Here is a 57,671-nt window from a genome sequence, read left to right as displayed (position 1 = left end):
GTGTCCGGGTAAAAAGGGTGCCAATTGTTTAGTTACGCAAATTGGACCAACACCGGGGCCACCGCCACCATGTGGTATAGCAAAGGTTTTATGTAAATTTAAATGGCAAACATCAGCACCAATTTCAGCAGGTGAGGTTAAGCCTACTTGCGCATTCATGTTAGCGCCATCCATATACACCAACCCGCCATTTTCATGTATAATGGCACAAATTTCTTTAATGCTTTCTTCAAAAACACCATGTGTTGATGGGTAGGTAACCATTAATCCGGCCAAATCATTTTTATGCAATTCAGCCTTTTCTTTCAAGTCAGCAACATCAATGTGGCCTTCAGCAGTTCCTTTAATAACAACCACCTTCATGCCTGCCATAACCGCGCTGGCAGGGTTAGTACCATGTGCTGATATAGGAATTAATACCACATTTCTGTGATGGTTGTTATTGGCTTCATGGTATCTTTTAATAGCTAATAATCCGGCATATTCACCTTGTGCACCACTGTTGGGTTGAAGGCTGCAAGCATCAAAGCCCGTAATACTACATAAATATTGTTCCAGTTCTTTAATGATTATTTGATACCCCTTTGCTTGTTCGGCAGGAACAAATGGGTGAAGTTGACTGAATTCAGGCCAACTTACCGGAATCATTTCTGTGGCGGCATTTAATTTCATGGTGCAACTGCCTAATGAAATCATGCTGGTATTTAAAGCCAAATCCTTTTGTTCTAACTGTTTAATGTAACGCATCATTTGTGTTTCACTGTGATGCGTATTAAAAACAGGATGTGTTAAATAATTTGATTGGCGATGTGCAAATTCAGGGATATGATTTTCTTCTGCAAATATTGCATCAAAAGTTACTGCAGCGGTATCATTTCCCCGTGCAGCGGCAAATACCATAGCAATATTCAGTATATCATCTTGGGTTGTTGTTTCGTCTATTGTAATACCGATGGTATTGTTATTAGGATAATAGAAGTTAATGCCTTGTTCTTCAGCTATATTTTTTATTTGTTGAACTTCAGTATCAACAAAGATGGTATCAAAAAAGTGATGATGGGCTATAGTATAATCTAAAGCTTTTAATGCATTTTGTAAAGCAACCGTAAGTATATGAATACGTTTAGCAATGTTTTTCAAACCATTCGGACCATGATAAACCGCATACATGGCAGCCATGTTCGCTAAAAGCGCTTGTGCCGTACAAATATTACTGGTAGCTTTTTCGCGTTTAATGTGTTGCTCACGAGTTTGTAAAGCCATTCTTAAAGCTTTATTACCTTGTGCATCAACGCTAACACCAATTAACCGGCCGGGCATGTTGCGTTTAAATTCATCTTTTGTAGCGAAAAATGCCGCATGAGGTCCACCATAACCCATGGGCACCCCAAAACGTTGAGCAGAACCAATGGCTACATCGGCACCTATTTCACCCGGTGAGGTAAGTAAGGTTAGTGCCATTAAATCGGTGGCCATTACTGCATAAGCACCAACTGCATGTACATTAGCAATAAAACCTCTATAGTCAGGTATAACACCATTGGCGGCAGGGTATTGAACAAATGCACCAAAAAAAGTATCGTCTAATAATACGTTTTGGTATTGTCCAAATACTAAATTAATACCTAAGGGTTTGGCACGTGTTATTAATACGTCTTTAGTTTGGCCCCAAATATGTTCATCGACAAAAAATTGGTGTTTGGTTGCATTTTCAGTCTTGTTGGCATGATGAAAAAGCATGATCATAGCTTCAGCAGCAGCGGTAGCTTCATCTAACAACGATGCATTGGCTATTGCTAAGCCGGTTAAATCGGCTACCATGGTTTGAAAGTTTAATAAACTTTCTAATCTTCCTTGTGATATTTCGGCCTGATAGGGGGTATATTGGGTGTACCAACCCGGATTTTCAAAAACATTACGTAAAATAACAGAAGGGGTAATGGTATTAAAATATCCTTGCCCAATGTAAGTTTTATAAACTTTGTTTAGTGCGGCAATACGTTTTATTTCATTCAAAAAAGCCTGTTCGCTTATGGAATTAGGTAAATTAAGCGGTTTTTTTAAGCGAATACTCGCTGGAATGGTTTTGTGTATTAAGGTATCTATACTATCAACACCAATGGTGTTCAGCATTTGCTCAGTATCGGCAGGTGTAGGTCCAATATGACGATTCCTGAATTCTTCATTTTGCATTTGAAACAAATTCATAATATATGTAGGTTGACCACGTTAAAAGATGCGCAAAGTTAAGCGGAATTAACTTCATTTATATGCTAATGTTTAATCTGTGGAAACCATGTAGAAACCCTAAAATGTAGCAATGAATGCAAGCCGGTAAATGTTTTTAACCATTTATTGCAAGAAATATCAGCGTTTTCTTATTGAACATTCACTGTTTGTACCTGTAAACCGGATGTTGTTTCATTGTTATTGGGGATGCCGGTTTCAAAACTTTGTTGTAAGTTTTCCATGGCTTGCAAATCTTTACTGGTTTGCCTGCTGCCATCGTGACTCCAACCCGGAGGGCCAAAAATATAGCCCAATCTTTCTTTAAAAGTCAATCCCTTTTGTAATGCATCTTTCCATATAGCAATCCATTCATGAAAAATAATGGTGAATGCATTCGGCTTTTCTAAATTTTTGGTTAAACCATAATGTATGGGTTGGTATTGTTCTGCGGGAATTTCTTCTTGAAAAGTATTAAATAATTTATCCCAAATTATTAAAAACATACCCATGTTTTTATCCAAATATTTTGGATTTGAACCATGGTGCACTCTGTGATGCGATGGAGTAACAAAAATATATTCCAACCATCCTAATTTTCCAATACATTCGGTATGTACAAAAATGCCCCAAATTTGGGTGGCTGAATACATGAATAAAATGTCAACCGGTCTAAAGCCCAACCATGCTAATGGTATAAAATAAATAAAGCGATATAGTGGTTCAAACACAGAAGAACGGAAGCCTACCGTAAAATTCATAACCGGTGAACTATGATGTGTTACATGCGTAGCCCAAAAGAAGCGGATTTCATGGTCAAATCTGTGTAACCAATAATACAAGAAATCTTCGCCTAATAATAATAACACCCAATAGGTCCATCCATAGTTAGCCCATGTATGCCATGCGTGTAAAAAACAATATTGCCAAACACCTACATAAAAAAGCCTGAAAATTAAATCAATACCACTGTTTAAAAGCATTAAATAAATGTTGGTAACAGTGTCTTTAAATGTATAAACTTTTTTGTGTTGTAAATGCGACAGCATTAATTCAATGCCGATTACAACTAAATAAATAGGAGTAGAAATTAATATCAGCCATTGTTCTCTTAAACTGTCCATGCTACATTCATATTTGAATAAAGTGGCAAGTTAATACATTCGCTTATTAACATTAAACAAAATAGCCTTAATAAATTGTTGAAATAGGTGAAGGGGAATGTTTGGTTATCTTTGCACGTTGTAATTTTATTCAATGAGTGTAATAACCGAAAATTGGCAACAACAAAGTGCAGCTAACAAAAAAAAGTATAAAAACTGGCTTCAGCGTGTGCAACGTAATAAGGTTTTGAAACAATTACCTGCTTTGCATGAAGAGGCTTTTGCACAAATTGATTGTTTGAATTGTGCTGCTTGCTGCAAAAATTATTCGCCCCGATTTAAAACGCCCGATATTAAACGTATTAGTAAGCATTTAAAGCTAAAAGAAAGTGTATTTATTGATACCTATTTGCGTTTAGATGAAGAAGGTGATTATGTTGTAAAACAAACACCTTGCGCATTTTTGGGTGAAGGGAATGCATGCTCAATATATGATGTTCGCCCATCTGATTGTGCACGGTTCCCTTATACTGATGAAGACGTGCTATTGAAAAGAATGAATATTACTTTAAAAAATGCAGAATTTTGTCCGGCTGTATTTTACGTGTTGGAAAAGCTAAGCAATTGCTGAATGTAGCATTGATGATAACTTTAAAAATTTAGTATTCCATTTTTCTTAACACCGGTACTTTAACCCACGTAACAATCACTACCAGTAAAGTCATACATCCGCCAAATACAACTGACGGGACAACCCCCATTAATTTAGCAGCCATACCACTTTCAAATTGCCCCAATTCATTACTGGAATTTACAAACATAGAGCTAACACTAAGTACGCGACCTCGCATATTGTCGGGTGTTTTTAATTGCATGATGGTTCCTCTAACTACTACACTAACGCCATCTACAATTCCTGAAATTAATAGTGCAATGAAGGATAACCAGAAAACTTTTGATAGTGCAAAAACAATAATACAAGCACCAAATAAACCTACAGCTATTAATAACTTACGGCCTTGCTGTTTACGTAAAGGGAATAGCGTTAACCAAATTACAATGCAAATTGAACCCAGGTCGGATGCACCATTCAAAAAGCCAAAGCCTTCTGGTCCAACTTTTAATATGTCTCTGGCATATACCGGTATCATAGCCACCGCACCACCAAAAAAAACGGCAAATAAGTCAAGCGTAATGGCACTTAATAATTCCTTTGTTCTGTAAACAAAATGAAGTCCTTCTTTTACACTTTCCCAAGTTCGTTTTTCACCTCGTTCATTTAAAGGCGGTTTGGCTTTTAGTAAGAAAAGTACTGAAAGTGCAATGCTAACCAAAATGATAACTGCAATAAGGGTACCTGTATTGCCAAATCCGGCAATTAAAAATCCGGCAGTAGCATGGCCGGTAACTGATGCAGAAAGCCATGTGCCTTGGCTCCAGGTTGTGGCATTCGCAATAATTTTTTTCGGCACAATATGCCCCAATAATGAACTAAAGGTTGGTCCGGTAAAAGAACGAATAATACCGGTTCCAAATACAATGATATAAATAATAGCTGCTATAACGTGATTGTGTAGAACTGTTGCTGTGAAATGTGTAGAAAGCAATGTAAGTAAAATGGCAGCAACCAAATATAAACTTATACAAGTTAAAAGCAACTTGCGCTTTTCACTAATATCAATAACGTGCCCTGCATACAATGCAAGCGATATGGCGGGTATTACTTCAGATAAACCAATTAAACCAATGGCAAAGGGTGCATTGGTTAATTCATAAATCCACCAACCCAGCAAAGTTGCCATCATGCGCAGGCCCATAATGAATGCAAAGCGGCCAATCATTAAGTTTCTAAATTCCGGAATCCGCATCGATGCAAATGCATCGTGTCGGGTATTATCTTCCATTCACGTGTAGATTAATTTTACGAATTACGAAAGTAAATGACAATTGCATGCAAAAGTTAGGGTAATGAAAAAAAATGCTGCCCCGCTTCATAATCTCGTTCTAATGCATCTGTAATTACTTTAAGGTGCATAGGGTTGCCTAAAAAATCGGCATTGGATACGTCAATAAACAATGTTTTTATGTTATGTTGCTTAATGTATTGGGTGTAGGTTTCCTGCAAATTAAATAAATAACTATCCGGAATATTTTGTTCATAACTACGTTGCCTTTTCTTAATGTTTTGTTGCAGTTTTTGTACAGGTGCATGTAAGTATATAAGAATATCGGGGAAAGCAATTTGTTGCTGCATAATGTCAAACAACTTTTGGTAAAGTCTAAATTCCTCATCGGGTAAATTCACTTTTGCAAACAACAAGCATTTTGAAAACAAGTAATCACTAATGGTTATGCTGCTGAATAAATCGTTAGTGTGCAACATGTTTTTTAGTTGCTTAAAACGTTCAGCCATAAAAAACAATTCTAAAGGGAAAGCAAACTTTTCAGGATCGGCATAAAATTTTTCCAAAAATGGATTATCGGCAAATGCTTCTAATATTATTCTGGCATTGTAATGTTTGGCAAGTAAATGTGCCAATGTGGTTTTGCCTGCGCCAATATTTCCTTCAATGGTAATGTAATGGTATTTCATTCAGCTGTACAATATAGATTCAATAAATTTATGGATGATTTAAAAATTTTTCTACCTTAAGTTTATCGTTGCACTGTTGTAACATTTGCGTAATAGAAATTTGAGTAACCGGGTGTGTTAATTGGGGTGCTATTTCCTGCAAAGGCACTAAAACAAATTTGCGTTCTGCCATTGCCGGATGTGGTACTGTTAAAAGGGGTGTTGTTAATACTAAATTATCTATCAATAAAATGTCTATATCTATGGTTCTATCTGCATAACGTTCTGTTCTAACTCTGCCCAGTTTTTCTTCAATATTTAATAAAGTTTGCATTAGTGATTCAGGCTCAAAAAAAGTTTGAATAGCTATTACCTGATTTAAATAGGGCGGGTTAGAAGAGACTCCCCAAGCTTCGGTTTCATAAACCGATGAACTTAAAATTATATTACCGCATGTTTGTTCAATTTCATTTATTGCTTGTTGAATATAATTGAATCGGTCGCCTAAATTACTGCCTAATAAAATGTAAACTGTTTTAGTACTTTGCTCCATGAACATTTTTTTAATTACAAAAAGCAGGGGGCAATACTACAACAATTGTAATGATTTTGCTAAGAAATTTCACCTGTATAGAGGCTTCTTCTCAACATTTAAATGAATGCTATTCGAATTGTATTTTATTGAATAGTGAAATTGTGTTTACGTTGTAAGCTGCATCAATTTCTAATCTACTTAAAACATTAATGCCTAACTCTGTTATAAAACTCTTGCTGTAATAGAAGCGTAGCATTATCTGCTTTTACGGCTTTAATTGCCTCTGATAATTGATTTACAACGTGGTTTACTTGTAATTCGCCCAATTCTTTGGTGGCTTTATCGCCTTCGCCGGCATAATGATTTGGGAAATCGGCATACCACCAAATGGCAGTATAAACATTTGGAATATTCAGGCGATGTTGGTTCGCGCCAGATTCATTTTTGGCACTATCCATTTTAACCAATTCAGGCCTTAAATACAATAATTCTGACGTTTCATTTTCCCCTGCATGCATATCACCACTTATGGGCGAACGATGCAGTTTTTTAAATTGTTGTAAATATGCACTATCGCTATGGGGTTCAAAAAAGTAAACGGCATAATTATGGGGTTGTTCTAATCGTGTTTGAATGAAATAGCGAATGAGTTCCGGGTTCCCACCATGACCATTCACAATAATAATTTTTTTAAACCCATTTCTGGCAATTTCATCGCAGGTGGCTTCCAACAAATTCCAAACAACATTTTCTTTCAAAGCAAATACTCCGGGCTGATGCTTTGCTTCATTAATTTGCCCATAGAAATAATCAGGAAAAACAACGGCATATTCTTTTTTTGTAGCACGTGCCGCATATTCGCGCACTCTGATTAAATCAGAACCGATAGGTACATGTGGACCATGTTTTTCTAAAATTCCAATGGGCAAAATGCAAGTATAGTTTGATTTTTTCAGCGCATTATCCCAATCGCTAGCAGTTAATTCATCCCAACGGGTTGGTAATGATTGTGCTGTTAGGTGATTGGTTGTAATAATGAATAATAAAAAAATAATATTTAATTTTGTGAAAAGTTTCACGTATTTCATAAGGCAATTTTTAGGAGTGATAAAATGGCATCAATGTTTAGCTAGAACATTTTTTTCAAATCATCAAAATCAACATCGCCGTCACCATCTTTATCTAAACCTAATTTCCCGCCAATATTATTTACAATATTTCCAATGTTACTGCCTGAAGTAAAATTATTTAACCAATTTTGAATACCACCTTGTTGGTTACCCATATTTTGAATGCTTGACATAACATTGGGCACAACTGAGGCTGCAATACCGGTGGCTGTTTCGGGTGCGATGCCCAGTTTTTGGGTAATATTATTAATAAAATTGTTTGAAATGTTTTGAATGGCTGTGCTTTGTGTGCCTGAATTTTCGCCTTGAAATAAATTGCTTATGCCCCCACTATTAAATAAATTTTTTAATTCGTTTACAATAGAACTTCCTGCTTCCTGCATAACAGCTTCATTATTTTCATTTGGAACGGCGGGATTATTGACAACTGCATCTTGTGCATGTTGTTTAACCAGTTGCATTATTTCTTCAAACATATAAAATTGATTTTAGTGTGTTCAGTAAAATACAAAATAGCCTTGATATTTAAAACAGCTTTTTTAGAAAAAGGCATTTAGCTTTAATATATTTTTAATTGAGGAAAGTAAATTGCCGGCTTTTGTTTTGTACAAGAGCAATAAACAGATAGCTTTGCTGCACATTTAAAGTAATATGGAAAAAAAGTATAATCAAATAACCGCTATGCTGGCAATTACCAAAGCTAGCCTTAGGGCTACATTGCGCAGTCCCTCTTCCATTGCTTTTAGTATTGGGTTCCCATTAGTATTTATATTGGTTTTTGGCTTTTTGGGTAATAGCGGTGGCGTTTCTTTGAATGTTGTAATGGATAAAAATTCGGATACAACCAATGTTATTTATCCTGCCTTAAAAAGTATCAGTAACCTAAAGTTTAAAGATAAATCGGATGAGCAGCTAAAAGAAGATTTAGAAAAGGGGAGAATTACTGCGATTATAAAAATTGTGCGTTCAAACAATCCGGCAATTCCATATACTATTGAATTAAAGAGTTCTGAGTCCGTTAGTCCTCAAAATCTGGCAGTTTTAAAACAAATCATTCAATCGGTAATAACCGGAATTAATGCAAAGATGTATCCAAATATGCCCAGTATTGCTAATATCAGCAATGATATACAAAAAATTCCTGGCAGAGTTTACCGAACAATTGACTTTATTTTACCCGGGCAGTTAGGCTTTTCTTTATTAAGTGCCGGAGTTTTCGGTGTGGCATTTCTGTTTTTTAATTTGCGGCAACATTTGGTGTTGAAGCGCTTTTTTGCTACACCTATTAAACGCTCATACATTGTTCTCGGAGAGGCATTAGGACGTATTATTTTTCAACTCATAACAGCAGTTGTAATTATTGTAGTTGGAAAAATTTTCTTCCATTTTACGTTAGTACATGGAATTGTTACTTTTATTAATATTATGATTCTGAGCTTTCTGGCATTAATCGTTTTCATGGGTTTTGGATTTATTGTAAGTGGTATTGCCAAAAATGAAAGTACTATTCCGCCTTTTGCCAATATTTTTACATTACCACAGTTTTTATTGGCAGGTACTTTTTTTTCAATTGATAATTTCCCCGCCTGGATGCAACCCTTTTGTAATGCATTACCGTTAACACAATTTAATAATGCCATGCGGGCTATTTCTTTTGAAGGAGCATCTTTAATAAGTGTATGGAAAGAAATAGGAATATTAGCTATTTGGGGGGTGCTTATTTATTATGTGGCTATAAAAACCTTTAAGTGGGAATAGTGTTTTATGAAATTATTGAAACAAGCTTTTTTTAGTGTTGTTATTCTGGCCATTCTGGTACAGATTTTAGCTTTTATTTTTCCATCTCACATCATTGTTTCCCGGGCAATTACTATTCAAGCGCCGGCCGATAGTATTAGGCCGTATGTACAAACCATTAACGGTTGGAGCAAATGGGTTGCAGGTATGCACGAGCAAAATGTGCATATTAAAAATGCAAATGAAGCACAAATAGGTAACCGTTGGGTTACTATTCAAAAAGTTACAGCCGATTCTGTTGTTTCTATTTGGCAAAATTCAAAGGGCAAACCGCTTATCTCAACATTACAATTAATACCTGCACAAAACAATACATCTACAGTTGTTCAGTGGCAATATGAACAATTTTTACAGTGGTACCCTTGGCAAAGATTTGGTGCTATGGTAAGCGACAAAATTATTGGTACCATGCTTGAACAAAATCTTACCGCGTTACAAACGTTGGTTGAAAAACAGCATTAATTCGGAAAGCTAATTTTACCCATGGTAATGGCTGGCTGCCCTTTTCCTAACGCTAAACCATTGCCGCTTATGCATTCATTGGCTAATACTGCAAATAAAACGGCTTCTTTTGCATCGGGGTTTATATTTAAATCGTTGGTGGTTTTAAATTGAAAGTTTGGCAATAATTGCTTTAAATGGTGCATGAGTAAAGGATTGTGCATGCCACCGCCGCTGCAGTAAATGGTATATTCCTGTTTTGAGTGTATGGTGGCATGTATGGCTTCAGCAATGGTTTCAGCCGTAAACAAATTAAGTGTTGCCATTACATCTTCATGGCTATATTGGTGAATATTTGCATTTTTCAATGCTTGTTCCAGATATGCTAAATTGAATAATTCCGGCCCAATGGTTTTAGGAAAACTGGTTTTAAAAAAAGTATCTGCTTTCAATGAATCTAGCAAGGCTTTTATCACTTTTCCTTTTAAGGCAATAGCGGCATTTTCATCATAAAATTGCCCCGGAAAATTATTTTGAATATAAGCATCCATTAAAGTATTACCGGGTCCGGTATCGCTGCAGAATATTTGTTCAATATTGCCATTTGCAGGTAAAAATGTGAAATTGGCAATACCGCCAATGTTTAACATAATGCGATTTTCTTTTTCACTCGCAAATAAAAAATAATCGCCATAAGCAGCTAATGGTGCACCTTCGCCACCGGCAGCAACATGTTTTTGTCTAAAATCGCTAATCGTAATAATGCCTGTTTTAACAGCTAAATGATCACCATCGCCAATTTGTAATGTGGCATTGTTAAAACCGGGTAATTGATGTAATCTTTTAGGGGCATGATAAATTGTTTGCCCATGGCTGGCTATAATATCAACATCTTTTACAGCAACATTCCATTCCAATAAAGTTGACAAAATTATTTTTGCATGTTCTTCTGCTACCCATTCATTTAAAATGCATACTTTTTGCAGATCGGCATGACGGTTGCTGAAAATAGATTTTACTTCATTTTTAAAAGTTGTATTATAAGGAACAGTTTTAAACTGAATTACTTTTATTTTAGTGTTATTGCCACTGCCTTCACAACTGCATAAAGCTATATCTAATCCATCTAACGATGTACCACTCATTAGACCCAGTATATGTTTTACCGGTTTTTGTGCAATATGATACAGATGTTGTATATTTTTATTCATGCTGTAATACAATGTTTTTAATAACCTCAAACACCTTGTTCAATTCTGCTTCAGTAATACAATACGGTGGCATAATATATACTGTATTACCTAATGGCCTTAAATAAATACCTTGCTGTAATGCCGATTGTGTAATGATTTGGCTTATGTTATTTAAGTATTCGTCTTTACCGCTGGTAATTTCAAAAGCTAAAATTGTACCTAATACTCTAATGTTTTTTATGGGTGCTTTTAATAGCAATAATTGTTGAGAAAAGTTTTTAATTTGAAGCACTAACCATTCAACTTTAGCAACGGTATTGGGTTGTTGTAACAAATCTAAACTGGCCAAAGCAGCCGTACACGCCAAAGGATTGGCAGTGAATGAGTGCCCATGAAAAAAGGTTTTCAGTGCGTCATCTTGCACATAAGCATTATAAATTCTATCTGTACAAGCGGTAACACCTAATGCCATCGTTCCACCTGTTAATGCTTTGCTTAGGCAAATAATATCGGGCTGTAATGATACATATTCAGATGCAAAAGTTTTTCCCGTTCTGTAAAAGCCTGTCATTACTTCATCGGCAATGCAAATAATTTGATTTTTTTTCGCTGTTGCAATTAATCGTTCCAATAAATGGGCATCATACATTTTTAATCCACCTGCACCTTGTACCAAAGGTTCATAAATAAATGCAGCTACTTCATTTGCATGTTGTTCTATAATAGAAAGGGAATTGTTGATATTTTCATTAGTTGGCGTATCAATAAAAATTACCTCGAATAATAAATCATGAAAGGCTAACGTAAATACACTTCTGTCGCTAACACTCATGGCCCCGAACGTATCACCATGATACGCATTTTTAAATGCAATTATTTTTTTTCTATGAAATTGCTGTTCATTCCACCAATATTGTATGGCCATTTTCAAAGCCACTTCAGTAGAAGTACTGCCATTATCACTGTAAAATATTCTGCTAAAATTACCCGGTAAAATTTTCAATAATCTTTCTGCCAGTTGAACTGCAGGTTCGTGTGTAAATCCGGCAAATATTACTTGTTCTAATGTAAGGGCTTGTTGGTAAAGCTTTTCGGCAATATAGGGGTGTGCATGTCCATGTATGTTTACCCACCAACTACTAATTGCATCAATATAACTTTTTCCATCGGCATCAAACAATAATGTGCCCTTGCCATGTGTAATGGGAATTGGGTTGCTTCTATTTTTTTGTGGCGTAAATGGGTGCCATATTACTTTTGCATCGCGTTCAATTAAATTCATAATGCAAAATTAGGGGTGCATTTCAATATGTTTTCATTTGTGGTGGTGTACATTAATTAATTGCTTCATCATGCAAAATAAATTTCAGGTTGCGTTGTATGCCTTTGAATTTGCTTCGTTTTAAAGGGGAGTGCTTAAATATTTTTTTAAAAGATTCTTCATTCAATTGTAACCATTCTTTAGTACTTAGTTCTAATATTTCGGGAATAGGCGTAAAGGCGGGTTCGTTAGTGGGTTTACTAAATCTATTCCAAGGGCATACTTCCTGACAAATATCACACCCAAACATCCAATTCTTAAATTTCCCTTTTTGTTCATCCGGTATAAGCAAATCTTTCAACTCAATGGTAAAATAGGCTATACATTGGCTGCCATTAATGGTTTTGTTGGGTAAAATAGCTTGTGTTGGACAGGCATCTATGCACCTTGTACAGGTACCGCAGTAATCTTTTGCTAATGGATTATCATATTCCAATGTTAAATCCGTTATTAGCGTAGCAATAAAATAAAAGGAACCTGCTTTCGGATGAATTAAGTTGCCATTTTTTCCAATCCAACCCAATCCGCTTTTTTGTGCCCATGCACGTTCTAAAACCGGTGCAGAATCTACAAAACCTCGCCCCGCAACATGGCCAATGTAAGAAGTTAAATGATTTAAAAATGTATTTAATTGTTGTTTAATTACTTCATGGTAGTCTTGCCCATAAGCATACCGGGCAATTTTAGGTGCATCAATGTTTTGTTGTTGTGCAGGGAAATAATTTTTTAAAAGCGTAATAACCGATTTTGCTCCGGGAAAAAGCTTTCGAGGGTCAGTTCTTAAATCGAAATAATTTTCCATGTATTGCATTTTGCCATGCATTCCTTTTTTAAGCCAGTTTTCTAACTTTTTGGCATCATCGGCTAAAAATTCTGCTTTGGCAATACCACAATAATCAAATCCTAACTGCTTCGCAGTTTGTTTAACAATTTGAGTATTTTTTTGCGAAAATGTGCTCAAAATTTTTTATTAATAAAATGTTAATGAATAAATTTTTTTATGTATTATTGATAGAGCAAAAATAAAGATACACCCCTTAACACTTATTCTATGAAATGGGTTAGCAAATTATTGTTATTAGCTGTTTTTTGTTCTGCTAATGTTATTTACGCACAAAAATCAAAGGAAAATTTAAAGTTTGGGCAGATTAAGCCAAGTGATTTTGACCCCACTTTTTATAGTGTGGATTCTTCTGCCGGTGCTGTATATTTATTTAATAACGGGAAATCAAGTTACGTGGGTAATAATGATGGATTCTTTTCTGTTGTGTATGAACAGCATACCCGTATTCGTTTCATGAATAAAAATGGATTTGGCGTTGCAACGGTTAATATTCCTGTTTATATATCAGACGATTATCAAACCAAATTAATTTCATTAGAGGCTTCTACTTTTAACCTGGAAAATGGGCAGGTAGTAGAAACCAAATTAGATAAATCGGCTTTGTACACGGAAGTGAATCATGATGAAACAATTTACAAATTCACATTTCCTAACGTAAAGGAAGGTTCTATTGCTGAATTTCAAATTAAATTGAATTTGCCCAGTTATTATTTTATGCCTGATTGGGATTTTCAGCAATCGTATCCGGTTTTATATAGTTCCTATGAAGTAAATGTGCCATACTTTTTTAATTATGCCATTATAAAAAAAGGAATACAAGATTATGTTTTAGATACAGCTACTGATGTAAGGGAACAGTACTATATACGTGATAAACGAAATGGTGCTACGCTGGGAGGTAATACATTAGCTGTTAGTACACAGGCTACTAAACATATTTGGGCTATGAAAAACGTGCCTGCATTTCATGCACAACCCTTCATGACAAGTGCGGATAATTATGTTAGTGGTATTGAATTTCAATTATCGGAGATTCGTATGCCGGAAGAAGATGTAGAAAAAGTGGCACAGAGTTGGAATAAAGTATCTGAACAATTATTGAATAACCCTTATTTTGGATTAGAGTTGAAGTATGACAATACTTGGTTAAAAGATGATATTCAAACTGCAACAGCTAATGCTACCAATAATTTGGAAAAAGTACAAGGCATATTTGCCTTTGTTCGAAACAATTATAATTGCATTGATCATAGTTCAAGACTTTTGTCGCAACCATTAAAAAAAGTAGTACAAACCCGTAAAGGGAATGTTGCAGATATTAATATGGTATTAACTGCAATGCTAAAGCAGGTAGGACTGGAAGCTTATCCTGTTATTTTAAGTACTCGTCATCATGAGAAAGTCTTAAGAGATTATCCTGTTATGCACAAATTCAACTACGTTATTACAAGAGTGGTTGTAGATGATGTAAATTATTATTTAGATGCATCCAGAAAATACGTTGGGTTTAATCAATTGCCTGAATACTGTTATAATGGTTTTGCCCGTGAAATAAACGATAAAGATCCCATTTTACTTCGGTTTGATGCTGATTCATTAAAAGAATATGAAATGGATATGGTGCAGTTAAAACCAGATTTAGCCAACCATACTTTGAATTTGTCGGTAAATAAAACTTTTGGTAACATAGAGTCTCAAAATGCTCGAGGTATTATTATGAGTACCTCATTAGATGCTTATATGAAAGCAATGCAAAATCAATACAATATTCCGGTTCAATTAACAGATGTGCATGCTGATAATTTAAAAGAACTGGATGATCCTTTAAAATTGCAATTTACTGCAGCATTAAATCTAAACGACGATAAAGATATTATATACTTAAATCCTATGCTTTCCGATAGAATATTGGAAAATCCATTTACGGCACAACAAAGAATTTATCCCATTGAGATGCCTTATTGCCCCAACCAAACTTATATTTTTGAAATGGAAGTGCCTGATGGTTATATGGTTGATGAATTACCTAAGTCTGCTCGTGTTCAATTAAATGCTAATGAAGGGAGTTTTGAATACATTATTGTAAACAAAAACAATCATATACAAATGCGGTGCCGTTTGTTAATGAATAAAGCAAATTTCAGTCCTGAAGACTATGCTACGCTTCGCGATTTTTATGCTTTTATTGTACAAAAAGAAAGTGAGCAAATTGTGCTCAAGAAAAATAAAACCTTACCTAAACCTTAATGTTTGTCAGAATACATAAGTAATACTATGGAACTAAAATACTTGTGGATATTATTGATTTTTACTACTTACAATGCATTAAAGGCGCAATCATTAAATTGTAATGATATTCCTGACTCACTTAAGGAAGATGCCGATGCTGTTGTAAGATTTGATAATACTGTAGTGACCATTCAAAATTTAAATAAGGTAATTATTCGCCATGAATATGCTATTACTGTTTTAAATGAAAATGGAAATGATTATGCTGAGTATTATAAAAGTTATGATCCAATGAATGTTTTGAATGAAGCAACCGGAGTGTTATATGATGCTGCCGGGAAAAAATTGCGGAGTGTAAAAAAGAAGGAAATGACAGATGAACCTTATAATGATTATATAAGTCTTACGAACGATACGCGAATTAAATCATTCAATTTTTATTATCGTACTTATCCTTATACAGTAGTTTATACCGATGAAATTACTCAAACCAATACCTTTCAATTGCCGTATTGGAAACCGATATTGGGTACTAATTGCAGCGTCATGCAAAGCCGGTTTCAGGTAGCTTATCCAAATAGTAAACCTATACAGTATAAAATTTTAAAGGCTTCAATTATTCAGTTTGATTCAAGCGATAACAGTAACACAAAAACATATACTTGGCAGTTGTCTGGCTACAAATCCTCACCTTACGAACCGCTTCAGCCGAACCGTTTTGAAAGAAATCCATATGTATTCATTGGTGCCACTCATTTTCAATTGCAAAATTATAAGGGCAGTATGGATAGTTGGAACAATTATGGCAAATTCATTAATGAATTGAATAGCAATAGAAATCAGTTGCCGGAAGTTATTCAGCAGCAAGTACATCAAATTGTGGATAGTTTATCTACTCGCCAACAAAAAATTATCGCTCTATATCAATTCATGCAAAAGAATACCAGGTATATAAACATTACATTGGGAATAGGAGGGTGGCAGCCTTACGATTGTGCTTATGTTGCCAATAATAAATACGGCGATTGTAAAGCGTTATCAAATTATATGGTAGCCTTATTAAATGAAGCAGGTATAAAAGCATACTATGTTTTAATTAATGCAACGGATAATCATTTTCCTTTTTTCCACGATTTTCCCAATGCTTATTTTAATCATGCAACTGTTTGTGTACCCAATGTTAACGGTGCAGATACACTTTGGTTAGAATGCACCGATGCAACAATGCCGGCCGGCTATGTTTCTGATTTTACAGATGATAGAGACGCCTTGATGATAACTGATACCGGTGGAGTAATTGTGCATACCCCCATATATTCCATCAATCAAAACCAAGAAAGTAGAATGGTACAAGCTACTTTAAATGAAAAAGGAGACTTGATTGCGCAAGTGCATGCCCGTTATGAAGCACAACCATCTGATGCTTTTCATGAACTACTCAACTTTTATACGCCGGAAAAAATACAAGAATACTATAATCGATCTTTTTCGTTGCCTACCTATACAGTAAGCCATATTCAGTTAAAAGAAGAAAAAAAAGTAATACCTGTTGTGAATGAAAGTTTTGATATTCAAATAAATGGTTACGCTTCGGTAACCGGGAAACGTTTATTTATTAAACCCAATATTTTTGATCGTTGGCAACAAAAACTTGAACCCGATGAAAATAGAACGAACAATATAGTAATCAATAAAAATTTTGTACAAAGTGATACAATTTATATCGCCGTTCCTTCAGAATATGAGGTAGAATCATTGCCCCAACCCATTCAACTAAACACGCAGTTTGGCAGTTATAATATTGCTTTTTCTTTTAATCATCACACCATACAAGTAATTCGCAAACAAGTATCTATTAAACAAGAATTACCTGCAAATACCTATGGCGATTTAGTAAACTATTACAATACTATTAGTAATGCTGATGTGAATCAAATGGTTTTGGTAAAAAAGGCCAATTAATGCTTATTTACAGTTGCCCGGAATAATATCGTCCACATTGTTTTTTAGTTGAATGTACCAGTCTTTTTTCTGTTCCCCATTTTTGCCGGTTTCAAATATTAGTGCAGCATAATGGTGGCATATATCAATCCAAGGGTAACAGCCATTGGAACCCGGGGCAGCAAGCGCAGTTGCCATACCTTGTTCATTGGAATTAATGATCCAAGCACCTAAAGCATAAACGTATCCTGTGCCTATTGCGGGTGCATATTGTACCATATTTAGGTTCATTTCCGGTTTTTCCATTTCTTCAATGGCTTTCTCACTTAAAATTCTTCTGTTATTAAACATACCCTTATTTAATAGCATGTTTAAAAAATTCATGTAATCGGCAGCTGTTGCAACGGCCCCATCTGATGGGTTTACAGCTTTGTTACTATAAAAAGATGAGTTGCGCATATTCAACGGCCTAAAAATTCTTTCAGCCATTAATTGGTCAAATTGTTTTTTGCTAATCACTTCTAAAACTCTTGCGGCAATATTTAAACCAATATTCGAATAACGAAATGCTACACCCGGGTTGTCTTGAATTTCTCTTTTCGATGCAAAGGCATTTACCTCCTCCTCTAACGTATTAAATTTGGTTTTCTGTAACAGGTTACCTACTCCAACAGGAGCTTGAATGCCAGTTAAGTGGCTCAAACACTGCCTTATGGTAATATAAGCCTTTCCATAGGTAGCAAAAATGGGTAAATAGGTGCTAACCTTATCATCTAAATTAAGTTTACCTTGATCCACAAATGTCATTACCAATGCAGTGGTTAGCCATTTGCTACTTCCGGCAATAGGTATTTGAGTATTCGTTTTTAAATCGCCTGCTTCTTTTTTAAATGCCAATTTGCCATCGTGATAGACCATGCACACATAGTTCTTTCCTAATTCTTTTTTAGAATTATTCAAAAATTGTTCTAATGGTTCAAAACCGGCTTGTCCTATTGCAACCTGAAAGAATAGCAGCATTCCCAGAAATAAACTGACTTTACAACAGGTTTTAGTGTATTTAAACGACAAAATTTCCATAAATAATACTTGGATTATGATTTGTGAATATACTGCAAACGTTATCCAAAATTGAGATTTTGGGGCGTGATTTAACTTTTCAAAAATAAAAATAAAAGCTAATTTAACGTTTAAAATATTGATTGAATATGAATTTGAATAATTACACCATTAAAGCACAGGAAACCATTCAAGCTGCCCAGCAATTGGCATACAATGCCGGCAATCCCAACATTGAGACCAACCATTTGCTGCAGGCTTTATTGAGCGATGAGGATAGCGCAATTACTTATTTATTAAAAAAGAATAATGTAAATGTAGCTTTTGTATTAAACAAAGTAAAGGAAAGCATTAATCGTTTGCCCAAGGTGCAAGGTACTGAGCCGGCACAGGCATTGGGCAGGGAAATGAACAATGCTTTATTAAAAGCCAATGCATCATTAAAGCAATTTGGTGATGAATTTGTTAGTGTTGAACATCTTTTATTGGGTATTTTACAAGTAAATGATGATACTGCTAAAATTTTAAAAGATGCAGGTTTAACTGAAAAGGGTTTTATTGCTGCAGTAAAAGAATTGCGTAAAGGCGCTACCGTTAATTCGCAAACACAATCACAACAATTTAATACTTTACAGAAATATGCCAAGAATTTAAATGAATTGGCTCGTAACGGTAAATTAGACCCTGTTATTGGACGCGATGAAGAAATTAGAAGGACCTTGCATATTCTGTCGCGCCGTTCAAAGAATAACCCCATTCTGGTGGGTGAACCCGGTGTGGGTAAAACAGCTATTGCTGAAGGTTTAGCAATGCGTATTGTGAATGGTGATGTGCCTGAAAATTTAAAAAGCAAAACCATTTATGCGCTTGATATGGGCCAATTAATTGCAGGCGCCAAATATAAAGGTGAATTTGAGGAACGTTTAAAAGGTGTTGTAAAAGAAGTTGCTGAAAGTGACGGTGAAATTATTTTATTCATTGATGAAATTCATACCTTAATTGGAGCCGGTGGCGGTGAAGGAGCTATGGATGCTGCCAATATTTTAAAACCTGCTTTAGCTCGTGGTGAATTAAGGGCCATTGGCGCAACTACTTTAAATGAATATCAAAAGTATTTTGAAAAAGATAAAGCTTTGGAACGTCGTTTCCAAAAAGTAATGGTAGATGAGCCAAGTGTAGAAGATGCCGTTTCTATTTTACGTGGTATTAAAGATAGGTATGAAACCCATCACCATGTACGGATTAAGGATGAAGCCATTATTGCTGCAGTTGAATTATCACATCGCTATATTACCGATCGATTTTTACCCGATAAAGCTATTGACTTAATTGACGAAAGTGCTGCCAAACTAAGGCTTGAAATGAATTCTATGCCGGAAGAGTTAGATAAATTGGAAAGAAATATTCGTCAGTTAGAAATTGAACGCGAAGCCATTAAACGGGAAGATGATGAAGAAAAATTGAAGGAATTAAACCAGGAAATTTCTGTACTTACCGTTGAACGTGATACACTAAAAGCAAAATGGAAACAAGAAAAAGAAATTGTTGAAAAAATTCAAAATGCAAAAGCATCAATTGAGCAATTGAAGTTAGATGCTGAGCGTGCTGAACGTGAAGGTGATTATGGTAAAGTAGCTGAAATTCGTTACGGTAAAGTAAAAGAAAAAGAAGCTGAAATTGTAAAACTTACAAATGAATTAAATGAAGTTTCTCCTGAAAAAAGGTTGTTGAAAGAAGAAGTTGATGCAGAGGATATTGCTGAGTCAGTTGCTAAAGCAACCGGAATACCCTTAACTAAAATGTTACAAAGCGAACGAGAAAAACTGCTGAATTTAGAAGATGAATTGCATAAGCGTGTGGTGGGTCAAGATGAGGCCATTTCTGCTGTTGCCGATGCTATTAGAAGAAGCAGGGCAGGATTACAAGATCCTAAAAAGCCCATTGGGTCATTCATTTTCTTGGGAACAACCGGTGTGGGTAAAACAGAATTGGCCAAAGCCTTAGCCGATTATTTGTTTGATGACGAAAATATGATGACACGTATTGACATGAGTGAATATCAGGAAAAACACACTGTTTCTCGTTTAGTGGGTGCTCCTCCGGGTTATGTGGGTTATGATGAAGGTGGACAGTTAACAGAGGCTGTTAGACGCAAACCCTATTCCGTTGTATTGCTCGATGAAATTGAAAAAGCACACCCCGATGTGTTCAATGTACTGCTACAGGTATTAGATGATGGTCGGTTAACCGATAATAAAGGCCGTACCGTTAATTTTAAAAATACCATCATCATTATGACCAGCAACATGGGTAGTCAAATAATACAAGATGCTTTTGAAAATGTAAACGACAAGAATAAAGAGGAAGTAGTTGAAAAAACCAAGCAAGAAGTATTGAATTTGCTAAAACAAACCATTCGCCCCGAATTCCTGAATAGGGTGGACGAGGTAATTATGTTCCAACCTTTAATGAAAGAAGACATAAAAGGAATTGTAAACATACAGTTAAAAAATTTGCAGGAATTAGTCGCAGCCAATGGCATACAAATTACATTTAGCGATTATTTAATTGATTATTTGGCTGAAAATGGTTTTGACCCTCAGTTTGGTGCAAGACCCTTAAAACGGCTTATTCAAAAATCAATTGTGAACCAGTTGAGTAAGAAAATACTTTCGGGTGATGTTGATAAATCTAAACCGGTATTAGTCGATGTGTTTGATGGAATAGTTGTGTTTAGAAATGAGTAGTTATAATAATAAAAAAAATATTTGATTGTTTTTGCATTAATTATGCTACTTTGCGCCAAAATTCGAAATAATAGAGGAATTTTTACTTTTTCTGATTGATAAAATGCATGACAAATGGCTATGAAACCCAAAGAAGCCTTGGTGATTATTGAGCCCAAAGACATATTCGTAGGTAAAGCTGATGCTCCGATAACTTTAATGATGTTTGGTGATTATGAAAGTGATGCTTGTGCCGCTGCAAATGAGGTAGTAAAACAAGTTTTAGCGAAATATCCCAATGAGGTAAAATTAAACTTCCGTCACTTCCCATTAACGAATATTCATCAACGTGCTTTAAAAGCGGGTGAAGCGGCAATAGCTGCAGGACAGGAAGGCAAATTTTGGGAAATGCATAATTTATTGTTTGAACATAGACATAATTTGGGCACTATTACCCTAAAATCTTATGCCCGTGATGCCGGTGTTACCAGTAAAGTATTTTTAGATGATTTAATGAATTCTACTTTTGGGTGGCAAGTGCGTGGTGATATTAGTTTTGGTCAACAAAAAGGTGTTAAAGAAGTTCCTACCTTTTTCTTGAATGATGTTAAATATACTGACGCTATTACTTTAGCTGCATTTTCAAAAGCTATTGATGCGATTTTGGCTGAGCATGGTTCATCTGCAAAAACTGCTAAAAAAGTTGCTAAAAAGCGTGCATAATAATAGTTGAATAATTTTAAACGAAAGCCTGTGAAGAAAACATCACAGGCTTTTTTATTGAGTTTATTTTACACGCCACTCATTATCCTTTGTATTCGCATCCATAAATATACCGCCGTCTATTAATACAGATTGAATGGGTTTTGCGGTGTTTAAGTTAATGGTTGCTTGTTTTTCGTTGTTTTTCCAAATCATAGCTGTATGGTGTTGTTTGGCTGTGGTTCCATCTGTATAGGTAATTTTCAAATCAAATGGCGCATCAAATCCACCAATATTGTTAATAACAACCACATATCCTTTTGTTGTTTTTTTAACTGATTGTATAGACAAATCAATGTATCCATTGGTGAAATACCAGTTTTGCCAAAACCAATTCAAATTTTGTTTAGCAGCGTCATTAAATGAATAAAAGAAATCCCATGGAATGGGGTGTTTGCCATGCCAACGATTCATATAAGTATGTAAACAGTGCTTAAACAATGAATCGCCCAACATATCTTTTACCGCTAAATAACCTAATGAAGCCTTACCATAAGCATTGTTACCATAAGCAGCATTTCTTAAAACATTAGCAGGTGTAATAATAGGTAAGTCTTCTTCAGCAGCAGGGTCTTCAATCCAATCTTTCACTCTAAAACTTTTATAAAAATCGGCTGCTTTTTCTTCGCCTACATCTGATTGACCAATCAAGTATTCAAAAGTAGTAGCCCAACCTTCATCCATAAAAGCAAAACGATTTTCGTTTATGCCCATGTAAAATGGAAAATAGGTATGAGCAATTTCGTGTTCTGCAACTAAACGCGAAAAAGTTAGATTTTTGTTGGTGCCGTCATTCACCATCATGGGATATTCCATGTCGGCATATCCTTGGCAAACAGTCATTTTAGGAAAAGGATATGCAACACCGGGCCAATATTTCGAAAACCAACTAAGGGCATGGTGTGCAAATTGTACCATTTCATGAAAATCTTTAGCAGTATCATTATAAGCAGCTTGCACACTCACTCTTTTTCTGTTAGGCGCAACCATAACACTGGCAGCATCCCAAACAAAATGATCACTTATACACAAAGCCATATCAGTTATATTTTCTGCACTAAACCTCCATGTATTGGTAGTAGGTTGCGTTACTTTACCGTTCAGCATTTCATTTAATGTTGCTATGTGTATTGTTGAGTCAGATTCTTGAGCTTGTTGTAAACGATTATATATATTGGGTAATAATACCTCTTTTTCATTCAACAAATTGCCTGTAGCCCAAACAACAAAATTTTTGGGTGCGGTAACTGAAAGCTTGTAATTATTGAAATCATTATAAAATTCTTGTTGATCAGTAAAATCCTCGGTATCCCATCCATTATAATCATCATAAACTGCTACTCGGGGATAGAAATAAGCCAAGTAATAAGTGGTAGAATCAATCATGCCTTCACGACCACTTTCAATTGAGGCATTGAAATGCCATTTAAAATGTAATTGAACAGAATCTTTAGGAAAGAGTTTTTCTTTTAAATGTAAAACTTGCCAGGTGCTGTGATATTTGGGGTCTTTCCAATCAACTTTGTTCCCGTTTACAGTTACTTCATCAATGTGAACACCGGAGGTTAAATAGTCGTCGCTTACATCGCCATACCTAACTACACCGGGTTTATGGATGTTTAAAATTAATTTAATGATAAGGTAGGGTAAAGTGTCAGGGCTGTTATTAAAATAAGTAATGTCTTCTTGGCCATTTACTGTTCTGGAAGGTGGTTGCAATTGCAGATTGATAGAGTAATTGCCTGAGTTTTGCCAATAGCGGCTTCCCGGCATGCCATTAAAAGAGCGTGTTTTTTGTTCGTAAGCTTTTTTAATGTTTCTGGGCATATACAATTGTTGTGCTATCAGTTGTGTGCCCAATGTCATCACAATTAAAAGGCTGAAAATAATGCGCTGCATGGTTTTATATTTAATTGCTGAAGTTATTTCATTTGGCTAAAAGTATATTCATTAATTTGTATGAATGGTAAATGCTTACAATTGATTTGCAATATATTTACTTAAAATTTATTCCCTGCATTTGAGATGCAAATACACATTTGCAAAATGGGAGTTGTTTTCAACCATTAACAGTTAAAAAATAGTTGCATGAAAAAATGGATGTTATCTGTAGCACTTATGTTGGGTGCAAATTGTTTTGTGTTGGCGCAAGGGCCTATGAATAGGAATTTGTTGCCCAACGATGTTTATAAACTGATTAATGTGGGTGATCCTCAAGTATCGCCTGAAGGGAAATGGATAGCCTACACCGTTAGCAAGGCTGATAGTGCAAAAGACAAACGTAATACAGATATTTGGATGGTTAGTTGGGATGGCCATCAAACTGTGCAATTGACAAATACCCCTGATGCGGAAACAATGCCAAGATGGAGCCCTGATGGAAAATATCTATCATTCATTTCTTCAAGAATGGGGAACACGCAATCGCAAATTTGGTTATTGGATAGACGTGGTGGTGAAGCCAAGCAAATAAGCCATTTAAAAGGAGATTTAGAAGAATATGCTTGGAGCCCCGATGGGAAAAAAATTTTAATTAGCATGCAGGATCCTGATTATTCAGATACTGCAGCTACAAAAACCAGAAAACCTTACGTTATTAATCGCTATCATTTTAAAGATGATCAATCAGGTTATTTAGATAACAGACATACACATTTGTATGTGTTAGATGTGGCTACCGAAAAATTAGACACACTAACCTCAGGTAATTTTGATGAAACCATGCCGGCATGGAGCCCCGATGGTAAAAAAATTGCATTTGTAAGTAACCATACTACTGATCCTGACAAAAATGACAATACGGACATATGGGTAATGAATGCCGAAAAAAATGCACAACCTCTGCAACTTACTACTTGGGCAGGTAGCGATGTGAGGCCTATATGGAGCCCCGATGGGAATTACATTGCTTATTTGCAATCCAGCAGTAATTTACCTTTTACCATGTATGGTCAAAATATTTTAGCCATCGTTCCTGCTAAAGGTGGTACACCTGTTTTGCTAACTACTGCAGTGGATAGGCCGGTATCGAATCAACAATGGGCAGCCGATGGAAAATATATTTATTGTTTGGTTACTGATGACAGGAAGAAATATTTGGCCCAAGTTGAAGTGGCTACAAAAAAAATACAGCCATTAGTTGAAGGTACTTTTTGTTTGGAAAGATTGAATATGAGTAATAATCATACTCAAATGGTGGCATTATGGAGTGATCCCTATCATCCTTATGAAGTAGCAGTTATTGAAGGAAATACTTTTCATCAAGTGTCGCATATGAATGATGATTGGATGCAATATGTTAATTTGGCTAAGGTAGAAGGATTTACTTCAACCAGTAAAGATGGCACCAAAGTTCCATGTATCTTATTTACACCTTCCGGTAGTAACAATAATAAATTACCTGCAATTTTTTATATACATGGTGGCCCGGTGGCACAAGATGATTATGCTTTTGATTTTACACGTCAAGTATTAGCAGCAGGCAATTTTGCAGTGGTTGGCGTAAATTATAGAGGAAGTAACGGTAGTGGGTTGGCGTATATAAAAGCTATTTATGCCGATTGGGGAAATAAGGAAGTAATGGATATTATTGGTGCCGCTGATTATTTAATTAAAACCGGTAAAATTGATGGCAATAGAATGGGTATTGGTGGTTGGAGCTATGGCGGAATATCAACCAATTATACCATTGCTACCGACAACCGGTTTAAAGCGGCAGCCAGTGGTGCAGGTAGTTCTTTACAATTAAGTATGTATGGTTTCGACCAATATATTACACAATATGAAACCGAATTGGGCAAACCGTGGGAGCATCCTGAAAAATGGATGGCATTATCTTATCCATTTTTTCATGTGAATAAAATCACAACTCCCACATTGTTCATGGCCAGTGAAAAAGATTTTAATGTACCTACAATTGGTGCAGAACAAATGTATCAAGCATTAAAGTCAGTTGGAGTTCCTACCGAGCTGGTCATTTATCCGGGACAACACCATGGTATTGTTAAGCCTTCTTATCAGGTAGATAGATTAGAGCGGTATTTAAATTGGTTTCACCAATATTTGAAATAACGGGAATTATAAAAGGGCAGCCATTTAAAACTGCCCTTTTTTATTGTGATTAAAATATTAAAAATCAGAAAATGCAGCAGGATGTAACAAATATATATTGGCGGTAGAAACAGTATGGTCATATTCCGGCATTGCTGATAACTTCTTCCATTCCGGATCATTACCAAATAATTTCCAGTGAGCATCTCTATCTGCCATATTATTAAAGGTGGTCATGTACATTAAGTCGGGCATATGACATCCGCTCAATACTTCTGCATAAAAAACTGCATTAAAATTTAGTCTTTTAAAAATGTTTATCTCACCCCCTTCATTAAACATTTTTACTTTTTGGTGATAAAAAGTTTCATTAGATCCTTCATAACTTCTTAATTCATATATGCGTTCAGTGAGTGGACCTGTAAGTTTGGGCAATGCAAATAAGGGATGGTCTTTAAATGCAGTTAAAACAATTGTTTCGATACGCCTGTAAGGTGGCTGATTGTAGGCAGCTTGTAAATAATTTTTCCCTTTGGTTTGAACGTTAGCATCTTTTACAATGGCGTCATCTAATAATAATAAGGATGCTACATTTTGTGATGGAACAAACACATAAACTCTTTTATCAGTAGCAGTATCATTATCAAAGCGTGTAAAAACACCAATGGGTTTAAAACCCATTTTATGTGCGGCCGGCAAATAAGCTTTTTCTAAGTAATCTAGTACAGCATTTACTTGTTCATTGGCGTTGCAATGATATACCTTAATTAAATAAAATTCTTTGCCTTTTTGATTTGTTTGTGCTTTTAGACAATTGCTAAGTGTACTGGTTAAAATCAAAATAAAGAACGTTTTCAATAATAGATTTTTCATATTAAAATTATTTTAAATAAAAATTTATAAAGCAAACTACATTTTCCACCTTAACTCCGCAAGAATTTTTTTGATTATTCCGCTTTTATAAAAGCTTTTCATCAACTTTTTGAGCATTATCAATTCATTAACATATTTTTTGTCAAAAGTTTTAATTGCATTTTAATTCAACAAAGGCAACGATTAATTTTTGTAACTATCTATTACAAAAATGATGGCTCAATTTTTGAAAATAAAATTTAAACTATATCCATGTAATGATTTTTACTTTAAAAATTTTACCGAAATGAAAAACAAAATCGCAATTGCAGTGCTGATTGTATCAGCCGTATTTACTTGGGTAGCTTGTTCAAAAAGTACTTCCATGCAGGTGCCCCCTGGAACTCAGCAAGTAAGTTTGTATATGACGGATGGGCCTGGTTTTTTTGATCATGTTTATTTAGATATTGATTCCGTTATGGTGTTGGTTGATACTTCGACCAATACAAGAAATAATGACACCACTAACTGGAATCAGGTAGGTTGTAATGATAGAGTTCGCCACCCGGAAGGAAGCTTTATTTGGGAAAATTTAAATGTTCAGCCAGGCGTTTATGATATTCTTTCTTTAAGTAATGGTGTTGACACTTTACTTGCTTCAGCTAACATTAAAGCCGGAACGGTTCGTTTAATTAGAATTAGTTTAGGTACTCAAAATTCATTAGTAAAAGATAGTGTTACTTATCCACTTAATTTATTCCCGGGAACCAATAATTATGTTTTAATTCAACTTCGTGGAGGTGAATGGGATGAATATCAACCTAATTCATTTCAACTTTGGTTAGATTTTGATGTAGCACGTTCTGTTATTCAATGGAATAATCAATTTTATTTGAGACCGGTATTCCACTTCTTTGCAGTTCCAACTACCGGTAGTATTTCAGGGACAGTATTGCCGCAAAATGCGTATCCGGTCATAAGTATTTACAGCGGAACCGATACGGCCTACGCGTTGCCTAACAAAAACGGACAGTTTAAAGTGCGTGGTTTGGCAAGTGGCACCTATAGTATGTTTGTCAATACATCAAACGGTTATAAGGATACTACCATTAATAATATAACTATCAGCGGTCACAATAATGTGAATGTGGGTGTTATTCAACTGCATCAATAATTTTAGTGTCATTTAACAAATAACAGGCACCTGAGCTTGCAACTTGGGTGCTTTTTTGTTTGTTATTTGTAAAAGTTGAACCAAAATTGGCTTTAAAAAAATAATTAATTAGGATGGTAGCTATTTAAAGACTACCTTGCACTCATTATTTATTTTTTTTAATTTTTACAATGAGTACAAAAATCACAGGAACTGTAAAGTTCTTTAATGAAGAAAAAGGATTTGGATTTATCAAGCATGATGATTCAAACAAAGAAACTTTCGTACATGCAAATGGTTTAATTGACCAAATTGAAGCCAACGATAAAGTTGAATTCGATGTACAGGAAGGTCGCAAAGGTTTAAATGCAGTTAATGTTAAAAGAATAGTTTAAAATATCTGTTCAAGCCTTATTGAACCGGCAACCAAATGGTGCCGGTTTTTTTTTGATAATCATCAACTAACCGTTCAAATAATTATTTCTTTTTTTGGTGTTTAAACTTTTAACTTTGCAATTCTTTCACCAATTCTCCATTAAATTTTTATAAAGTAAAATTATCAATTGCCTTTCTGAAAAGCAAGTCAGTTGTCAATTCGCAATTAAAGAGATATATGAATAGATTATTATTTTTATCTGTATTGGGTTTGTTTGCCGTGCAATTTGGGTATACCCAGCATTCTACAAAGACTACTAATACCGATACATTAGCTCAGGCAACGCTACAAGCCTGTGTGCAATATGCTTTGCAGCATCAACCATTGCTTCAACAATCTATTTTAGATGAGCAAATTGTTGAAAAAACCATTCAAACTAAATTAGCCGATTGGTACCCTCAATTATCTGCCAGCTATTATCTTCAACATAATTTTCAATTGCCGGCATTTTATTTTGGCGGTAATTACGTAAGAAATGGAACAACTAATGCTTCTAATTTAGGCTTAAGCTTAAATCAAAATATTTTTAATCGTGATGCTTTATTAGCCAGTCAAACTGCACATCAAGTTCGAACCCAAGTAAAACAAAATACAACCAGCAATAAAATTGACGTTACCGTTAATGTTAGTAAGGCTTTTTATGATGTATTACTAACAGAGAAGCAAGTTGAGGTTTTAGACCTGGCTATAGCCCGTTTACAAAAAAATGTGCAAGATTCTTACCATCAATACGAAGCCGGAATTGTTGATAAAACAGATTACAAACGCGCAACCATTTCTTTAAACAATACCATTGCTCAAAGAAAACAAGTAAATGATTTGGTAAAGGCAAAGTTTGTTTATTTAAAGGAATTGATGGGCTACCCCGACTCAGCCAATTTGCATTTAAGTTATGATACTACTACCATGGAAAAAGATGCATTTATTGACACTTCGGTAAATGTATTTTTTGAAAATAGAATTGAATATCAGCAATTAGTTACTCAACAAAAATTACAGCAAGCCAATTTAAAATATTATAAATGGGGGTTCATTCCCACTATTTCCGCTTATGGCACTTATAATTTTAACTATTTGAATAACGATTTTGGAAAGTTATATGCTCAAAACTTAGGCAACTCAAATATCGGGTTACAATTTTCAGTGCCTTTATTCCAGGGAAATAAAAGAGTGAATCAAATTAAACAAGCTGAATTGCAGCTTGATAGATTAAGTTGGGATGTTGTTGCTTTAAAGAACAGGGTGAATACCGAATATGCCAATGCTTTGGCTGCCTATAAAGGTAATTTGGCTAATTATAATGCACTAAAGGATAATTTGGTATTGGCAAATGATGTGTATGAAACAATACAATTACAATACAACTCAGGTATTAAAACCTATTTGGATGTAATTGTTGCAGAAAGTGATTTGCGTACTGCCCAACTTAATTACTATGATGCGCTGTATCAATTACTGGAAAGTAAAATAGATGTTGAAAAAGCATTAGGAACAATTAAATATTAAAAATATAAATTTCATTATATGTATAAACCCTTTCATTTTATTTTCATTTTTGTAATAGGCTCTTTACTTATGGCTGCTTGTTCAAATCAACCCAAACAACAAGCGCCGCCACCTGTTGCAGTAAATACCTATCAGGTACAAAAAGGCACTGCCGTTTACTTCGATTATTATCCTGCTACCGTTACAGCTTTAAACGAAATAGAATTGCGTGCACAGGTTACCGGTTATGTAAAGGGAATATTTTTTAATGATGGCCAACATGTTTCAAAAGGTCAAAAATTATATGATATTGACCATGAAACTTACCAAGCTGCTTATAATCAAGCCGTAGCAAATATGAATGTGGCTCAAGCAAATTTAGATAAAGCACAACAAGATGCAGACCGTTATACAGATTTATTAAAGAAAGATGCTATTGCTCGTCAGGTGGTTGATCACGCTATTACCGATTTACAAGCAGCTAAAATGCAAGTTGCTGCTGCAAAAGCTGCTGTAGCCAGAGCTGCAACAGATTTAAAATTTTCTGTCTTGTATGCACCATTTGATGGAACCATAGGCATTTCACAGGTTAAAATGGGTGCATTAATTTCTGCTAATCAAACTTTACTTAATACTTTATCATCCGATAATCCCATGGCAGTTGATATTGCAGTTGACCAAAGTTTAATTCCAAAATTTACCAATTTAAAAAATAATCCTGCACCGGCTGCTGATTCAATGTTTACCCTAACTTTTAACGATAAAACCATTTACCCTTATCCGGGTCAAATTAGTTTTATTGACCGTGCTGTTGACCCACAAACCAGTACCATCCGCATTCGTTATATTTTCCCCAATAATAACAATTTGTTGAAGCCCGGCATGAGTTGTAATGTTCGAGTAAAAAATAATAATGCAAAAGAGCAGTTCATGCTTATTCCATATAAAGCTGTGGTTGAGCAAATGGGCGAATATTTTGTTTTTGTTGTAAAAAATAATAATACGGTATCAGAACAAAAGGTAATGCTAGGGCAACCTATTAACGATAAAATTGTGGTGAAGTCGGGTTTAAATGATGGTGATGTAATAGTTACTGATGGTGTACAAAAATTGAAAGATGGAGCAAAAATTCAACTTTCACCGGCTAAAGCACATTAATTAAATTTTTAGAACTTTATTATGATCGCAAGTACTTTTATAAAACGTCCGGTTACAGCTATAGTTATTTCAGTAGTTATTGTTTTATTAGGTGTGCTGGCTATTATGAATTTGCCCATTAGTCAGTATCCTGATATTACCCCTGCCACAGTTCAAATTACAGGAACATTTAATGGTGCCGATGCACAAACCGTAGAGCAAACGGTTACTACACCTATTGAAACGCAGGTAAATGGTACACCCGGTATGGCTTATTTACAAAGCAATAGTACCAGCGATGGTAGAACTACCATCAATGTGGTTTACAACGTAGGAGCCAATGTAGATATTGGCGCATTAGATGTACAAAATAGGGTAGGTATTGCCACACCCCAATTGCCCGATGATGTAAAGCGCTTGGGATTAACAACGCGTAAACGTAATCCAAGCATATTAATGTTGGTGGCCATGTATTCACCCAATGGCTCACACAATGTAACATTCGTTGATAACTATACCAATATTTTTGTACGCGATGCCTTGCTAAGGGTAAAAGGTGTTGGTGATATTTTTACTCGTGCAGATGATTTTAGCATGCGTATTTGGTTGCAGCCGGATAAAATGGCGCAACTGGGTTTAACAACTACCGATGTTTTAAATGCATTACAAGATCAAAACTTGCAAATTGCTGCCGGCTCAGTTGGTGCACCACCACAAAGTAATGACCAGGCTTTTGAGTACAATGTTTTTACCAATAGTCGTTTAACAACAGAAGATCAGTTTGCACACATTATTGTTCGCAGTAAACCTTCAGATGGTTCTTTGGTATACTTGAAAGATGTTGCTCGTATTCAATTAGGAAAATTTAGCTATGCCAGCAACTCATTTGTTGATGGAAAAAGAGCATCTTATTTATTAGTTTATCAAGCACCCGGCAGCAACGCATTAGAAACAGCACAAGGTGTTTATGATGCAATGAATCAGTTAAAGAAATCATTTCCAAAAGATATTGATTATACCGTGCCATTTGAATCTGTATCAGTAGTTAAGGTGTCTATTGATGAGGTAGTAAAAACTTTAATTGAAGCATTGATTTTAGTTACGTTGGTGGTGTTTTTATTTCTTCAAAGTTGGCGAGCTACACTAATTCCTGTATTAGCCATTCCTGTATCTATTATCGGTACGTTTGCTTTATTTGTACCACTCGGGTTCACAATTAACACCCTAACCATGTTCGGATTTGTGTTGGCTATTGGTATTGTGGTAGATGATGCTATTGTGGTGGTAGAAGCAGTGCAGCATTATATAGATCAAGGTCTATCGCCTAAAGCAGCAACGGAACATGCTATGAAAGATATTTCCGGTCCGGTTGTTGCCATTGCACTAATATTAGCTGCTGTATTTATCCCTGTAGGATTCATTCCGGGAATTGTAGGTAGGTTGTATCAGCAATTTGCCATTACCATTGCTATTTCGGTTTTAATTTCCGCCTTTGTGGCTTTATCATTAACACCTGCACTTTGTTCATTAATGTTAAAGCCAATGGCATTGAACAAACAATCGCACGGTATTAATCAATTCTTTTATCGTTTTAATGAGTGGTTTAGAAGAACAACAGCAAAGTATACCATTGGTGTAAGAAAAGTAATAAAAGCAGCACCCTATGCCATTGTAATTTTAGTATGTATATATGTTGGTACTGTATTGTTATTTAAGAATAAACCCACCGGTTTTATTCCTACGGAAGATGAAGGACGTATTTATATAACTTATGAATTGCCTGAAGCCAGTTCAACAACTCGAAGCTTAGATGTTTTAAATCGTATGATGGGTATTTTAAAAGAAGTACCCGGCGTAGGGCACTTTGCTGCATTAGGCGGGTTAAACGTTGTAACCTTTGCTACTAAGTCGAATAGTGGTACAATTTTTTGTCAGTTAAAACCTTGGGATCAACGTACAGATAAAGCACAACAAATAAAAAACATTATTGCTACATTACAGCAACGCTTTGCCGTTATTAAAGAAGCAAATGTTGTTGTAATACAACCACCTGCCATACCCGGTTTGGGACAAACTGCCGGTTTTACCTTTGAACTGGAACAGCGCGAAAGTACCGACGATATTAAAACTTTTGAAAAGGTTGTACAAAGCTTTGTAATGGCAGCCAATAAACGGCCTGAAATTGCACGTGCTTTTAGCTTTTTTACTGCTCGTACACCGGGTTATAAGGTAGATGTTGATAGAGAAAAATGTAAAAAACTGGGCGTATCTATTGCTGATGTTTATAATACATTGCAAACGTTCTTAGGTAGTCGTTATGTAAATGATTTTACGATTTATGGCCGCAACTTTCACGTAGTTGCGCAAGCCGATTCATTGTATAGAGGCGATATTAAAGATTTGCAACAGTATTACGTGAAAAATCAAGCAGGAACATTACTGCCACTAAGCACGCTCATTACTTATCAATTGACTGAAAGTGCACCATTAATTTCGCATTACAATTTATTCCGTACAGCTGAAATTAACGGCACCCCTAAAGAAGGTTATAGTAGTGGTCAAGCCATTCAGGCATTGCGTGAAGTAGCTGCTGAGGTATTACCTGCCGGTTATGGATATGAGTTTTCAGGGCTTAGTCGTGAAGAAATCAATGCCGGTAACAGTACCATCTATATTTTTGGGTTATCTGTATTGTTTGTATTCTTGTTTCTAGCCGCTTTATACGAAAGTTGGAGTATTCCATTCTCCGTACTTTTAGCGGTTCCTATTGGAGCATTTGGAGCTATTTTGGCATTAACATTTATTCCAAGGTTAGATAATAACGTTTATGCCCAAATTGGATTGGTTACCTTAATTGGTTTGGCAGCTAAAAACGCCATTTTAATTGTTGAATTTGCAAAAGAAAGGGTAGATAATGGTATGGATATTGTTCCGGCCACACTTGAAGCAGTAAAATTAAGGTTACGCCCCATTTTAATGACTTCCTTGGCGTTTATCTTGGGTGTACTTCCCCTTGCATTTGCAACCGGAGCAGGCGCCATAGCTCGTTCTACCATAGGATTTACTGTGTTGGGGGGTATGTTGGCAGCAACCTTATTGGCCATTTTCATTGTGCCCGTGTTGTTTGTACTAATTGCCAAAATTGCTTACGGAAAAAAAGCTAAAGCAGCTTTGCTTCAAAGGCACTTAGACGAAATGAATAATTTGCCTAAAGAAAATATCTGATAAATTAAATCAAAACACCATTTTATTGCAGCAGCTTTATCCTTTTGGGGAAAAGCTGCTGTTGTTTTATCCACTTTTTTTCCGTCATTAAAAAATAAGTAATATCCTTGCAAATTCTAAACAATTGCACCATGAATGAATTAGAATTGATGCGCGAAGCCATAAAAGCTGGTTTAGAAGGCATGAATGCCAATCATGGCGGTCCCTTTGGTTGCGTGATAGTTAAAAACGGTGAAGTTATTGCCAGAGGTTATAACAAAGTGTTGTTGTTAAATGACCCTACTGCTCATGCAGAAGTTACAGCTATTCGCGAAGCTTGTTCTAAATTAAACAGTTTTCAATTAACCGACTGTGAAATTTATACCACCTGTGAGCCTTGCCCCATGTGTATGGGCGCCATTTATTGGGCCAGACCTAAAAAAGTGTATTATGCCAATACACGTGAAGATGCGGCTGCCATTGGGTTTGATGATTCTTTCATTTATGATGAAATTGCTCAACCCATTCATATGCGCAAATTGGTAATGGAATGTGTTGGCCGTGATGAGGCTTTACATATGTTTAAAGCCTGGCAGGAAAAAAACAATAAAACATTATATTAATTTTAAAAGTATAATCATGAGTAATCAAAGATTGATGGAGCAATTAAACGAAACAGTTCAATACATACAATCTCAAGTTCAAATTACGGCTAAAGTGGGTATTGTATTGGGTAGTGGTTTAGGTAATTTGGCCAATTTAGTAGAAGTTGAAAAAGAAATACCATATACACAAATACCTCATTTTCCTACCAGTACGGTAAAAGGTCATGGTGGAAAATTAATTGTAGGTAAATTAAAAAACAAGCCTGTTTTAGTAATGTCGGGTAGGTTTCACTATTATGAAGGATATACACCTCAACAAGTAGTTTTCCCGGTAAGAGTTATGCGCATGTTGGGCATAGAAACATTGTTATTGTCGAATGCCGCTGGTGCCGTAAACCCCGATTATAAAGTGGGTGATTTAATGGTATTAAAAGATCATATCAGTTTTTTTACCGCCAATCCTTTAATTGGGCCTAATGAAGAAACATTAGGCACTCGTTTCCCCGATATGAGTGAACCTTATTGCAAAAAACTCATTGAAAAAGCTATTCATATTGCTAAGGAAAATAATATTGACTTGCATGAAGGGGTTTACACAGCAGTTACAGGACCAACTTTTGAAACACGGGCCGAATATCAATTGATTAAAACTGTAGGTAGTGATGTTGTTGGAATGAGTACAGTGCAAGAAACAATTGCTGCCGTTCATGCCGGTATGAAAGTTTTTGCTGTTAGTGTGGTCACCGATTTGGGCATTAGACATGAAGAAAATGTAATTACTCATGAAGAAGTATTGGAAGCAGCAAAGGCCGCTGAACCTAAATTAAGCACATTATTCATTGAGCTAATACAACAAATTTAGTAGTGCTACCCTTTAATTCAACTGTTCATTTAAAGCTTTAGCGTTAATTTGCACTTCATTTTATTAGCATGAACCGATTGGCAGCAGTTTGTATTATCTTAAGCTTATGTTTCATTAGCCTGGTAAAACAGGCTGCTGCACAACAACAATATGGCCAATCGGGAAGGTTTAGCGGTGCAGGAGCTTCATCCGGTAATGTCTCTTATGATAGAAATGGCAGGCCTATTCCCAACCAACCTAAGCAAGATTCACTGCAGCATAGGGATAGATATGCCGATTCTATTACCATTTTTTACCGTCATTTCGATTCTACTAAAATTCGTAAAATTGATTCTTCCTTAAACGATTTTACGCGTCGTTTTCCACAGCCTTATTATTATTATACGTTAGGTAATTTTGGAACAGCTTCGCATTCATTATTATTTACACCCATTATGCAATCCGGATGGGATGCAGGCTTTCATCAATTTGATATTTATAATTTTACATTAGAAAATACCAAAATATTTCAAACTACGCGTCCCTATACAGAAATAGCTTACTTAATTGGAAATAAAGCCGAGCAACTGCTCGATTTCATGCATACCCAAAACAGAAAAAGTAATTTCAATTTTTCTTTCGAATATAGATTCTCTAATGCCCCGGGTACTTTTAAAAATCAAAATGCCAGCAATAATAATTTACGTTTTACAACACACTATCAATCCCCCAATAAGCGATATGAAAATTATTTTATTTTTCTTTCCAACAAAAATGCTTCTTCAGAAAATGGTGGCTTGAAGGATCCAACTAGAATAGATAGCCTGGCTTTAAACAATCCCTATGAATTAGAAACACGTCTCGGAGTTGCCGGTGTAGCTAATCCCAATCCATTTAGTACAACAGTTAATACGGGTAATGTTTATAAACAAAGCACCTTTTTATTTCGACAACAATATGATTTTGGCAAAAAAGATTCATTGGTTACCGATTCCGTTACCTATAAATTGTTTTATGCCCGATTACGATTACAACAAAACGTTATTCTAAATACTTACAATTACAATTATTACGATAACAATGTAATAGACTCGCAATATCAAAAGTATTTTAATTTTAATACCATTCTCGACACAATTAGTTTTAAAGATGCATGGACAAACTTAACAAATGAATTTGCTATTATAACTTTTCCTGATAAGAATAATCAAAGTCAATTTTTTAAAGCCGGTGCCGGTATTCAATGGTTCAAAGGCACATTTACCGATACATTAAATAGCCGCACCCAAAATTACCATAACATATATTTAATGGGCGAGTATCGTAATCGTACGCGTAACCAAAAATGGGATGTGGAAGCTTCCGGTAAATTGTTTTTAAATGGATATAACAGTGGCGATTATCATGCTTTTATAAGCTTACAAAGACAATTAAGTAAACGTTTGGGTTTCTTAACACTCGGCTTTCAAAATACAAATCGAACACCTTCTTTTATTTTCAATCCAAATACTGCTTTTCCTGTTAGCGATAAACAAAATTTTGCCAAAGAAAATACAACACATTTATCGGCCATATATTTTAATCCTAAATTGTCATTAACCTTGAATGGTGATTATTATTTAATGACGAATTATACTTATTTCGACAGTTTTTTTGTTGCAACACAGTATAAAAATTTATTTAATTTCATTCACTTAAGCGCCGAAAAGAAATTTAAGTTATCTAAATATTGGAATTGGTACAGTGAATTGCATGTACAACAAGTTACCGGCAATGCTCCTATTCATGTGCCTTTTATACTTACCAGAAACAGACTGGCATTTGAAGGTAATTTTTATACCAATTTATTTTTATCAACCGGTATTGAAGTAAGATATTACACTAACTTTGAGGCAGATAATTATTCACCATTTATCGGTCAATTTTTTTATCAAACATCCTATACAACCAGCAATAGACCTGATGTTAATTTATTCTTTAATTTTAGAATAAAAGGATTTAAAGGCTTTCTACAACTTGAAAATTTAAATACCATCAATCCAGCCAAAGGCTTTACTTTCGACAAATACAACTTTATTACTCCATTGTATCCCGAACGTCCGCTTTGGTTTCGATTTGGCGTTTGGTGGAATTTCGTGAACTAATTTATATATACGCTTCTCTTTTAATTTTTGTTAGTACCATCAATTTTTTATATATTATACTCGGATTTCGACAATTTTCCTGAAGTATATTTTTCAAATATTGGTGTTTTTTTCTTTTCATGCATTTTAATTTTATTTTAATTATCCTATGTAATTACTTGTGGGTAAGGCTTTCAGGCGATGAAAAATATATTGATAGTCAAGCTGGTACGGTTATTGAAAACATATAACATAGTTAACAATTTTTTTTCACCCCTAAATTTTTTGTTATGTTAGAATTTTTAAGAAAAAAGTGGTTTGATGTAGGGGCAGTTTTATCTGTTGTGGTTTTGAAAGGCATTTTCATGGAAATTAACAAAATTTCGAATGTTACATTAGCCATTTGGGTTGGTTTTGCCTCATTGTTATTGCATCAGTTTGAAGAATATCACTGGCCCGGTTATTTCCCTCAAATGATTAATAAAGTTTTGTATAAAAGTAAATTACCCGACAGCTATCCATTAAATCCGAACGGTGCATTTATTATGGATGTGTTGGTGCAATGGACAACCTTTATTATAGCGGGTTTCTTTTCTGTATCTGCCGTATGGTTGGGTATTGCAGTAATGTTATTTCTATTCGGAAATTTTATTATGCATACCTTTTATTACAATATAAAAGCTAAAACAAAATATAATCCGGGCATGGTTACCAGTATAGTGTTTTTATTGCCTGTTTCTGTATTCTATTTCTGGTCACTAATTGCAGAAAATGCTGCAGGTATTTGGGATTATGTTATTGGAATACCATTGGGGCTCATATTCATATTTGTAAATTTTGTTAAGTTAATTGATTGGTTGAAGGATAAAAATGTACAATTCAAATTTAAAAAGAACGAAAATTTTTCTTCTAAATCTACACATTAATATTCTATTTAATTAATTGTTCCTTGCTCACTAATTAAACATGACAGGGAACAATTTTTTTTACGCATAATTCAAACAAAAAATGTAATTTGCATTAATATCTGTGGTTATGAAAAAAATGGCAACCATAGCATTATTTTGTATTTTTTTATTTGGGTCAACTGAGGCATATCAGTTACTGAAGTTGCCATTGTTGGTGGAGCATTATCTCCAACATCGTAGTGAAAATCCGGAAATTTCATTCCTATCTTTTTTAAAATTACATTACAATAAGAAATTAATTATTGATGATGACTGGCAGCAAGACCAGCAATTACCCTTTAAAACACAGCAATCTGCCAATGCTTTCATGTTTGGTTTTGTGAGTATGCCTTCCAAGCCCATTTCCGTTCAAGTGCTTGTAATACCTTACTCACAGAAAACTTTTAGTATAGAAACCCAACAAGTATATTCTTTTACCTTTCTGCACGATATATTCCAACCTCCGCGTCTTGCATAATTCATAATGCTTCTATTTCTTATTAGTACATATTTTGTAAAAAACTTGTATTAATTATTTATTTTATTTTTTCAATTTTCAGCATACCTTATGCTTATAGGTGTATGTTTTTAATGTATTAATTATGCTAAACGCAATTATTCAATTTTCAGTTCGGAACAAACTGATTATTGGAATATTATTATTGGCATGGGTAGGATATGGCACATATTCACTTACCAAATTACCAATTGATGCCGTTCCCGATATTACTAATAATCAGGTTTTAATTATTACCACAGCCCCAAGTTTAGGCGCTCCCGATGTGGAACGACTCATTACAGTACCTATTGAGCAGGCTACGCGAAATGTTCCGGGAATAACTGAACAACGCAGTTTTTCGAGGTTTGGTTTAAGTTTAGTAACAATTGTATTTGATGACAATACAGATATTTATTGGGCACGGCAACAAATTAGTGAACGGCTGGTTAAAGTTCAATCTATCATACCACCCGGAATTGGAACGCCGGAATTAGGTCCGGTAACAACAGGTTTGGGTGAAGTATTTCAATATGTTGTAAGGCACAAGGCAGGTTATGAAGGAAAATATTCCTTAGCCGATTTGCGTGATATTCAAGATTGGATTGTTAGGCGACAATTATTAGGTACTGAAGGGGTTGCCGATGTAAGTAGTTTTGGAGGAAAACTAAAACAGTATGAGGTTGCTATAAACACCGATAAACTGAAAAGTTTTCAATTAACCATTGCCGATGTTTTTAAAGCAATGAATTCGAATAACCAAAACACAGGCGGTGCCTATATTGAAAAGGGGCCAAATGTTTTGTTTATTCGAACAGAAGGGTTGGTGCAGTCATTGAACGATATTAAAAATATTGTTGTAAAGCAAACCGATAATGGGATACCCGTATTAATAAGCGATGTAGCCGATGTTCGATATGGAACAGCAATTAGATATGGTGCAACTGTTTATAACGATAAAAGCGAAGTAGCAGGTGCAGTTGTTATGATGCTAAAAGGGGGTAACAGTAATCAGGTAATTGGAAATATAAAAAAACGCATTAAAGAAATTGAAAAATCGTTACCCGAAGGAATAGTCATTGACCCTTTTTTAGACAGAACTAAAATGGTTAATAATGCCATTGGAACAGTACAGAAAAATTTAATGGAAGGGGCAATAATTGTATTATTTGTTTTAATTGTTTTTTTAGGAAACCTACGTTCAGGCCTTGTTGTAGCTTCTGTTATACCCTTAAGTATGCTGTTTGCCGTTGTAATGATGAATTTTTTTGGGGTAAGCGGCAATTTAATGAGCTTAGGTGCACTTGATTTTGGATTACTGGTAGATGGGGCCGTAATTATTGTTGAAGCAGTAATGCACAAAATAGTGCATACACATAAGTACTCAAATGTTGTTAAGTTGAGTAAACAGCAAATGAATGCTGAAGTAGAAAATGCTGCAGGTAAAATGATGAATTCAGCAGCCTTTGGTCAAATTATTATACTGATTGTTTATCTGCCTATTTTAAGTTTACAAGGCATTGAAGGTAAAATGTTTAAACCAATGGCTGAAACAGTTTCTTTTGCCATTCTGGGTGCATTTATTCTTTCATTAACCTATGTTCCAATGATGGCTTCATTAGTATTAAGTAGGAAGGTAAACCATGAAGCAAATTTTTCTGATAGAATGATGAACCGTTTACAAAAATGGTATAAACCGGTTTTAATAAAAGTTTTGAAAATTCCAAAAACAATTGTTGCGGTTAGTTTCCTTGTATTTATTGTATGTATATGGTTGTTAAGCACATTGGGTGGTGAGTTCATTCCTAAATTAGAAGAAGGCGACTTTGCCGTAGATACTCGCTTATTAACAGGATCTTCATTAACCAATACTATTGCCACTACCGAAAAAACTGCAGGGGTATTGTTGCATCAATTTCCGGAGGTAGAGAAAGTAGTAACTAAAATTGGCTCTGGCGAAATTCCTACTGATCCTATGCCTGTTGAAGCTGCTGACATGATGGTGATTTTAAAAGATAAATCAAAATGGACCAGTGCTCACTCATTTGATGAGTTAGCAGAAAAAATGAGTAAGGCGTTAGAACAAGTACCTGGCGTTGCAACCGGTTTCCAATTTCCTGTTCAAATGCGGTTCAATGAGTTAATGACAGGTGCAAGACAAGATGTGGTTTGCAAAATTTTTGGCGATGATTTAGATTCTCTGGCTCATTTTGCAACTACGCTTGGTAATATCATTCAGTCGGTAAAGGGGGCACGTGATTTGTACGTAGAAACTGTTACCGGAGTTCCTCAGATAGTTATTCAATACAATAGAAACGCTATTGCCAAATATGGTGCAAATATTAGTGATATTAATGCTGCAGTGCAAGCTGCTTATGCCGGTGCTATTGCCGGTTTGGTATTTGAAGGCGATAAAAGATATGATTTGGTCATTCGTTTAAATCAACAGCAACGCGAAAGCATTCAAAACATTAATAACTTACAAATTGGTGTTGCTGGCGGACAGCAAATTCCTTTAAGTAATTTAGCCAATATTGAAATAAAAGATGGGCCCTACCAAATACAGAGAGAGGATGCACATCGTAGAATTACAGTAGGATTTAATGTTAGAGGGCGTGATGTTGAAAGTATTGTGAATGAATTACAAAATAAAGTTGGTAATCAATTAAAATTACCGCCCGGTTACTATGTTACATATGGCGGTCAATATGAAAACTTGCAACGTGCAACCCAACGGTTAAGTATTGCTGTACCGGTTGCATTATTGTTAATTTTATTAATGTTATATTTTGCCTTTCAAAATGTAAAATATGCTTTATTAATCTTTTCTGCTATTCCCTTATCTGCTATTGGCGGTGTGTTTGCATTGTATTTGCGCGGCATGCCTTTTAGTATTTCTGCCGGTGTAGGTTTCATTGCATTATTTGGAGTAGCTGTATTAAACGGGATTGTACTAATAGGTGAAATGAATCGTTTGAAATTAAGCGGTATAAAATCAACAATTCAAATCATTATTCAGGCAACGCAAGTGCGACTCCGCCCGGTTTTAATGACTGCTTCCGTTGCTTCATTAGGGTTTTTGCCAATGGCTATTAGTACAGGTGCAGGTGCAGAAGTACAAAGGCCTTTGGCTACCGTTGTTATTGGCGGTTTAATTACTGCAACCTTATTAACCTTATTGGTATTACCCTCGTTGTATTTACTGTTTGAAACAAAAAAGGTAAACATGAAGAAAACAAAAACTAATAAATTGTTATCTATACTTATTGTGCTTGCAATGAGCAGTGTAACAAGTTTGTATGCACAGCCAATTAACCAAAAAGCTACTTTGAATGAGGTTTTGGCTATTGCAATAAAGAATGCACCATCATTAAAAGTAGCCACGCTGAATCAACAATATCAAAAAATTATGGAGCGCACAGCTGCTGAGTTACCCAAAACGCAATTCAATGCCGAAATGGGAAACTATAACAGCATGTTTTTTGATACACGCTTTATGATTATGCAAAATTTTTCATTGCCGGGTTATTACGCCTCAATGAAAAAGTTATTGGCAGCCAATACTTCCATTGCAGAAGCACAAACCAATTTGCAAGTGGTGGATATTAAAAAAATGGTAGAACAATTGTACATAACATTGCAGTTTCAAACTGAGCAAAAGTATTTGTTACAAAAATTAGATAGTATTTACAGCTATTATAAAAACATTGCTACCCTTCGATATGAAAAGGGAGAAAGCAATTTGTTGGAAAAAACTGCATTAGAAAATACAGCAGATCAAATTGTACTCAATTTAAAGCAAATTAATTCCGATATATTATCTACGCAACTTCAATTGCAGTTGTTTATTCAACAACCTTTGCTTATTGAGCCGGCTGATATTTTAATGCCTGAAAAAATTTTAATTGATAGTAGTAAGATTTTGAATCACCCTGCTATTCAGGTTGCATTAATGCAGCAAAAGCAGGCAAATATGCAAACCAAAGTTGAAAAAGCCAAATTGCTGCCTGATCTTATGATTGGATACAATAATCAATCCATTGTTGGATGGCAACTAACCAAGGATAGGGTGGAGAATTATTATAATGCTGCCTCGCGATTTTCCTCTTATTCAATAGGTATTGGTATTCCTATTTTTGCTAAGGCCCAGCATGCTCGAATTGAAGCAGCTATGGTGAATGAAGCTACTGCTAAAGCAGTAACAACAACAGTTCAAAGCCAATTACAAACTACCCTTCAAAAGTATTTGCAACTCTATTACAAACATTTATCAGCAGTTGAATATTACCAAAATCGTGGCTTAAAGCAAGCAGAGGTTTTATTGAGTACAGCATCTTTACAATATAAAACGGGGGCTATTAGCTATATAGAGTGGAGCACATTGTTAGCTCAAGCCATTACATTAAAAAATGAATATTTAAGTGCGTTGTATAACACACAAATGGCTGTTTCTGAAATTCATTACTTAATTTATTAAAATTTATTTTATGAATAAATTTAATTATATTTTATTTTCTATTGCTTTTTTTGTTGCCTGTAAAAGTCCTAGCACAAACACAGAACAAAAATCTGATCAAACTTTTGCAGATACCGTAGTGGTATTAAATGATACTCAGTATCGTAATGCAGGTATTCAAATAGTAAAGCCGGTTCAGAAATTAATGCATAAAACTGTTACGATTAATGGTGTGGTAGATGTGCCACCTCAAAGTATGGTTTCTGTTAGTATGCCTTTGGGTGGTTATTTAAAAAGTACACATTTGTTGCCGGGTACAAGTGTACATAAAGGTGAAGTTATTGCTTTAATGGAAGATCAAAGCTATGTTCAATTGCAGCAGGATTATTTGGTAGCAAAAGCTAAGCTTGCTTACTTAGAAACTGATTTACAACGTCAAAAAGAACTGAGTGAACAGGATGCAACCAGTAAAAAGGCTTATCAGCAAACATCTTCAGAATACAATGTTCAGTTGGCTACTTTAAAAGCTATTGCTGAAAAATTGAAAATGATTAATATTAATCCGGAACAATTAAGTACGCAAAATATTTCTAAAACCGTACCCATTTTATCGCCGATTAATGGTTATGTTACCAAGGTGAATATTAATATTGGACGATATGTTAATCCTTCAGATGTGATATTTGAATTAGTGAATCCAAATGACATTCATGCAGCTATGACTGTTTTTGAACATGATATTGATATGTTTCAGAAAGGGATATCGGGTAAAGTTTTTTTAACTAGTGATACTTCAAAAAAATATGATGTAGAGGTAATTTTAGTAACTAAAAATATAAACGATAACAGAACCGGTTTGCTGCATTGTCATTTTGAACAATCTAACCATCAATTATTGCCGGGTATGTTTTTAACAGGTGTTTTCAATGTTACCAGTCATAATGCTATTGTAGTTCCTGAAAGTGCAGTAGTGCGATATAATGGAATGGAATATGTGTTTGTTCAACAACAAAAACAAACCTATGTATTAGTTCCTGTTAAAACAGGTATTAGTGAAAATGGTTACGTTGAACTTATGCCTAATAATAACATTAATTGGTTAAATGTTCAGTTGGCGGGTGGTAATGCATATGCATTAATGGGAAAATTAAAAAACAAAATGGAAGATTAGTAAAAAATCGGCATTCCAGTATTTTATTTGCTACAGCAAATTATTTACCTTAGGAATGCCTTCTTTCACCCCATTTAATTTTTCTGCCAATTAGAACTTTAAATATAAAACGATCTGTGGCTTGTGTTAAACCCCATCCCGGTCCAATATTTACTTCCCATTTAGGATTGTTTTCTAAATCGTAAGCTAAGAAAATAGCATGATTTTCTTGTGGTAATTGTTCAAAGTTATTAATGGGGCCAACAGAACCATAGTATTCAAAACCCAAGTCTGTATTTTTGAAAAATTGGTAGGCAACTTTTAAGTTGGGTTCAAAGTCAGGGGCTTGGTGTTGGTCAATTCCTTTTAATGCAATGCCCATTGTTGGATTAAATGATACATACAAATTATTCCATTGTTTATCTATAATGGGTCTAATTTCAATGGTCCATGTATCAGGTGAATAATATTTACTTTGGTATCCAAATTCAGTAGATAAGCTTAATCCAACCGGTAAATGCCAACTTAAGGGTGCCATAATTCTGGGACGTATGTGTGAACCAATTATTTGATAACCATACCCTGCTGTGTAATTGGTAAATAAATAAAAGCCTAATTCAAAATTATCGGTAATGCCATTTGTTATTTCTAATGTTTCATGTTCTGCATGGTAGGAGGGGCGCACACCGTCAACAACTGCACGCTCGCCTTCAAATGTAAAGTTGCTATGTAATTCAAACATGGTTGAATTTTTAGGTTGTGTTTGTGAGCCATACACTTGAATTTCATAATTATCTTGTGCTAATCCAATCCTAATTAAACCAATGCAAAACAGTAGGAGTAAATATTGTTTTTTCATCTTTTTAATTTTTATAACATAAAAATGTTATTGTTCAAAATATGCCATCGTTCCGCCCACCCAATCAAGATCTTTATTATAACGTGTACCAATCATTTTACCTTTACTTAATCGTGCTAAATTCATTACTGCCTTTGGTTTGTTCCAACCTTCATCCCAAAAGTAGAATAGCCTTATTTCCGCTTTTGCCGGCGAGTTGGGCGTTTCTATTACGGCAGCATAATTTACCTTGCGTTGAATAATCCAATTTTCCGGGTCAGAGATGGCAGCAATGTTCTCTTTTGTAACATCAATTAATACGCCTTGCCCTGCAAATGAAAAAATAGGCTTCACTACATAATTATTTAAATCAGTAGGTAAGCTGCTCATATTGCTTAAAAATTTTGTTTCAGGAATGTTTGGGTGTTTCAAAAAAGGCAGTGTGTATTTACTAATTCTATAAAACCAGTTAGGATGCGGTATCCATTCTGCATGAACATTGTTGAAAAATATTTGATTGGCTTTTTCTATAACGGTAGGGGTTTGCTGTAATAATTCGTCAAAAATAATTCTATTATAAATTTTTAGTACCGGTGTTTTCTTCCCATTTCTAATATAAAATAAGTGGCCATTTTCATTTATTAATTCTGTAAGACATACTGTATTAATCTGTAAATAATCAGTTGTGCAATAAAAATCTATTCTTGTTTTTTGTTCATGCGGAAATAGTTCTAAAAGTATTACATTTTCAACGGGAGTGTTACCAACTATAATATTACGAAGTAATGCTAAGTATTTTTCCTTATCATATCCATTTAAAAAAGGCGATAAATTTTTTGGTAAATCATACAGCGAACGAAATACTTCATCATACCACAGTTGAAAAGCAAACAAAGAAGGAAATCCCTGCATTTCAATGAGTTGCGGTTCAATTTCACCTTTTTCATTGATGCAAATGCCAAAGTCGAATGCTATAAATGCACTGTAATTTGTTTCATTAGGAACGTGCAATTGTTTGGGAATAGCATTATGCGTTAATTGCTTAAAATTGGGATCGGTTATTTTATCAATAATATAATCGCATGTGTCCAACATTTTTTTTGTAAAATCAGCAGGAATAAAAATGGGAGTTTCCGCTACTCTAAAATCAATAGCACCGGGGTGTTTGCTGTTTAATTGGTTTAAAAAATCAGCATAATATGCTTCATTAAAAGCTTTATTATACGCCTCGCGAATAGTTGGAATCATGCTAATGATAATTTGGTATCACAAAGTTATTCAAGGGTTGAATAACTTGTATATTCATTCTATCTATTAGTATATTGCCAATACCTATTCAATAAAAGTTTTATTAATGGTTTTTTAATGCGAAGCTTAGAAAGTTGGGAATGATGTGATTATAGGTGTACATAATTTTATCAGGATCTTGTAGTTGTGCCACCATGCTTTCCCATTTAGCCTCACCATGTTCATCAATTACCGCTTTCTTTTTGTCGGCACGTTGCAGATACATTTGCATACCTACTGCATCGGCTTCTGGATGAAATTGAGTTCCTACAAAACAATCATTAAAGCGAACAGCCATTAGGGCTCTTTCATAAGGAACATGTGGTCTTTCTTTTTCGATGGCTAAAAATGCACCCCCCATTTTTTTTATTTGTTCATGATTAGGTTTTATTACCTGAAAGTCGCGACTGTCAACGGCATAAAAAGGGTCATGTAATCCATTGAATATTGGCTCGTGTTTACCCTCAGGAAGCATATGTACCGGAAATACGCCAAAAGAAGTTGATTTTCTTTCACATACTGTTCCAACTTTATAATGGCGGCAAGCTAATTGAAAGCTATGGCAAATAAAAAGTATATGTTTCTTTTTATGCCTTTCTTGTGTATTGTTATTAAATTGTTCAACAGAACGTAGCCAGTGTATATAAGTATTATCCCAATCGCTTCCTTCACTTTCTAATGGCGAACCGGGGCCACCACTTGAAATATAAGCATCGAAATTTAAATTGGGAATGGCATTGTTTTGGCGTACATTAAAAACCTGCATGTTTATTTTGGTATTATGCTTAATACCCCAGGCTGCCACTAAATCTTTAATACACCGCATGCCTTCATTGGGTTCACCATTGTATAAATCTAGTATGGCAATGCGTTTTTCATCTAAAACTTCATTCATCCGGCAAAATTACTGAATTTTAAAGCAGTTTGCCGAATGAATGAGTTTAGGCATGCTTTATTAAAAATAACTTAAATTGGTTTTAGGTGTTAAAGCCAATAATGTTTTATATATTAATTGAATAGTGTATTCAATATCTTTTTTATGTATCATTTCTACCGTTGTGTGCATGTATCGCAGAGGCATAGATATTAATACGCTCGGACATCCATCATTGGCATAAGCAAAGCTATCGGTATCAGTGCCTGTACTTCTGCTAACAGCACGCATTTGTAACGGTATGTCATTGGCTGCAGCCACTTCTTCAACCAAATGCAATAGTTTTGTGTGTACTGCCGGACCATAAGTTGGTGAGGGGCCTTTACCACAAGCAACATCACCTTCAATGTTTTTGTTAATCATAGGTGTTTGTGTGTCATGCGTAACATCAGTAATGATGGCAACATTCGGTTTAATTCTTCTGGCAATCATTTCTGCGCCTCGTAATCCTATTTCTTCTTGAACTGCATTCACTATGTATAATCCAAAGGGAAGTTTAATTTTATTTTCTTTTATTAATCGCGCTACTTCGGCAATCATAAAACCACCAATTCTATTGTCAAATGCTCTTCCTATGTAATAGTCATTGGCTAATTCATCAAAACCATCAACATAAGTAACAACGGCTCCAACATGAATACCTAACTCTTCCACTTCTTTTTTGCTTCTGGCACCACAATCTAAAAACAGGTTTTCAACTTTAGGTTGTGTTTCTTTTTGATCGCTGCTGCCATTGCGGGTATGAATAGCAGGCCATCCAAACACAGCTTTTACAGGGCCTTTTTTGCCATGAATAAATACACGCATTGATGGGGCAATTTGATGGTCAACGCCGCCGTTTCTTTTTAAATAAATTAAACCTTGATCAGTAATGTAGTTAACAAACCAACTTATTTCATCGGCATGGGCTTCAATTACAACTTTAAAATCTTCATTCGGGTTTATTACACCAACAGCTGTACCGTAAGGATCTGTGAATGTTGTATCGGTGTAATTTTTAATATAATCGAGCCAAATTTTTTGCCCGCTACTCTCAAAACCAACCGGTGATGGGGTATTAATGTAATTTTTTAAAAAATTTAGTGACGCATCTGATAGCAGATTTTTTCCTTTCTCTTTTTTTTCTTTTTCTTTCTTTGACATAGTAGGTAAGTTTTAAAATGTTACTAAGGTACTAATAATTCCACAGCAAGCTTTTACCAGCATTAAACCATCTATAATCATTAAATAGTACATAATATTTTTTCTTCGGTGCATTGAGTAGGCAACAGCTAAAATTAAAATGAATGGAATGGCATTTATTAAAATTCTTGCTACGTTAAAATGATGTGAAATGGTATAAAATAAAAAAGTGCCAAAACCAATAATGCACAATGGAATGAGAATATAGAATATTGTTTTACGTAAACCCACCCGAACCACAAATGTTTTAAGTTGTTGATTATAGTCTGTGGCATAATCTTTAATATCGAACATAATACATAAAACAGTAATGTACATGAAATTTTTAATAAAAAACAGTACCTCAAAACTATTTATTTGAAAATGTATGGGCTGAATAAGTGATTGAAAAAGAATGGGATAAATGGTGATAGTGCCTGCCCAAACAAAACCTATCACAAATGGCTTTAGCCAACCGGTATTGCGTAAATTAAAATTTTTAAGATTGGCAAATCCAATGCCGTAATACAAACCTGCTACAATAGGTACTGAAAACCATAATAGCCATTCAATAAAGGAAGTATGAAAAATGTTTTGCCAGGTTTTGTTTAATAATAATATTAAACACAATAGTGCTATTATTGTCAGTGTTATTTGTGAAATATAAACCCAGCGGTAATGTTGAACGTACCACACCGCACGCTTGTTATTGGCGTCTGATAAATTTTCAGTTAAATAAGCTTTTGTATAATAAACAACGGTTGCAGAAAAAATAAGTATATAATAGGCCGGTGGATTTAATGCTACCTGTAATTGAAAAGCAGATTCTATTGATAAAGCTACTGCACAAATACCATAAAAGTAATTGCCGAAAAAAAGGGCACGAACAAAACTACTGTAATGTTTTAAATGCATTAGGGTAAAAGTACAATATTAGGCGAAACAAGCGTATCACTCGAATGGCCTGCTAAATCGGTTAGCACAAAACGAAAATAACAAGTGTCCGGAGCATTGCCGCATCCTGTAATATAATAATACCCGGAACTAAGTACATTATTGATAAAATTGATTTCAAAATTTCCTTTCAAATCTTTAGTGGCAGGAAAATTAGGAACCTGAAAATTTTGCGACCAATTAGCTAATGGACTATTGGGGCACACTTTTGATACTTTTTGTATCCACATACTATCTTGTACATCCCCTTCTTTATCAGTAAATTCTATATTAAAAGTTAATGGTTGTCCTTTTGCAACAACTGTACTACTAACACTTTTTAAAAAAAGTTGTGGTTTTGTTGTGTATTTATTTTTCGAGCAACTCATTAATACGGCAGCCAAACAAAAAATCATCAATATTTTTGTAGTCATATTACGCATATTCATTTTCAAATATAATTCATTCATTTCAACATATTTTAGCTTTAATGGAACTTCTTAACAAGATTTTTTCAATTTCTGAGTCCTCGTTTTCTGCATTGGCAAACGAAATATTTCAATTTCAATATGCTAATAACATTGTTTATGCTCAATGGGTTGATTTAACCGGAAATAAAAATGCTGCCTCCATTGAAAAAATCCCTTTTTTGCCCATTTCCTTTTTTAAATCTAAAACCATTACTACCACAAGCTTTCAGCCCGAAGCAGTATTTGAAAGCAGTGGTACAACCGGAACCATTAATAGCCGGCACTGGGTTAAAAGTATTGCCATATACGAAGAAAGTTTTTTAAAAGCCTTTGAACAATTTTATGGCTCGCCTAAAAATTGGTGTATCATTGGTTTATTGCCTGCGTATTTAGAAAGGCCGAATTCGTCGTTGGTAACAATGGTGGATGCCTTAATTAAACTATCCAATCATCCACAAAGTGGGTTTTATTTATATAATTATGCTCAACTGGCTGCAACGCTAAAAGCATTAGAGGCTGCCGAACAACCGGTTTTGTTAATTGGAGTAACTTTTGCTTTACTCGATTTTGCCGAACAATATCCTCAACCATTGAAACATACCGTTATTATGGAAACGGGGGGTATGAAAGGAAGACGTAAAGAAATTACCCGCGAAGCTTTGCACCAAACACTTATGGCAGCATTTAATTTGCCCGCTATACATGCGGAATATGGTATGACGGAATTACTATCGCAGGCTTATTCAAAGGGTAGGGGGCGTTTTTATTGCCCACCGTGGATGCGGGTGCTGGTGCGTGATGAAGATGACCCACTGCAGATAAAGGCATCGGGTGAAGGGATTTTGAATATTATTGATTTAGCTAATTTGTATAGCTGCAGTTTTATTGCTACTGAAGATGTTGGGAAAGTATATGATGATGGAAGTTTTGAAGTATTAGGCCGTTTAGATAATAGTGACATAAGAGGTTGCAGTTTGTTGGTTACTTAAATGAAAGTATATTTGCTGCCCTGAAACAGAATGCCCAGGTGGCGAAATTGGTAGACGCACTGTGTTCAGGTCGCAGCGTCCGAAAGGATGTGCTGGTTCGAATCCAGTCCTGGGCACGTTTTCGTAAGGTAGTTAATTTTATTAACTGCCTTTTTTATTGCCATTGTCTTCTAAATTTTAATTTTTCTCAACAACTGAACTACAACTTTGTTATTGAAGCTTGCAAGTAAAAGACAATGTCGAAAAAAAATACATTTAAGGCTAATAAACAGTATTTACCTCAAAAAATTTGTGTTGTTTGTCAACGACCTTTTACATGGAGAAAAAAATGGGCATCTGTTTGGTCAGAAGTGAAATACTGTAGCGAAAAATGTAGAAAACAAAAAAACAAATAATGAATGTCTGTAGCTATTGTTTTTCCGCATCAATTGTTTGAAGAAAGCGTTTTGATGAATGAAGCTGAAGTGATTTATTTAGTAGAAGAATATTTGTTTTTTCGTGAATTCAATTTTCATCGGCAAAAGCTTATTTTCCATCGAGCTTCCATGAAATACTATGAAGCTTATTTACAAAAAAAACACAAAAAAGTTGTTTATATTGATGCTAATAACCCTCTTTCTGATATACGATTATTATTACCTTATTTGAAGGAGCAAGGGTTTCATTCCATTACTTACATTGATACCACAGATAATTGGTTACAAAAAAGAATACAACAAACCGCATTAAAATGTCAAATACATTTAAAGCAATGGCCATCACCTTTGTTTTTAAATGATTTGGAAAGTTTGAAAGAATTTTTTGGTAAAACCACTAAAATGTTTCAAACCGATTTTTATCGCTTTCAACGAAAAAAATGGAAAATTTTGGTAGATGCTAATTTATCTCCCGTTGGGGGGAAATGGTCGTTTGATGCAGCAAACAGACTACGTTATCCAACTAATCAAATTCCACCCGTAACGAATTTATTGCCAATTAATCAATATGTAAAAGAGGCCATTGATTATGTTCAGCAACATTATCCAAATAACCCGGGGTCAATGCCATTCAATGGGTTTTACCCGGTAATACATAGTGAAAGTAAACACTGGTTGCGGCAATTTTTAAGTGAAAGATTTTACCATTTTGGTGCTTATGAAGATGCCATAGATGTGCGTTCAAATATTTTATTCCATAGTGTTCTATCACCCATGTTGAATAATGGATTGCTTACACCCCAACAAATAGTAGATGAGTTTTTACATTCTGTAGAACGGCAAATTATTCCAATAAATTCACAAGAAGGTTTTGTTCGTCAAATTATCGGATGGCGAGAATTCATTAGGGCAGTATATGAATTACAAGGAACACGTATGCGTAATGCTAATTTTTGGGAGCATCAAAAAAATGATATTCCTTCATCATTTTATAACGGTACAACCGGAATAGCACCCATCGATTTTACTATTCGCAAAGTGTTGGAAACCGGGTATTGCCATCATATTGAACGATTAATGATTTTAGGCAATTTTATGTTGTTGTGTGAATTGCACCCAAATGTTGTATATAAATGGTTTATGGAATTATTTATAGATGCTTATGATTGGGTTATGGTACCTAATGTGTATGGCATGAGTCAGTTTGCCGATGGTGGAATAATGGCAACCAAACCCTACATAAGCGGAAGTAATTACATTTTAAAGATGAGTAATTACCCCAAAGGTCATTGGCAACAAATATGGGATGCACTGTTTTGGCGTTTTATACACAAGCATGCAGATTATTTTAGCACAAATGTTCGGATGAATATGTTGGTACAAAATTTTAATAAATGGCCTGAAACAAAAAGAAAACTTTATCTAAATATTGCTGAAAAGTTCTTAAGTAAAGATTTGAAATGATAGTAGTATAAAATGCCGTGAATTTGTTAGCTAACTTATTATGATTTATGAGTATTGTACCCCAAACATAGCCTGATATATCTCATAACAATAAATATCAGCCATTTTTATATTGCTCCATTGTTGGGCGTCATAATTAAAAGGATTGCAACTGTCTAAGTGTGATTGAATGTTATTCAGAATTTTTTTAATTTCATTTTCGCTTGTACCTAATTCATTCAATAATTCCATAAATACATCTATTTTTTGTTTTACCTCTTCTTGATTATGTGCCAATAAAATGCTACTAATCAATTCTTGTTCAGATGGATGAATAGGTGCTAACATAAAAATTATTTTAAATTAGGCAATTTAAAGGTATCCTTTTTCTTGGTTAAAAAAAGTGATTTCGGTTGATTTTTAATAAAATCGTATATTTTGTGTAAATCTTGTTATTTATTTTTTATAGGATGAAGTTTTTTTTGATTAACTAGTTTTTATCCAAAATTTTAATAAGTTATCCATTTTGGCATCTACTAACATAAAATTCTTCGGAACCTCATTTTCAAGGCTGTGAAATGTAACCAAGCGCGTACCTGCCGGCTTTTTTTGAAGTTGTTTATTTAGAAATAAATTATAAGTATTATACTTTTGAATGGAGTAGGGAATGTCTTCATCAATTTTATCTGTTCCGGCTATGTTTTCGAAAAAAGCATTATAAAAATAAAAATGATTGTAGGCGCTAAAATCAACTTCCATAACATTTCCACACATAAACAATATGTTTTTCAAGCCCAATTTTAATTGTGTTTGTTTTGCTATTTCTACCAAATTTTCTCTTTGTTCTATTCCAAAAAATAAATTGTTTGGATGAAAAAATGCAGCAGTTAGGCAAAATTTACCTACACCACTGCCTATATCTAAAATTTTGCTATTGGGTTCAATGGCTAAAAATTCAGCAGCGGTTTTGGCAACATCAATTGGCGTCCAATGCTTTTTGGCCAATGTTTGAATATTGATGGGATATAAAGCGTCAAAAACAGTATCCGATTCAAACCACTTTAATTTTGCATTTTTTATGTAAGTTTTTTTTATCATTTTTTAGTAAATTCAGCTAATCACAGTACAAAAATTCAAAAAAATATTGCACAATCGGCTATTTTTTTCTGCATTAATTAATTAAATTTGCAAATAGTTTTGATAGTTTTTTTGAGTTTTCACCACCACCCAGCTGCATTGTAAAACTCAAAATTTTGTTAGCATGGAAATGTTTACAAAGCCGGCAAAACCAGTATTTAGGAAATTGCAAGATGAAGAATTATTTCTACAATTAAGAACAAAGGTTAACAATACCATTTCTTCAATGCAATTGCACTCTTCTTTTTTAATTTATTTGAAGGCTGTTTTATTCCCTGTTTTGTATTTCGGAGCTTGGGTACTGGCTATGTATTTTGCAAACTTCAGGCCTGTTTTTCTGCTTTTATATGCCTTTATGGGATTTATGTTGGTAGTAAATTATTTAACATTAATTCATGAGGCGGTTCATGCTACCATTTTTCAATCGAAAAAATTGAATAAGTGGTATGTATATATATTTGATTTAATGGGTGCTAACAGCTTTATATTTAGAGTGCGCCATGTTCGTTTACACCATAACTACCCAAATGTAATGGGGTGGGATAGTGACTTTGAACAAAGTCCCATGGCACGCGTATTTCCACAGGGGAAATACAATGCATGGCATAAATACCAGCACATTTATTTGCCCATTTTATATCCCTTGTATTTGTTGAATTGGTTGTTAATACGCGATTTTAAAGATTATTTCAATAAACAAAAGTTGGTTTGGAAAGTAACCACAATTCCTACTATTGAATATTTCAAGTTATTTGTATTTAAATTTATTTTTATTGGATATGTACTGCTATTCCCCAAATTTATTATAGGGCTTAGTTGGGGTACTGTAATTGCAGCATTTTTGGTAATGATGTTTACTGCTAGCATTATATCGCTAATCGTATTGTTACCGCCTCATGCCAATTTGGATAATGCATTTCCAATGCCTGATGAGAATGGTAAGATGCCCACCAGTTGGTTCTTACATCAACTTTCTTGTACCAATGATGTAGAGGAGGATAATTGGTTTATTCGGTTTTTTATGGGTTCATTCAATTATCATATTGCACACCATTTATTTCCAAATGTGCACCACATTTATTATCCTGCTATTTCTAAAGAAATTGCCGAATTTTCAAAACAGCATCAGCTTCCTTACAAAAAAATTAAATTAAAAAAGGCATTATTACATCATTATGAATTATTGAAAAATAATGCCTTTCACGAAAATATTTTTGAGGAAACCATGTAATCATTTATAAAGGATTGCAGTTGGTGTTACATGCTTTTATTGCAGGTGTGGTTGTAATTGCTGCATAATATAATTTTTGGGAACAACACCGCTTTGTCGCCACAAAATTTTTCCCTCTTTAAATAAAATTAAAGTAGGCACCCCTTGAATTTGATATTTCATGGCCAAGTTAGGGTTTTTATCTACATCAATTTTTATAACCCTTGCTCCATCGCCTACCGTTCTGGCAACATCTTGCAAAGTGGGCGCCATCATTTTGCATGGCCCACACCATTCAGCAAAAAAATCAACTAAAACGGGTTTTTTGTCTGAAATAATTTCATTAAAATTTCCGGTCATATAAAATAGTTTAAAATTTATAAATATTTTTATTATTTAATTTATGCAGCATCTTTCGCTTCTTTTAACAAACTTTTTTGTTTCGCTGAAAGGCTGGCAGGTATTTGTGCCTGTAGTGTAACATATAAATCACCATAGGTATTGGGTTGATTGTACACCGGCATTCCTTTTCCTTTCAAACGCATGGTTTTACCATTGGCACTGCATTCGGGTAATGTAATGTTTATTTTGCCGCCTAACGTTATTATTTCCTGTTTGCCGCCTAACAATAAAGTAAATACATCAACAGGTAAATTCATGTATAAATCATTATCCTTTCGGGTATAAACTGAATTGGGTTGCACGTGTACATTTATATACAAATCGCCTGCTTTACCACTACTGTTTTTCATTCCTTTGCCTTTGGCTTTCAGTTGTAAACCTTCATAAGCACCGGGTTTTATATTCAGTTTAATTTTTTCAGTTCCGGTACTAATAATTCTTTCGGTTCCGGTATAAGCTTCTTGTAATGTAATTGTAACATCGCCGGTTAAGTCGGATGGTTGAGATTCATATTGTGCATTACTAAATGGATTGCGTGATTTTGATTTTCTGCCACTGCCCATTCCACCAAAAAATGCTTCAAAAAAATCAGAGAAACCACTACCACCGCCAGAAAAAAATTCAGATGGGTCACCTTCAAAATGAAAATGCTGATTGGCACCACCTGCATTATTTTGAGCACCAAACGGATTACCGGAAAAACCAGATTGTTCATATTGTTTCCAGTTGGCACCTAATGTGTCATATTTTTTTCTTTTTTCAGCATCACCCAGCACTTCATAGGCCTCGTTAATTTGTTTAAATTTTTCTTCTGCTTCTTTATTATTAGGATTTTTATCAGGATGATATTTTACAGCTAATTTTCTGTATGCTTTTTTTATTTCATCTGCCGATGCTGTTTTACTTACACCCAATAAGCTATAGTAATCTTTGTATTCCATAACCTTTTAAAATTTGTTTTATAAAGTTAGTACAGTATTTTGATGTGGCTGAACTGATATTAATCAGTTGCTTGTTTTCAACATTGCTTTAACGATGAAATAAAATGGGTTGTGCTTTTAAAAATACAGCACAACCCATTCAGCATCTTCTTTACTGTGTACAATTGAAATTAGGCAATAGTAATTGTTTTAGCCGGTTTGGGTTTTGCCTCTTCTTTTTTAGGAATATAAATGTGTAAAATGCCATCTGTGTACTTAGCTGAAATTTTTTCATCGTCGGCAGTATCAGGCAAACTAAAACTGCGTTGGAAACTTTGATAATTAAATTCTTTGCGGCTATAAGTTTCTTTTTTCTCTTCTTTTTCAGTTTTGGCTTCTGCACTAATGGTTAAAATTTGTTTGTCTAAATTTACCTGAAAATCTTCTTTTTTCATACCGGGTGCAGCCATTTCTACTGTATAGCCGTTGTCATCTTCTTTAATGTTCACTTTTGGTAAGGTACTGCCTTCGCTTGAAAAGTTTTTAAGCCCCCAATCGGCCCAATCACTATTGAAAAAATCATCTAAAAACCTGTTAAATACAGGAGTCATAGCATTGTGTTTTACGAGTGTCATAGTTGTATGTTTTTAGTTGTTAACAATCAATTTTATGTTTATTATCGTTCTATATTTTATCAAATGTTGTGCAATGGTTAGT

Annotated in this window: 48 protein-coding genes and 1 tRNA gene (1 of these 49 cut by a window edge); 25 read left to right on the top strand and 24 right to left on the bottom strand. The window is 34.7% G+C overall.

Annotated features, from left to right (window positions below):
- Both gcvP and LX80_RS10335 read right to left on the bottom strand, forming a co-directional pair.
- Positions 1-2,193 carry the 5' portion of an aminomethyl-transferring glycine dehydrogenase gene (gene gcvP, locus LX80_RS10340; RefSeq protein WP_245898039.1) on the bottom strand. Its footprint begins 669 nt before the window's first position, so only the first 2,193 of its 2,862 coding nucleotides appear in the window; it begins with the start codon at positions 2,191-2,193; the stop codon falls past the left edge of the window.
- 185 nt (positions 2,194-2,378) lie between these two features.
- A complete protein-coding gene (locus tag LX80_RS10335) occupies positions 2,379-3,350 on the bottom strand; it encodes a sterol desaturase family protein (RefSeq protein ID WP_111296061.1) in 972 nt (323 codons plus the stop codon).
- A 133-nt stretch (positions 3,351-3,483) separates the two neighbouring features.
- On the opposite strand from LX80_RS10335, the gene LX80_RS10330 reads away from it, so the two are divergent.
- Complete coding sequence (locus LX80_RS10330) at positions 3,484-3,960, top strand: YkgJ family cysteine cluster protein (protein WP_111296058.1); 477 nt, start codon at positions 3,484-3,486, stop codon at positions 3,958-3,960.
- A 28-nt stretch (positions 3,961-3,988) separates the two neighbouring features.
- Here LX80_RS10330 and LX80_RS10325 read toward each other — a convergent pair whose 3' ends face one another.
- From LX80_RS10325 to LX80_RS10305, 5 genes are all read right to left on the bottom strand, one after another.
- Entirely contained in the window at positions 3,989-5,233 is a 1,245-nt protein-coding gene (locus LX80_RS10325; protein WP_111296056.1) for an MFS transporter, read from the bottom strand.
- 56 nt (positions 5,234-5,289) lie between these two features.
- Positions 5,290-5,922: a deoxynucleoside kinase gene (locus tag LX80_RS10320; RefSeq protein WP_111296053.1), complete on the bottom strand. Its 633-nt coding sequence runs from the start codon at positions 5,920-5,922 to the stop codon at positions 5,290-5,292.
- A gap of 28 nt (positions 5,923-5,950) precedes the next feature.
- Positions 5,951-6,454, bottom strand: a complete 504-nt coding sequence (gene folK, locus LX80_RS10315) for a 2-amino-4-hydroxy-6-hydroxymethyldihydropteridine diphosphokinase (protein WP_111296050.1) — start codon at positions 6,452-6,454, stop codon at positions 5,951-5,953.
- 188 nt (positions 6,455-6,642) lie between these two features.
- A complete protein-coding gene (locus LX80_RS10310; RefSeq protein WP_111296047.1) occupies positions 6,643-7,524 on the bottom strand; it encodes a creatininase family protein in 882 nt (293 codons plus the stop codon).
- Between the two features lie 41 nt (positions 7,525-7,565).
- On the bottom strand, positions 7,566-8,042 hold the full coding sequence (locus LX80_RS10305; protein WP_111296045.1) for a DUF937 domain-containing protein: 477 nt from the start codon (positions 8,040-8,042) through the stop codon (positions 7,566-7,568).
- A 175-nt stretch (positions 8,043-8,217) separates the two neighbouring features.
- On the opposite strand from LX80_RS10305, the gene LX80_RS10300 reads away from it, so the two are divergent.
- Both LX80_RS10300 and LX80_RS10295 read left to right on the top strand, forming a co-directional pair.
- Positions 8,218-9,324, top strand: a complete 1,107-nt coding sequence (locus LX80_RS10300) for an ABC transporter permease (RefSeq protein WP_111296042.1) — start codon at positions 8,218-8,220, stop codon at positions 9,322-9,324.
- A 6-nt stretch (positions 9,325-9,330) separates the two neighbouring features.
- On the top strand, positions 9,331-9,825 hold the full coding sequence (locus LX80_RS10295) for an SRPBCC family protein (protein ID WP_111296040.1): 495 nt from the start codon (positions 9,331-9,333) through the stop codon (positions 9,823-9,825).
- On the opposite strand, the gene LX80_RS10290 is transcribed toward LX80_RS10295, so the two are convergent.
- The 3 genes from LX80_RS10290 to queG are packed head-to-tail and all read right to left on the bottom strand — an operon-like array spanning position 9,822 to position 13,279.
- Positions 9,822-11,015 (bottom strand): anhydro-N-acetylmuramic acid kinase, encoded by a 1,194-nt coding sequence (locus LX80_RS10290; protein WP_111296037.1) that lies wholly within the window; start codon positions 11,013-11,015, stop codon positions 9,822-9,824. The genes LX80_RS10295 and LX80_RS10290 overlap by 4 nt on opposite strands.
- Entirely contained in the window at positions 11,008-12,279 is a 1,272-nt protein-coding gene (gene bioA, locus LX80_RS10285; RefSeq protein ID WP_111296034.1) for an adenosylmethionine--8-amino-7-oxononanoate transaminase, read from the bottom strand. The genes LX80_RS10290 and bioA overlap by 8 nt, the downstream gene beginning before the upstream one ends.
- A gap of 52 nt (positions 12,280-12,331) precedes the next feature.
- Complete coding sequence (gene queG, locus LX80_RS10280) at positions 12,332-13,279, bottom strand: tRNA epoxyqueuosine(34) reductase QueG (RefSeq protein WP_111296032.1); 948 nt, start codon at positions 13,277-13,279, stop codon at positions 12,332-12,334.
- Between the two features lie 90 nt (positions 13,280-13,369).
- Between queG and LX80_RS10275 the strand changes: the two genes are divergently transcribed.
- Both LX80_RS10275 and LX80_RS10270 read left to right on the top strand, forming a co-directional pair.
- Positions 13,370-15,409 (top strand): DUF3857 domain-containing protein, encoded by a 2,040-nt coding sequence (locus tag LX80_RS10275; protein ID WP_111296029.1) that lies wholly within the window; start codon positions 13,370-13,372, stop codon positions 15,407-15,409.
- Positions 15,410-15,412: 3 nt separating this feature from the next.
- Complete coding sequence (locus LX80_RS10270; RefSeq protein WP_146250471.1) at positions 15,413-17,353, top strand: DUF3857 domain-containing protein; 1,941 nt, start codon at positions 15,413-15,415, stop codon at positions 17,351-17,353.
- Between the two features lie 3 nt (positions 17,354-17,356).
- Here LX80_RS10270 and LX80_RS10265 read toward each other — a convergent pair whose 3' ends face one another.
- The gene (locus LX80_RS10265; protein WP_111296023.1) at positions 17,357-18,412 is read right to left on the bottom strand and encodes a serine hydrolase domain-containing protein; all 1,056 of its coding nucleotides are present in this window, start codon (positions 18,410-18,412) and stop codon (positions 17,357-17,359) included.
- A 128-nt stretch (positions 18,413-18,540) separates the two neighbouring features.
- Here LX80_RS10265 and clpB point away from each other — a divergent pair, with 128 nt between their 5' ends.
- Entirely contained in the window at positions 18,541-21,138 is a 2,598-nt protein-coding gene (gene clpB / locus LX80_RS10260; protein WP_111296020.1) for an ATP-dependent chaperone ClpB, read from the top strand.
- 114 nt (positions 21,139-21,252) lie between these two features.
- Positions 21,253-21,840, top strand: coding sequence for a DsbA family protein (locus tag LX80_RS10255; RefSeq protein WP_111296017.1), 588 nt, complete (start codon positions 21,253-21,255; stop codon positions 21,838-21,840).
- 63 nt (positions 21,841-21,903) lie between these two features.
- Here LX80_RS10255 and LX80_RS10250 read toward each other — a convergent pair whose 3' ends face one another.
- Positions 21,904-23,778: a M1 family metallopeptidase gene (locus LX80_RS10250; RefSeq protein ID WP_111296014.1), complete on the bottom strand. Its 1,875-nt coding sequence runs from the start codon at positions 23,776-23,778 to the stop codon at positions 21,904-21,906.
- 189 nt (positions 23,779-23,967) lie between these two features.
- On the opposite strand from LX80_RS10250, the gene LX80_RS10245 reads away from it, so the two are divergent.
- On the top strand, positions 23,968-25,950 hold the full coding sequence (locus LX80_RS10245) for a S9 family peptidase (RefSeq protein WP_111296011.1): 1,983 nt from the start codon (positions 23,968-23,970) through the stop codon (positions 25,948-25,950).
- Between the two features lie 57 nt (positions 25,951-26,007).
- On the opposite strand, the gene LX80_RS10240 is transcribed toward LX80_RS10245, so the two are convergent.
- Complete coding sequence (locus LX80_RS10240; protein ID WP_111296009.1) at positions 26,008-26,802, bottom strand: NIPSNAP family protein; 795 nt, start codon at positions 26,800-26,802, stop codon at positions 26,008-26,010.
- Between the two features lie 286 nt (positions 26,803-27,088).
- Between LX80_RS10240 and LX80_RS10235 the strand changes: the two genes are divergently transcribed.
- From LX80_RS10235 to LX80_RS10180, 12 genes are all read left to right on the top strand, one after another.
- Entirely contained in the window at positions 27,089-27,955 is an 867-nt protein-coding gene (locus LX80_RS10235; RefSeq protein WP_170120439.1) for a DUF4382 domain-containing protein, read from the top strand.
- A gap of 170 nt (positions 27,956-28,125) precedes the next feature.
- A complete protein-coding gene (locus LX80_RS10230) occupies positions 28,126-28,329 on the top strand; it encodes a cold-shock protein (RefSeq protein ID WP_111296003.1) in 204 nt (67 codons plus the stop codon).
- A gap of 218 nt (positions 28,330-28,547) precedes the next feature.
- Positions 28,548-29,876, top strand: coding sequence for a TolC family protein (locus LX80_RS10225; protein ID WP_111296001.1), 1,329 nt, complete (start codon positions 28,548-28,550; stop codon positions 29,874-29,876).
- Between the two features lie 18 nt (positions 29,877-29,894).
- Positions 29,895-31,013 (top strand): efflux RND transporter periplasmic adaptor subunit, encoded by a 1,119-nt coding sequence (locus LX80_RS10220; protein WP_111295998.1) that lies wholly within the window; start codon positions 29,895-29,897, stop codon positions 31,011-31,013.
- A gap of 21 nt (positions 31,014-31,034) precedes the next feature.
- Complete coding sequence (locus LX80_RS10215; protein ID WP_111295995.1) at positions 31,035-34,217, top strand: efflux RND transporter permease subunit; 3,183 nt, start codon at positions 31,035-31,037, stop codon at positions 34,215-34,217.
- 131 nt (positions 34,218-34,348) lie between these two features.
- Positions 34,349-34,819, top strand: a complete 471-nt coding sequence (locus LX80_RS10210; protein ID WP_170120438.1) for a nucleoside deaminase — start codon at positions 34,349-34,351, stop codon at positions 34,817-34,819.
- Positions 34,820-34,835: 16 nt separating this feature from the next.
- Complete coding sequence (locus LX80_RS10205; RefSeq protein WP_111295992.1) at positions 34,836-35,663, top strand: purine-nucleoside phosphorylase; 828 nt, start codon at positions 34,836-34,838, stop codon at positions 35,661-35,663.
- A 68-nt stretch (positions 35,664-35,731) separates the two neighbouring features.
- Complete coding sequence (locus tag LX80_RS10200; RefSeq protein ID WP_111295990.1) at positions 35,732-37,786, top strand: putative porin; 2,055 nt, start codon at positions 35,732-35,734, stop codon at positions 37,784-37,786.
- A gap of 269 nt (positions 37,787-38,055) precedes the next feature.
- A complete protein-coding gene (locus tag LX80_RS10195; RefSeq protein ID WP_111295987.1) occupies positions 38,056-38,691 on the top strand; it encodes an HXXEE domain-containing protein in 636 nt (211 codons plus the stop codon).
- A gap of 109 nt (positions 38,692-38,800) precedes the next feature.
- A complete protein-coding gene (locus tag LX80_RS10190; RefSeq protein ID WP_111295985.1) occupies positions 38,801-39,190 on the top strand; it encodes a hypothetical protein in 390 nt (129 codons plus the stop codon).
- 124 nt (positions 39,191-39,314) lie between these two features.
- Positions 39,315-43,685 carry a CusA/CzcA family heavy metal efflux RND transporter gene (locus tag LX80_RS10185; protein ID WP_111296223.1) on the top strand — a complete coding sequence of 1,457 codons (4,371 nt, stop codon included), beginning with the start codon at positions 39,315-39,317 and terminating at the stop codon, positions 43,683-43,685.
- A 10-nt stretch (positions 43,686-43,695) separates the two neighbouring features.
- A complete protein-coding gene (locus LX80_RS10180) occupies positions 43,696-44,835 on the top strand; it encodes an efflux RND transporter periplasmic adaptor subunit (RefSeq protein ID WP_111295982.1) in 1,140 nt (379 codons plus the stop codon).
- Between the two features lie 49 nt (positions 44,836-44,884).
- Here the strand turns inward: LX80_RS10180 and LX80_RS10175 are convergent, their stop codons facing one another.
- From LX80_RS10175 to LX80_RS10150, 6 genes are all read right to left on the bottom strand, one after another.
- Complete coding sequence (locus tag LX80_RS10175) at positions 44,885-45,673, bottom strand: hypothetical protein (protein WP_111295980.1); 789 nt, start codon at positions 45,671-45,673, stop codon at positions 44,885-44,887.
- A 27-nt stretch (positions 45,674-45,700) separates the two neighbouring features.
- Positions 45,701-46,900: a hypothetical protein gene (locus tag LX80_RS10170; protein ID WP_111295977.1), complete on the bottom strand. Its 1,200-nt coding sequence runs from the start codon at positions 46,898-46,900 to the stop codon at positions 45,701-45,703.
- Between the two features lie 103 nt (positions 46,901-47,003).
- The gene (locus tag LX80_RS10165; protein ID WP_111295974.1) at positions 47,004-47,834 is read right to left on the bottom strand and encodes a type 1 glutamine amidotransferase; all 831 of its coding nucleotides are present in this window, start codon (positions 47,832-47,834) and stop codon (positions 47,004-47,006) included.
- A gap of 60 nt (positions 47,835-47,894) precedes the next feature.
- Complete coding sequence (locus LX80_RS10160) at positions 47,895-49,016, bottom strand: M42 family metallopeptidase (RefSeq protein WP_111295971.1); 1,122 nt, start codon at positions 49,014-49,016, stop codon at positions 47,895-47,897.
- A 12-nt stretch (positions 49,017-49,028) separates the two neighbouring features.
- Positions 49,029-49,949, bottom strand: coding sequence for a UbiA prenyltransferase family protein (locus LX80_RS10155; RefSeq protein ID WP_111295968.1), 921 nt, complete (start codon positions 49,947-49,949; stop codon positions 49,029-49,031).
- Positions 49,949-50,437 carry a hypothetical protein gene (locus tag LX80_RS10150; protein WP_146250469.1) on the bottom strand — a complete coding sequence of 163 codons (489 nt, stop codon included), beginning with the start codon at positions 50,435-50,437 and terminating at the stop codon, positions 49,949-49,951. Before LX80_RS10150 ends, LX80_RS10155 begins: the two co-directional genes overlap by 1 nt.
- Positions 50,438-50,457: 20 nt before the next feature.
- On the opposite strand from LX80_RS10150, the gene LX80_RS10145 reads away from it, so the two are divergent.
- From LX80_RS10145 to LX80_RS10130, 4 genes are all read left to right on the top strand, one after another.
- Positions 50,458-51,426 (top strand): LuxE/PaaK family acyltransferase, encoded by a 969-nt coding sequence (locus LX80_RS10145; protein ID WP_111295963.1) that lies wholly within the window; start codon positions 50,458-50,460, stop codon positions 51,424-51,426.
- Between the two features lie 32 nt (positions 51,427-51,458).
- Positions 51,459-51,542 (top strand) — tRNA-Leu (locus LX80_RS10140).
- Between the two features lie 120 nt (positions 51,543-51,662).
- Positions 51,663-51,821, top strand: a complete 159-nt coding sequence (locus LX80_RS14705) for a DUF2256 domain-containing protein (protein WP_111295961.1) — start codon at positions 51,663-51,665, stop codon at positions 51,819-51,821.
- 3 nt (positions 51,822-51,824) lie between these two features.
- On the top strand, positions 51,825-53,306 hold the full coding sequence (locus LX80_RS10130; RefSeq protein WP_111295958.1) for a cryptochrome/photolyase family protein: 1,482 nt from the start codon (positions 51,825-51,827) through the stop codon (positions 53,304-53,306).
- A gap of 45 nt (positions 53,307-53,351) precedes the next feature.
- Here the strand turns inward: LX80_RS10130 and LX80_RS10125 are convergent, their stop codons facing one another.
- Together LX80_RS10125 and LX80_RS10120 are read right to left on the bottom strand one after the other, a co-directional pair.
- Complete coding sequence (locus LX80_RS10125) at positions 53,352-53,633, bottom strand: hypothetical protein (RefSeq protein ID WP_111295956.1); 282 nt, start codon at positions 53,631-53,633, stop codon at positions 53,352-53,354.
- Between the two features lie 138 nt (positions 53,634-53,771).
- Positions 53,772-54,383 carry a methyltransferase domain-containing protein gene (locus LX80_RS10120; RefSeq protein ID WP_111295953.1) on the bottom strand — a complete coding sequence of 204 codons (612 nt, stop codon included), beginning with the start codon at positions 54,381-54,383 and terminating at the stop codon, positions 53,772-53,774.
- A 163-nt stretch (positions 54,384-54,546) separates the two neighbouring features.
- Between LX80_RS10120 and LX80_RS10115 the strand changes: the two genes are divergently transcribed.
- Complete coding sequence (locus tag LX80_RS10115; protein WP_245898038.1) at positions 54,547-55,653, top strand: fatty acid desaturase family protein; 1,107 nt, start codon at positions 54,547-54,549, stop codon at positions 55,651-55,653.
- A gap of 36 nt (positions 55,654-55,689) precedes the next feature.
- On the opposite strand, the gene trxA is transcribed toward LX80_RS10115, so the two are convergent.
- From trxA to LX80_RS10100, 3 genes are all read right to left on the bottom strand, one after another.
- The gene (gene trxA, locus LX80_RS10110) at positions 55,690-55,992 is read right to left on the bottom strand and encodes a thioredoxin (protein WP_111295951.1); all 303 of its coding nucleotides are present in this window, start codon (positions 55,990-55,992) and stop codon (positions 55,690-55,692) included.
- A 41-nt stretch (positions 55,993-56,033) separates the two neighbouring features.
- Complete coding sequence (locus LX80_RS10105; RefSeq protein ID WP_111295948.1) at positions 56,034-56,975, bottom strand: DnaJ C-terminal domain-containing protein; 942 nt, start codon at positions 56,973-56,975, stop codon at positions 56,034-56,036.
- 170 nt (positions 56,976-57,145) lie between these two features.
- A complete protein-coding gene (locus LX80_RS10100; protein ID WP_245898037.1) occupies positions 57,146-57,565 on the bottom strand; it encodes an Hsp20/alpha crystallin family protein in 420 nt (139 codons plus the stop codon).
- Between the last annotated feature and the right edge of the window lie 106 nt (positions 57,566-57,671).

Origin of the sequence: Hydrotalea sandarakina, assembly GCF_003254115.1 — a bacterium.
Taxonomy (GTDB): domain Bacteria; phylum Bacteroidota; class Bacteroidia; order Chitinophagales; family Chitinophagaceae; genus Hydrotalea; species Hydrotalea sandarakina.
This window is presented reverse-complemented; position numbering and strand designations above follow the sequence as displayed.

What these genes read in the sequence shown, in the direction of transcription:
- LX80_RS10335 (WP_111296061.1), bottom strand. Translation starts at nt 3,350, where the DNA reads ATGGACAGTTTAAGAGAACAATGGCTGATATTAATTTCTACTCCTATT.
- LX80_RS10330 (WP_111296058.1), top strand. Translation starts at nt 3,484, where the DNA reads ATGAGTGTAATAACCGAAAATTGGCAACAACAAAGTGCAGCTAACAAA.
- LX80_RS10325 (WP_111296056.1), bottom strand. Translation starts at nt 5,233, where the DNA reads ATGGAAGATAATACCCGACACGATGCATTTGCATCGATGCGGATTCCG.
- LX80_RS10320 (WP_111296053.1), bottom strand. Translation starts at nt 5,922, where the DNA reads ATGAAATACCATTACATTACCATTGAAGGAAATATTGGCGCAGGCAAA.
- folK (WP_111296050.1), bottom strand. Translation starts at nt 6,454, where the DNA reads ATGGAGCAAAGTACTAAAACAGTTTACATTTTATTAGGCAGTAATTTA.
- LX80_RS10310 (WP_111296047.1), bottom strand. Translation starts at nt 7,524, where the DNA reads ATGAAATACGTGAAACTTTTCACAAAATTAAATATTATTTTTTTATTA.
- LX80_RS10305 (WP_111296045.1), bottom strand. Translation starts at nt 8,042, where the DNA reads ATGTTTGAAGAAATAATGCAACTGGTTAAACAACATGCACAAGATGCA.
- LX80_RS10300 (WP_111296042.1), top strand. Translation starts at nt 8,218, where the DNA reads ATGGAAAAAAAGTATAATCAAATAACCGCTATGCTGGCAATTACCAAA.
- LX80_RS10295 (WP_111296040.1), top strand. Translation starts at nt 9,331, where the DNA reads ATGAAATTATTGAAACAAGCTTTTTTTAGTGTTGTTATTCTGGCCATT.
- LX80_RS10290 (WP_111296037.1), bottom strand. Translation starts at nt 11,015, where the DNA reads ATGAATAAAAATATACAACATCTGTATCATATTGCACAAAAACCGGTA.
- bioA (WP_111296034.1), bottom strand. Translation starts at nt 12,279, where the DNA reads ATGAATTTAATTGAACGCGATGCAAAAGTAATATGGCACCCATTTACG.
- LX80_RS10275 (WP_111296029.1), top strand. Translation starts at nt 13,370, where the DNA reads ATGAAATGGGTTAGCAAATTATTGTTATTAGCTGTTTTTTGTTCTGCT.
- LX80_RS10265 (WP_111296023.1), bottom strand. Translation starts at nt 18,412, where the DNA reads ATGGAAATTTTGTCGTTTAAATACACTAAAACCTGTTGTAAAGTCAGT.
- clpB (WP_111296020.1), top strand. Translation starts at nt 18,541, where the DNA reads ATGAATTTGAATAATTACACCATTAAAGCACAGGAAACCATTCAAGCT.
- LX80_RS10255 (WP_111296017.1), top strand. Translation starts at nt 21,253, where the DNA reads ATGGCTATGAAACCCAAAGAAGCCTTGGTGATTATTGAGCCCAAAGAC.
- LX80_RS10250 (WP_111296014.1), bottom strand. Translation starts at nt 23,778, where the DNA reads ATGCAGCGCATTATTTTCAGCCTTTTAATTGTGATGACATTGGGCACA.
- LX80_RS10245 (WP_111296011.1), top strand. Translation starts at nt 23,968, where the DNA reads ATGAAAAAATGGATGTTATCTGTAGCACTTATGTTGGGTGCAAATTGT.
- LX80_RS10240 (WP_111296009.1), bottom strand. Translation starts at nt 26,802, where the DNA reads ATGAAAAATCTATTATTGAAAACGTTCTTTATTTTGATTTTAACCAGT.
- LX80_RS10235 (WP_170120439.1), top strand. Translation starts at nt 27,089, where the DNA reads ATGAAAAACAAAATCGCAATTGCAGTGCTGATTGTATCAGCCGTATTT.
- LX80_RS10230 (WP_111296003.1), top strand. Translation starts at nt 28,126, where the DNA reads ATGAGTACAAAAATCACAGGAACTGTAAAGTTCTTTAATGAAGAAAAA.
- LX80_RS10225 (WP_111296001.1), top strand. Translation starts at nt 28,548, where the DNA reads ATGAATAGATTATTATTTTTATCTGTATTGGGTTTGTTTGCCGTGCAA.
- LX80_RS10220 (WP_111295998.1), top strand. Translation starts at nt 29,895, where the DNA reads ATGTATAAACCCTTTCATTTTATTTTCATTTTTGTAATAGGCTCTTTA.
- LX80_RS10215 (WP_111295995.1), top strand. Translation starts at nt 31,035, where the DNA reads ATGATCGCAAGTACTTTTATAAAACGTCCGGTTACAGCTATAGTTATT.
- LX80_RS10210 (WP_170120438.1), top strand. Translation starts at nt 34,349, where the DNA reads ATGAATGAATTAGAATTGATGCGCGAAGCCATAAAAGCTGGTTTAGAA.
- LX80_RS10205 (WP_111295992.1), top strand. Translation starts at nt 34,836, where the DNA reads ATGAGTAATCAAAGATTGATGGAGCAATTAAACGAAACAGTTCAATAC.
- LX80_RS10200 (WP_111295990.1), top strand. Translation starts at nt 35,732, where the DNA reads ATGAACCGATTGGCAGCAGTTTGTATTATCTTAAGCTTATGTTTCATT.
- LX80_RS10195 (WP_111295987.1), top strand. Translation starts at nt 38,056, where the DNA reads ATGTTAGAATTTTTAAGAAAAAAGTGGTTTGATGTAGGGGCAGTTTTA.
- LX80_RS10190 (WP_111295985.1), top strand. Translation starts at nt 38,801, where the DNA reads ATGAAAAAAATGGCAACCATAGCATTATTTTGTATTTTTTTATTTGGG.
- LX80_RS10185 (WP_111296223.1), top strand. Translation starts at nt 39,315, where the DNA reads ATGCTAAACGCAATTATTCAATTTTCAGTTCGGAACAAACTGATTATT.
- LX80_RS10180 (WP_111295982.1), top strand. Translation starts at nt 43,696, where the DNA reads ATGAATAAATTTAATTATATTTTATTTTCTATTGCTTTTTTTGTTGCC.
- LX80_RS10175 (WP_111295980.1), bottom strand. Translation starts at nt 45,673, where the DNA reads ATGAAAAAACAATATTTACTCCTACTGTTTTGCATTGGTTTAATTAGG.
- LX80_RS10170 (WP_111295977.1), bottom strand. Translation starts at nt 46,900, where the DNA reads ATGATTCCAACTATTCGCGAGGCGTATAATAAAGCTTTTAATGAAGCA.
- LX80_RS10165 (WP_111295974.1), bottom strand. Translation starts at nt 47,834, where the DNA reads ATGAATGAAGTTTTAGATGAAAAACGCATTGCCATACTAGATTTATAC.
- LX80_RS10160 (WP_111295971.1), bottom strand. Translation starts at nt 49,016, where the DNA reads ATGTCAAAGAAAGAAAAAGAAAAAAAAGAGAAAGGAAAAAATCTGCTA.
- LX80_RS10155 (WP_111295968.1), bottom strand. Translation starts at nt 49,949, where the DNA reads ATGCATTTAAAACATTACAGTAGTTTTGTTCGTGCCCTTTTTTTCGGC.
- LX80_RS10150 (WP_146250469.1), bottom strand. Translation starts at nt 50,437, where the DNA reads ATGAATGAATTATATTTGAAAATGAATATGCGTAATATGACTACAAAA.
- LX80_RS10145 (WP_111295963.1), top strand. Translation starts at nt 50,458, where the DNA reads ATGGAACTTCTTAACAAGATTTTTTCAATTTCTGAGTCCTCGTTTTCT.
- LX80_RS14705 (WP_111295961.1), top strand. Translation starts at nt 51,663, where the DNA reads ATGTCGAAAAAAAATACATTTAAGGCTAATAAACAGTATTTACCTCAA.
- LX80_RS10130 (WP_111295958.1), top strand. Translation starts at nt 51,825, where the DNA reads ATGTCTGTAGCTATTGTTTTTCCGCATCAATTGTTTGAAGAAAGCGTT.
- LX80_RS10125 (WP_111295956.1), bottom strand. Translation starts at nt 53,633, where the DNA reads ATGTTAGCACCTATTCATCCATCTGAACAAGAATTGATTAGTAGCATT.
- LX80_RS10120 (WP_111295953.1), bottom strand. Translation starts at nt 54,383, where the DNA reads ATGATAAAAAAAACTTACATAAAAAATGCAAAATTAAAGTGGTTTGAA.
- LX80_RS10115 (WP_245898038.1), top strand. Translation starts at nt 54,547, where the DNA reads ATGGAAATGTTTACAAAGCCGGCAAAACCAGTATTTAGGAAATTGCAA.
- trxA (WP_111295951.1), bottom strand. Translation starts at nt 55,992, where the DNA reads ATGACCGGAAATTTTAATGAAATTATTTCAGACAAAAAACCCGTTTTA.
- LX80_RS10105 (WP_111295948.1), bottom strand. Translation starts at nt 56,975, where the DNA reads ATGGAATACAAAGATTACTATAGCTTATTGGGTGTAAGTAAAACAGCA.
- LX80_RS10100 (WP_245898037.1), bottom strand. Translation starts at nt 57,565, where the DNA reads ATGACTCCTGTATTTAACAGGTTTTTAGATGATTTTTTCAATAGTGAT.